This is a genomic window from Amycolatopsis orientalis DSM 40040 = KCTC 9412 (assembly GCF_000478275.1).
Classification (GTDB): domain Bacteria; phylum Actinomycetota; class Actinomycetes; order Mycobacteriales; family Pseudonocardiaceae; genus Amycolatopsis; species Amycolatopsis orientalis.
In genome coordinates, this window is the sequence record NZ_ASJB01000004.1 from 1 (window position 1) to 57,671 (window position 57,671).

Sequence of the window (57,671 nt, forward strand, 5' to 3'; positions counted from 1 at the left end):
GCACTCGGCGGCCAACCACCCACCAGCCGACTGCAACCAACCTAATGGCCAAATACACCTAGCGGCCGCCGAGCCTCGGCAGGGTCAGCGTGGTCACCGCCGTCATCACCCAGCCGACCAGGTCGCCGAGCGGGATGGTGGACAGCTTCTCGGGCCACTCCTCGGCCAGCGCCTGCAGGACGAGGTGGCCGTCGTGTGCTTCGACCGCGGTGAGCCGGATCCCCCTCGGCAGTTCCGGCAGGGGGAGCACGATCGGCTTGAGCCGCGCGGGCGGGCCGAATCGTCGTCGTCCGATGTGGACGGACATCGGCCGGAGGACGACGGAGTCACCCTCTACAGTGGACTCCAGAGCGAGATGGCCCCAGCGGGGGCGTTTCTCCCAGCGGATATGGAAGTGGCCGTCGTCGCCGGGGGTCACGATGATGCCCGGCCGGGCTTCGGCGACGCGCTCCCGCAGGACCTCCGGGGAGACCCGGATCGCCATCCGCACCTGCTCGGGGATGGCCGCCGGGGAGGGGAGGGAGCGGAGCCGGACGTTCGACGCCAGCACGGTGATGCGTTCCAGTGGGGTCTCCGGCCAGTCGACGTCCTCCACCACGATGCGGACGTCGCCGACCCGGCCGGTCGCGGCGAGGCTGAGGCTGTCGGCCTGGTAGTCGAGTTCGGTCAGGGTGAGCCCGACGTCGTGCCCGTCCACCTTGGTCGTCAGCCGTCGCCCCACCAGCTGTTCGGTCACGGTCTTCAGCACCGCGGCCGGGGTCACGGGCACGTTCGGCAGCAGCGCCCGTCCGGCGGCGGCCAGTCCGAACAGCTCGGGAAGGGGGTTCAGATCGAACCGTCTGCCTTCGCTCATCCGTCCAGTGTCGCCGAACGGGACGCCGGTCGCCGCCGCAGGGGGTCAGCGGGCCGCGAAACGGGCGATGACACCCGCCAGGATCACCCAGAACGCCGCGGCCAGACCGTAGTCGAGGATGACCGCGAGATTCGGGTCACTCACCGGGAAGAGACCCGGCCAGAACAACGCCAGCGGCCGGGCCAGTGCCTGGATGAAAATGAAGAAACCGTTGCCCGCGTTGGCACCTGCGAGCACCATGACCATGTACAGCAGTTCGATGAAAGCGAACAACGCGCCGATACCGGTGATGACCCGCACGGCCGTGTTGCTTCTGCTGGTGGTTCGCCATCTGGACATGCCTGAAAAGTTCCCGGATTCCGCGATGACAAACGTTTCAGCGGCCAGGTTGCGCCGATTGGCCGTACCCTGTCCACTCCCCGGAGGCGGCTCGTGACGGAGCGCTCGCTGTTTTGATATCGATTATCATCTTCATTATGACTGTCGACCACTGGAGTGATGGCTGGGAACGCCTCATGGCGCGGTATCAGCCGGGACGCGCGGGGGCGATCGAGCGGCTGCTCGACCTGGTCGAGACCCGATGTGCGGGTCCGGCCCCGCGGGTTCTGGACGTCGGAGGCGGGACGGGCACGCTCTGTGCCCGCCTGCTCGAACGTCTGCCCCGGGCGGAGCCCACCCTGCTCGATCTCGACCCGGTGATGCTGACGATCGCGGCGTCGGCCCTGCCGTCCTCGGTCGAGGTGGTCCGGGCGGACCTGCGTGATCCGGGCTGGCACGAGCGGCTGCCGCGAACCGGTTACGACGCCGTGCTGGCGGTCATGGCGCTGCATTACCTGCCGCCCGGCCGGCTGACCGAGCTGTACGCCGAACTCGCCGGGCTCGTCCGGCCCGGTGGTCTGCTGGCCACTGTGGACGACATGCCGGACGCCGCGGCGTCCGGAACGCGTCCCGTGGTGCTGGACGACGGTGAAGTCTCCTGGGCCGGGTGGTGGGAACAGGTCGCGGAGGATCCGACCCTCGGACCGGCCGCCGCGGAACGGGCCCGGCTGTTCGCCGGTTCGCCGTCGGCCGAATGGCATCCCCCGGCCGCCTGGCACCTGCGGGCGTTGGGTGCCGGGCCGTTCGACGACATCGGCGTGGCCTGGCGTGACGGTGACCAGGCCGCCGTGGTGGCCTTCAAATCCCGCTGACCGGCGCGGTGCTCGCGCGCGGGACGACGCGGCCGCGTATCCGGCGGCTGCTCGGCTAGTCGCCGAGCGGGGCCCCTCGCCACTGCCAGCCCGCGCGGGACGGCCGTCCGGGCAGGTCGATGCGGTCCGTCGCCCACAACAACGCGATCCAGGAATCGACGTCGGCGGTGTCCACCTCCGGGAACATCCGCGCGAGCACGCGGGAACAGACCTCGCGAGGCGGGTCGAGGGTGACGCCGAGTCCCCTGGCCATGTCCTCGCCGTGGACCAGGGCCTCGACACAGCCCATTCCGGCGAAGCCTTCGAGGTCGGCGTGGCCGCTTGGGTGGTACGCGCGGACGTCCGGGGCCGCCGTCCGCAGCACAGCGCCCAGGATGCCGCCGCCGACGGTGATGAACTCCAGCAGTTCCGAGGGCGTCGCGGCGCTGTCGGCGACGGCTTCGAAGCGGACGAACCGCGGCGTCGACGGCCGGGCGAGCACCAGTCCGGCGTAGGAGATGAGACAGTCGCCGAGGTGCTCGGCCGTCCGCCAGGCGTTCAGTTCGCCGGTGCCCGGCGCGGCAGGCCAGTCACCGTCCGACGCCCGGCGAAGTCCGTCGACCACACTCTCGATCGCCGCGTCGAGATCGTCGGGCGTGACTGTCATCAGGGCATCAGCTCAAGGGTGTCGGGAAAGCCACCGGACCGCGGCGGCCGTTCTTCCCGACCGCGCGCACACCGAAGAACACGTTGTCCTTCGACAGATCCACCCTAGCCTCCGTCCGGTCACCGACCGCGATCACGTGGGTCCATTCGGCCGCCGTCGTCTCCCGCCAGACGACCTCGTAGCCGCCGAGATCCGGGTCGGTTCCGCGCCGCCACACCAGATCCGTGTCGTTCGTCAACCGGTTCGTGCGGATCCGGACGTCCTCCGGGGCGCCGGGCGCGGTCGCCAGCGACCACAGCGTGGCGGCGTTCACCCGCGCGACCCTGGCGATGAACGGGAAGTCGCAGAACTCCGGCAGGTCACCGAACTGCTTGCCGTTCTCCACCCGGACGTCCTGGTGCTGATGCGCGTAGTCCTCGTGTGGTTCGGTGAAGCGTGCGGCGGGATATCCCTGTTCCAGGAACGGGATGTGGTCGCCGCCGCGGAGGTAGCGGTCACGCCGGTAGACCACCCGTACGGACATCCCGGTCGCGTCGTTCTCCGCGACCGACCGCACGAACCGGGCCAGCTGGCGCGACGGCGAATCGTTCTCGCCGCCGACCGCGCGCCGGATGTCGGCCTGTGCCGGGGTTTCCGACGTCGGCACGCCCTCGGCGAACAACCGGATCGTCTGCGGATCCCGCGTCCCGTCGTCCGCCCGGCTCGAACCGACGATGTCGTTGGTGAACATCGCCCGCACGTCCGTCCCCGCCGCCTTGTACTGCGTCGCCAGATGCCGCGCGCCGAACAGGCCCTGCTCCTCGCCCGCGACCGCGGCGAACACGATGGTCGCGGCCGGGCGGCGCGTGGCGAGCACGCGGGCGAGTTCCATCGCGACGGCTACCCCGGACGCGTCGTCGTCGGCCCCCGGCGCGTCCTTGGTCGCGTCGAGCGGATCCGAACACCGCGAGTCGTAGTGCCCCGAAACGACGTGAACGCGTTCGGGCGTGGTGGATCCGCGCAGGGTGGCGACGACGTTGGTGATCGTGGTGGCCACCGGGATCCGCGGCGGGGCGGGCGGCTGGAGGTACGACTGCAATTCGACCGTCATCCGGCCGTCCGACTTCGCGGCGGATTTCTCCATTTCCGCGAAGATCCAGTCGCGCGCGGCGCCGATTCCGCGGACCGGATCGGTCTGTGAGGACAACGTGTGCCGTGTCCCGAAGGCGGCGAGCCTGCGCACCGTGGCCTCGATACGGTGTTCGTCGATCTCCCGCAGGATCGCGCGCAGTTCCGGGTCGGGCCGTTGCGGCCGGACCGCTCCGCCGGGCCCGCGATCACCCGGTTCTTCGGCACCGGCCGGGACCCCGGTGAGGGCGACCGCCGACAACGCGGCGGACGTGGACAGGAACACTCGTCTGGACCTCTCCTCAGCCATCCTTTGTTCCTACGCGCCCCTCGATCGGGCGTCTACCCGCGAAAAGGATGAGCGCGGCGGGTGGCGGATGGGGGAGGATCGACGGGTGATCTTCGCGAAAAAGAAGTCAGTGGCCGAGGCGCTCCAGGAAACGATGGAGAGCCGGGGGCTCGCCATCGACGTACTCGCCGAGGCGCTCGTCCGCGTCGACAAATCCGGCGACGCCGCCGAAATCGCGGCCGCCTTCGCGCTGATCACCGAGACCCCGGCGATCGTCTCCCTGATCGACGACTACTGCCGCCCGGCGTATTGGACGTCGCGCCACTATCCGCGCGTCTTGAACGAAATCGCCGACATGCTGAAGACGGGGAAAACGGGACCGCTCGCGACGGTGATCGCCGCTTCGCACGGTGACGGCCGTGTCCGGGAGCTGGCGGTCAGAAGGCTGCTGAAGGATCCGCGTCCGGAGCAGTTGCCGTTTCTGTTGCTGCGCATGACCGACTGGGCCGCGCCGGTCCGCGACCTCGCCAGGGCGGGCGTGATCACCCTGCTGCACGAGCGGACGGCGACGTTCCTGGTGGTGGCGGCCGAAACGATGCTGCACCTCCGGCGGCGGCAGCGCGGGGAGTTCGGCGTGAAGCAGTTGTACGCGGCCGCCTACGACGCTCCGGACGACGTGCTCGGCAAACTGAGCCGCTCGGTGAGCCCCGCGGCGCAGAGGTTCCTGTTCGAGGTGCGGACCCGGCGTGGCGACTTCACACTCGACGACCTGGTCCGGCTGGCCCTGCGGAACATCGACAAGAGCATCCGTGCGCGCGCCGGCGACGCCGCGGCCCGCGACGCCGTGTGGACCGGCCGCGTCGACGTCCTGCGCAAACTGGCCGCGTGCCGTCACGACGAGGTCCGGATCAGCGCGCTGACCGGGCTCTCACGGCTCGGCCACCTCGACGAGATCGTCGCGCTGCTGGACGACCGGTCGACCCTGATCCGCGCCCTCGCCCGGGACGCCGCCCGGCGCACCGGGGTGGACGCCGCCGCCCGGTATCGGGCGATCGTCGCCGCTCCGGCGGAGAGGCCTTCGATGGGCGCGATCGCGGGGCTCGCCGAATCGGGGCGTGCCGAGGACGGGCCGCTGTTGTATCCGTTGCTGCGGCATCCGCTGGCCAAGGTGCGGGCGTACGCCGTCGGGGCGCTGCGGATCCTCGACGCGGTGCCGGTCGATTTGGTGAGGCCGATGGTCGACGATCCTTCGAGGCGGGTCGTCCGGGCGGCTTTGAAGGCTTTGCAGACGCGAGATTCCGCGACGAGGTGATGGGTGTCTCCGGCCCCGCATTTAGTCGACTAAATGCGGGGGCGCGCCATCGAGGAAGACGCAGTTGGTCTGCTGAGTGTGGAAGGTGGGGTCAGGCGTCGCCGGAGGAGAGCAGGTCCCGCAGCATGGCCAGCAGCTCCCGCCGGTCCCCGGCACCGAGCTTCCCCCGGATCCGGGCCATATGGTGCTCCACCGTCTTGCCCGAAATGAACAGCTTGCTCCCGGCCTGCTTGTACGTCAGCCCGTCGACGACCAGCCGGGCGACCTCCAGCTCACGTTCGCTCAAGGCGCTCAGGCCGGTGGTCGCGGCCGGTTCCGGGGCGCGGCCTTGGAACTGCCGCGCCGCTTCGAGCAGCTGCACCATCGCCTTCCGGTCCGAGGTCCGGATCGCCGCCTGACCGGCCAGCCGCGACGCGTCCCAGCAGAGCCCGAGTTCGTGCAGTTCCGCCGCCGACGCGGTGATCGGCTCGGGATCGAAGGTCCCGGTCAGCACCGCGAGCCAGCCCGACGCGGCAGCGGCGAGGGCCGCCGGATATCGCCCGCAGGAGGCGAAATCGTTCAGCGCGGCCAGATGGTCCTCGGCCAGGGAATGATTTTCGACGGTGATGGCGGCGTGCAGCTCGTGCCAGCGCAGTGTCGCCGTCCACAGTGGAGGGTTGCCGAGATCGTCGAGCACCGTATGTGCTCGTTCCAGCTGGCCGGCCAGTTTGTCGCTCGCGCCTGCCCGCGCGGCCGCGATCGCGAGTTCGCCCAGCGGTAGCAAGGAAAAGAGGTCCGGCTGCTGCCGCATCGAAGCCTGATACGCCCGGTCCCAGGAGCGTTGCAGACCGGGAAGGTCGCTCGCTCGTCGCGCCAAGCCCAGCTGAAGGGTGGCGGCGAAGAGTTCGTCGCGGGCTTCGAGACCTTCCGGCGGCATCAGGGATTCGGCGGCGGTCTTGAAGTCGCCCCCGGTCATCGCGACCCAGCCGAGCAGCAGCCGGTGCCGTTTCGCGAGCAGGTCGCCGCCGATCCGCCCGTTCACCGCGCGGCTCAGCACCGACTCGGCCAGCGCGAGTTCGCCGGAATGCAGGCCCACCAACGCCGCGAGGGCCGCCGGACTGTCCGGCAGCGGCGCGGGCGCGCCCGCCGACTCCAGCATCGACGCCGCGCCGAGCAGGGCCGACAGCGTTTCGGCGCCGCAGCCGGAGACCGAGTCGGTGATCGCGCGGGCCGTCCGTGAGGCGGCGCCCGCGAACAGGGTCGGGACTTCGGGGGTTTCCAGCACACCACGGGCGGCTTCGAGTTTTCCGGTGCCCGTCAAGGCGATCGCGGCGAACGCCTTCGATCCGGCCCGGCCGGACCACTGATACAGCTCCGCGCTGTGCGCGAGTTCGCCACGGTGCGCCAGGACGGTCGCCGCCACTTCGGCGCCCGCGGCCCTGGCGTCCGTATCCGAGGTGCTGCCGAGCATGCCGTCGCCGAGCCGGAGAGCGGTGTCGAGATCCCCGGCCAGTGCCGCGGCGTGCGCCCAGCCGACGGTGAGCGCCGCGCCGCGCCCACCGGCCTCGGACGCGGCTTCGTAGAACCGCGCCGCGAGTTTCGTGTCGTCGGGCATCGCCTCGCGCGCGGCCGCCTCGAAGGCCGCCGCCGCGCTCGCGCCCGAACTTCCCGTCCCCAGCAGGGAACGGGCGAGATCCAGTACCGGAAGCCCGTCGCGCAGCTGGAGTTCCACCAGCCGTTGCAGCACGGTCAGCCGCCGCCCGGGGGATCCCCACGCGCGGACGGCTTCGGCGGCGATCGGCAGCAGCGCGTCGTCCTCGCCGAGCAGTCCGGTCGCCCTGGCACCGTCGAAGACCTCGGCCAAACCGTCGCGGTCGCGGTTGAGCAGGGCCGCCAGGAGATCCAGATTCCGGCCCGCCCCGGCCTCGGCCGCGATCAGGTAGCGGTGCACGTCGTCGTCGAGTTGTTCCAGCTCACCGCGGAAGTCCGCGAGCTGTCCGGTGACCGCGCGGAGCACGAGTCTCGGCACACCACCGGTTCTGGCGTGGACGGCTTCGGCCGTGGCCGCGTCGCCGCCGGCGTGCCGGACGAGCAGCCGGACCTCGTCGACGCCGAAAGCGCCCAGCGACACCGATCTGCCGAAAGAGTCGGTGAGCGCGCGCAGCGCTTTGGTCCGCGTCGTCGCTCTACAGGTCAGGACGACGGGCGCGGTCGTTTCCTCCGCCCGCCCCCGGAGTTTCGCGATCTCGTCGTCGTCGAGCTGGTCGGCGTCGTCGACCAGCAGGGCCTCGACCCCGGCACTCGCGTAGTGACGTCCGAGCAGGCCGAGCAGATGGGTCTTCCCGTGCCCGCCGGGGGCGACGACGGTGACCCGCACCGGAAGCTCCGGGGCGGCGGTCACCTCGTCGAGCAGACGCCGGGCACCCGGATGGACGATGCCGGGCTTGTCGAGCAATGCGTTCAACAGCGACCTTCGGGGGATGTCGTGGCGGCGCCGGGGGCGGCCGGTGCGCAGGTGCTGGAGGCGGGCGGGGGTTGGTGGCCCTTGTCCGCGGTGGCTTCTCGGGTGGTCAGGGTGAGCAGCAGGGTGGTCGCGGCCAGCACCACGACCGCGGCTCCGGCGACGAGGGGCTTGCGTCGGCTGAGCAGTTTCGCCGCCCCGGTGCGTTCTGGCAAGGGGAACGGGGTGATGTCCACCGGCGGCCGTTCGGGCCGTTCGGTGAGCTCTTCCGGCGCGTCGACCCGGGGCAACAGGGTGGTTTCCACGGTCGCGACGGCGTCGGATCGCGGGCCACCGGGTTGAGGAATGTCACGTCGTGCGGCGATGTTGGCCGCGCCGGTCGCGATCGTGAGCACGGGGTCGCTCGAAGCGAAGAGGGGGCACGGCGTCCGGCCTGGCATCGGGGGAGCGTCGCCGGTGAGCACGATCCCCGCCAGCGCCTGCGGCTGGACCCCGGCGCCGTGCGCGAGTTCGAAGACCTTGCCGACCGCCTCACCGGGGTCGACGCCTTCGACCGATTTGACCGGCTGCCAGCCGCTGATCCCGGCGGCGGCGATCGTGACCACCGCGCCGTCCGGGCCGAATTCGCAGACACCGGCGGTGACGCCGCCCTGGGGGGCGAGGTACGCGTGCAGGGCGGCGATGGGCGCGGCGACCAGCGCGGCGCGAGGGAATCCGGCTTCGGCCAGTGCCCGGCGCAGCAGCTCGCGGCGGAACGAGCCCCAGCCCCCGGGATGGGTGAGCACGAGATGCCGCGGTTTCTCGCCGAACCGTTCGGCCGCCTGATCCACCGCGGCGTCCACGAGGACGGCGCTGAGGGATTCGGCCGGGAAGCGTTCGCCGCCGACGATGACCGGGACGTCGTCGCCGACCCGTTCGTGGAACCCGGTCAGCAGCCGGGCGGGCGCGGACCGGCCCGCGTCGAGGGCCGCGTCACCGGTGAGCAGGTAGCCGTCGTCGTCGAGGAACACCGCGGACGCCGCCGCCGGACCGTGCGCGCCGAGCCACAACGGCTCCGGCATGCCCCAGCCTTCGCCCTGGTCGGCGCAGGTGGCGGCGGTGGTGCGGGTCGAGGCGATATCGATGCCGAGGACGTAGGGCAACGAGCATCCTCCTTCGCTTGACCAGCCCCTAAGGACCACTTAGGGCCGTTCACCCGTACGGCTTGACCCTTATGGGTGAGAGCTGGCATTAAACCCAACAGGGTGCGTCTCGGTTAAGCCCCTAACGCCCTAACGATGTCATACCGATCCCCTATTGGCTGAGTGAGCGACGACCGGGAGTGATCCCCGATGTGCGGGGAGGCACCCCCTCACTAGCTTCGGTGACCTGCGATGAGCCGTGCCCTCCGGGCGCTGCGCTCGCTCCATCGACCTAGACCCCACAGGAGAGTCCTTTCATGGGTTCCGTCCAGACCCTGCACGACTTCACGCTGAACCTGCTGAACGACACCGCGGCCCGCGCGGCGTTCGCCAATGACCCGCAGCAGGTGCTGGCCGACGCCGGCCTCGGTGACATCAACGCCGCCGACGTGCACGAGGTCGTCCCGCTGGTCCTCGACTTCGTCCCGGTCGACGCCGCCACCGGTGTCACGGGCACCGCCGCCTCCACCGCCGACAACCTGGCGGGCTTCGGCGGCGTCGCGAACGTCGTCAACGGCACCGACGGCGAGTGCGCCGACGGTGTCCAGGGCGCGATCGACCAGCTCACCGCGCTGACCGCCGGCCTCCCGGTCGACGTCCCCGCCGTCGGCGCCCTGCCCGCCGTGCCGAGCCTCGGTGACCTGCCGGGCGAGCTGCCCGTCGACGTCCCGGGCCTGCCGGGTCTGCCGGGCGAGCTGCCCGTCGACGTTCCGGGCCTGCCGGGCCTGCCGGGCCTGCCGGGTGTCCCGGCCGTCTCCGACGTGACCGACGTGTCGAACGCCGCCGCCGGCGTGACCGCCCTCGCGCAGAACACCGTCGGCAGCTTCGGCCTGACCGACGACCTTTCGCGTGGCCTCGACTCCGCGTCGCTCGGCCAGGCCGGTGGCATCGCCAACGGCGCCGTCGACACCGCGACCGGCCTCGTCCACGACGTCCCGGCCGTGGACGCCGCGGGAGTCCCGGCCGTCGACTCGGTCCCGGCCGTCGGCGACCTGACCAGCGACCTGCCGCGCGCCGACGGTGTCGCGGGCGGTGCCCCGAACTTCCTGTCCGAGGTGGGCGACCTGACCAGCGCCATCGGTCACGTCGACGTCGCCGACGTCACCACCAAGGTGCACGACATCGCGGGCAAGGCGCACGACATCGGCAACGGCAACGGCATCGCGAACGACGTGACCGACAACGTCGCGACGGACGTGACCGACAACGTCGTGAACGACGTCGCGAACCACGCGGGCGTCAACGACGTGCACGACGTCGTTTCCGGGGTGGCCAACAACATCGGCCACGTCGGCGACATCAACATCGGTGCGGGCGACATCGCCTCGGGCAACGACATCCACATCGGCTGAGCTGAATATCCTTCATATCTCACCGGGTGAACGGCCCCGCGACCACACCAGGTCGCGGGGCCTCCGCCGCATGTTGGCCCATGCCACATTGATTCCGCGCTTGGTTAAGGGAACACTGCATCCCCGTGACAGCCCCCGCCTGGCTCGACGTGCTCAACGAGACCTTGGACGCCTGTGTCGTCCACGGTCGCGCCGACCTGGCCGAACGACTCCGGCGCAGACGTGACCAGCAGGCGCCTGGCACCCGGATCGCGGTGGTCGGTTTTCCCAAGCAGGGCAAGGGCTACCTGCTCAACGCGTTGCTGAACGCCCCGGTGTGCGCGGTCGGCGACGCGAGTACGCCCGCCGTCCCCACCGAGATCGGGTACGCCCACGATGCCGCCGCGACGCTGGTCGGGCACGCCCGTGAACGCGTGCCGGTCGGCGATCTGGCCAAGGAACTCGAGGTCCGCCCGCCCGGTTCGCTGCGCCGGGTCGAGGTCGGCCTGCCGCGCGAACTGCTCGGCACGGGTCTCGTCCTGGTGGACACCCCGGCGATCGGGGATCCCCGGTCGCCCCGGACGGCGGCCACCCTCGACGTCCTCGCCGACGCGCACGCGGTGATCCTCGTCTCCGACGCGACGCAGGAACTCCAGCCCGCCGAACTCGCGCTGGCCCGGCACATCCGGACCTGGTGCCCGGCCCTGGTGCTGGCGCTGACCAAGATCGACGTCAGCCCGGACTGGCGGGAACTCGCCGCCCGCAACCGGGCCGCGCTTTCGGAGACCGGTGTCGTCGCCGATGTCTTCCCGGTCTCCGCGACGGTGCGCCAGGCCGCCGCGAAGGCCGGTGACGTCGACCTCAATGGACGATCCGGTTTCCCGGAACTCCTGAACTGGGTGGGGGAACAGGCCGCGCGCCCAATCGAACGCACCCGGGCGCTGGCCGCCGCGGTGAGTGTCCGCGCGGCGGCGGTCGAGCTGGTCGAGACGCTCCAGACGCGGCTCAACGCCGTCTCGCAGGACAGCGGGATCGACCAGGTCACCCTGCTGCACCAGGCACAACGGCGTACCGAGGAACTGCGGCGCCAGAACGTCCGCTGGCAGAACCTGTTGTCGGACGAGATCACGGATCTGGTCTCCGACGCCGAATACGACCTGCGTGAGCGGACCCGGGTGATCGTGCGGCATATCGACCGCACCTTCGACGAGGGCGATCCGGTGCAGATCTGGCCGGATTTCCAGACCTGGCTCGAAGACAACCTCGCCGAGGCCGTCGAGACGAACTACAACTGGGTGTCCGACCGGTCGACCTGGATCGCGCACGCGGTCGCCACCATCTTCGGGCAGCGGTACGGCCAGGCGCCGGAGCTGCCGCTGACCGGTTCCGGGGTGGACTCGATCCCCGAAGTCGGCACCCCCAAGATCGAACGGTTCAAGATCGGCCAGAAACTCTTCACCGGATTGCGCGGTTCCTACGGCGGTGTCCTGATGTTCGGCCTGGTCACGAGTCTCGCCGGGCTGCCGCTCATAAACCCGGTGTCGCTCGGCGCCGGTGTCGCGTTCGCCACCAAGAGCGTGCGCGACGAAGGCGGGATGCGGTTGCAGCGGCGGCAGGCCTTGGCGAAAGCCGCCGCGCAGCGCCATGTCGACGACGTGTTCATCCGGTTCAGCAAGGAGATCAAGGACGAGATCCGGCAGGTCCAGCGGCGGCTGCGCGATCATTTCGCCGCGCTGTCGGACGAACTCGCGGAAGAGCTGACGCGCCAGCGGGAACTGATCGTCGCCGGATCCGCGGAACGGGAGCGGCGCACGCAGCGGGTCAAGAAGGAGATCGACCGGCTGGCCGCGCTGCACCGGAAGGCCGGGGCGCTCGGCAGCGGCCTGGCGCCGCGCCGGGAGCTCTCCGCGTGACGGCCCTGGATGTCCGTGAACTGCTGACCGACGCCGCGTCGCTCTACCGGGACCGTCCGCACGCGGTCGCGATGCTGCAGGAATGCCTGGAGCGACTGGAAGAACCGCTGCGGGTCGGCTTCGTCGGCACCCCGGGGACCGGGAAGTCCACTTTGGTCTCCGCGCTGGCCGAATGGCCGACCCGGGCACTGCGGGAACTCGAGCTGTTCGACACTCCGGCGCTGGCGGAACACGTCGACGCGACGGTGCGCCTGGTGCGTCACCTCGAACCCGACGAACTCGCGGGTGCCCGGCAGGCGGGCGGTTCGGCGTTCGCGCGGCAGAGCGCGGTGAACTCGGTGCTGGTGCTCGGCCGGGCCGACGAGGTCGGCGCGGGCCGGATCGACGCCCTGCTCACCGCGAAACAACTGGCGCGGCGGGCTTGGCGTGAAGACCCGCGGTGCGCGGGATTCCAGGGGGTCATCGCGGTCGCCGGGCAACTCGGGTACGCCGGGCGAGCACTCCGTGACGACGAGTTCGAGGTCCTGCGTGCTCTCGCGTCGGTCTCCCGTCAGGATCTGGAGCGCTACCTCCTGTCCGTGGATTCCTTTGTGGACGATCCGTTCCCGGTGCGGATCCCGCCGGAGTCACGGAAACACCTGGTGACACGGTTCGGCCTCTACGGCGTCCGGCTGGCGATCACGCTGATCCGCACCGGCTGCGAGAGCAGGCTGAAACTCTCGGCGGAACTCGTGCACCGCAGCGGTCTCGGCGACCTGCGGGACACGCTCGCCGGATGCTTCGTGGCCAGGGCCGAAGCGCTGAAGGCACGCACGGCGGTGCTGCGCCTGGAAAGCCTGCTGGCCGCCGAACCGCGTCCGCACGGCGACCGGCTGGCCGCCCGCGTGGAGCGGTTCGCCGCGGCCGCGCACGACTTCCGGGAACTGCGGCTCATCGCCGACATCCGGGGCGGCCGCACGGCGTTGTCCGGGGAAACCGCCGAGGAGGCGGCGCGGCTGCTCGGCGCGCAGGGACTCGCGCCCACCGAACGGCTCGGCCTCGAACCCGACGCGGACCCGGCAGAGATTCACGAGAGCGCCGAGGGCGCGCTCGTCCGCTGGCGGCAGGAGGCGGAACGGCCGGACGCCGCGCACGCCGAACGCGCCGCCGCGCGGGTGATCGTGCGTTCGGTGGAAGGGCTGCTCACCTTGTTCGTCGCCTAGAGCGGGTCAGAGCGGTTTCCCGTTCACCTTCACGTTGCTGATCACGACGTTCTTCGCGTTGCTGATCTGCGGTTTCGGGGTGTCGATGTTCGTGAAGGCCGAATCGGCGAGCCGGAACCCGGTGAGCGGGCTCTCCGGCGAACCCGCGATCTTCAGCGCGAAGGGCGAGTCGTCCAGCCGGATGTCGCGGGCGTCGATGTTCCGGATCACCGGATGCACGATGTCCCCGAACCCCGGCCCGGTCAGGCTGTAGTTCATGTCGACGAAGATCGCGCCGCGGTCGACCGGGCCGCCGCTCAGATCGCGCACGTGGATGTTCTCGATCACCCCGCCACGACGTTTGTTCGTCTTGAGGTACAGGCCGTAGAAGGCTTTGTAGGACGAACCCTGGTGGATCCGGTTGCGCTGCGCGAAAACATCGCGCACCCCGCCGGACATCTCGCTGCCGATGGTGATCGCGCCCCAGCGGCCGTGGTAGTCGTTGTCCTCGATGACGATGCGCTCGCTCGGGACCCCGACCCGGCGCCCGTCGGTGTCCCGGCCGGACTTGATCACCGTGCCGTCGTCGCCGGTGTCGAAGGAACAGTGGTGGATGTGCACGTCCGCGCAGCTCTCGGGGTCGACGCCGTCGACCATCGCGCCCCGGCTGTGGATCTTGACGTCGCGGACCGTGACGTTCTCCGACAGCACCGGATGCACCGTCCACATCGCCGGGTTCCGCAGTGACAGGCCTTCGACCAGGATGTTCCGGCAGTCGTAGAACTGGATCATGTTCGGCTTGAGGTAATGCCCGTCTCCGAACCTCCGCTTTTCCACCGGGACGCCGTCGACGGCCATCTGCTGGAGCCGGTCCCAGTCCGGCCCGCGACGGCCGTCGTAGTCGAACCACGGACCCGCCTGCGCGTTCCCGTCGATCGTGCCCGCGCCGGTCAGCGCCAGGTTCGTCTGCCCGCGGGCGTAGACGAAGGGGGAGTAGTTGACGCATTCGATGCCCTGCCACCGGGTGTACACCGCGGGAAAAGCCGAAGCGCTGGCGGAGAACTTGATCGTCGACCCGGCCGTGACATGCAGGTCCACATTGGACCGGAGGTGGATCGCGCCGGTGCGGTACGTGCCGCCGGTGACCAGCACGCGTCCGCCGCCCGCCGCGGTACAGGCCGAGATGGCGGAGGCGAACGCCTTCGTGTTGTCCTTCTTGTCGTCGCCCACGGCGCCGAACGAGCGGAGGTCGAAGGTCCGGTCCGGGAAGCGCGGCGGGACGATCCGGGCCAGGATCTCGCGGACCCGGTCCCACGGGTCCGCGAGAGGCTCCGCCGAAACGGCCGCCGGAGCCAGGGCCGCGCCGGCGGCGAGGAGCCCGCCCGTCAGTCCGGCCGTCTTCAGGAAGTCCCGCCGTGAACCAGCCATGGTCTCTCCTCCGCCGTGTCATACATCATGTACAGGATGTGATGTGACACGTCGGCGGTCAACAAATGTCCCGCTCAGCGGCTGAACGGTCCGGTCAGGCGTTGCCCAGGACGCGGGTCACGGTGATCTCGATGACCACGCGTGCCGGGTTGGGCTTGGGTTGCCGGTAGCGCGCGGCGTACCGGTTTTCGGCGTCGCGCACCGACTCCGGGTCTTCGCGCAGCACCGCGCGTCCCTCCAAAGTGGACCATCGGGGTCCGTCCAGCTGGCAGGCGGCGACCGGTACGCCCTTTTCGCCCGCTTCCTTGATCATCCGCGCCTTCTTGGACGAGCGGAAGGTGATCACGCGGGCGATCCCGGCCTCGAAGTCCACTGTGACCCCCACGGCGACCACATGCGGGGTCCCGTCGGGGCGGACGGTGGTCAGGGTGGCGAGATGTCGCTCGGTCCAGAAGTCCCGGAAGGTCTCGCCGCGCGTGCTCAGGTCGATCGTCATGGTGCTCACGCTAGGACACCGTTCACGCAAGCGACATCTGAGGTAATAGTAAGGAAACTTTCTTAACGCTCTTGTCTTTGCCCGATCCGGATGTCACGCTCGGAAAGCGCCGCCGCCACCAACGATGTTTCCGGAGGAGCAATGAGAAAGACCGTTCGGACAGTGCTGGCCGCGGCCGCGCTGACCGCCGGGCTGGTCGCCACGACCGCCCCCGCCACCGCGGCCACCACTCAGGGAACCCCTTATCTTCCCGGCGTGCTCCGCCCGTCGGTGTCCCAGGCGGCGCAGGACGCGGCCCTCGCCAAGTACTACGACTACTGGAAGAAGAACTTCCTCACCACCAAATGCGGGACCGGCACGTACGCGGTGAAGGCACCCGACGCCGACCACGCCTTCGTCGCCGAGGGCCAGGGCTACGGGATGACCATCGCGGCGATGATGGGGGACAAGGACCCGCAGGCCCGCACCGTCTTCGACGGCATCCTGAAGTTCGTGAAGGCGCATCCTTCGTCGATCGACAAGGATCTGCACGCCGCCGAACAGGACGAGAGCTGCAAGAGCGTCAACGGTACCGACTCGGCGACGGACGGCGACCTCGAAATCGCCTACGGCCTGCTCATCGCCGACAAGGTCTGGGGCAGCGGCGGCTCGGTGAACTACAAGGCCGAGGCGCTGCGGATCATCAAGGCCATCAAGCGCAGCGAAGTACACCCCACCACCAAGTTCATGCGGCTGGCCGACTGGGCGGACGAGGGCAAGTACATCAACAGCTCGCGTTCCTCCGACTGGATGCCGGGTCACCTCCGCGCGTTCGAGAAGGTCACCGGGGACTCCTTCTGGGGTCAGGTCCGGACCCGGCAGGAGCAGGCCGTCAGCCAGCTGCAGCAGCAGTACGCGCCGAAGACCGGGCTGATCCCGGACTTCGTCGTCAACACCAACTCCACGCCGAAGCCCGCCCCTTACAACTTCCTCGAGGGCAAGGACGACAAGTACAGCTACAACGCCTGTCGTGACCCGTGGCGGCTCGGCGTCGACGGCGTCACCGTGGCGGGCAGCCCGGCGCAGGGCCAGGTGCGGAAGATGAACACCTGGATCCAGCAGAACACCGGCGGCGACCCCACCAAGATCACCACCGGCTACACGCTGTCGGGTGCCAAGATCTCGGGCGAATCCGGCCAGCATCCCTGCTTCACCGCGTCGTTCGCCATCGCGGCGATGAACGACCCGGGCAGCCAGGCATGGCTCGACAAGCTGTGGACCTCGATCACGACGTGGTCGCCGAACGCCAAGGACTACTACGGCACCGGCATCACCGTGCAGGTCCTGTTGATCCTCTCGGGTAACTACATCGCCGTCTGATCGCGCGTGAAGGCCCCCTTCCCTCGGCTGAGTCGAGGGAAGGGGGCCTTCACGCGCGAAACGGACATCCAGCGGACAGGATTTCAACTGTCAGTTGACCTCTTCAACAGCCAGTTGTAGCGTCGGCCACCACCCGAGGCACCGTGGAGGTCCGTCATGCCGTCGACGCCGCACACCCTGACCCGAACCTGGCGCTTGGCCGTGCTCACCGGCCTGGCCGCGCTCGTCACCGCGGCCTGCGGAGGCGGGCCCGACGGGGCCGGCGGCCAGGAACCCGCCGCCGTCGGCGCGCCCGCCGCGATCCCCGACACCGCCGCGCTGATCGCCGGGATCCAGAAGGACGCGGGTGTCGCCGGGACACTGCCCGCCAAGTACGCGCAGGCCGGGATGGTGCACCTGGCGTCGAACCTGCAGTCCGCGCCGAACAACTTCTACGCCGCCGACGGCAAGACCCCGATCGGCTACGAGGTCGACCTCGCCAAGGCCATCGGCGCCAAGCTGGGCGTCACCGTGCACCACCAGGACATGGCGTTCGGTTCCCTGATCACCAGCCTCCAGTCCGGCCGCGTCGACCTCACGATGGCCGCGATGAACGACACGAAGACCCGCCAGGCGCAGATCGACTTCGTCGACTACTTCTCCTCCGGCATCACGATCATGGTCCGCAAGGGAAATCCCGACCGGATCGCGGGCCCGGACACGTTGTGCGGTAAGAACGTCGCCGTCGTCCAGGGCACCAGCCACCAGAAGTTCGCCGAGGAGCAGAACGGCAAATGCGCGCAGGCCGGGAAGCCCGCGCTGACCGTGACCGCGACCGACAGCGACACCCAGAACCAGAACCAGCTCCGCACCGGCCGCGTCGCCGCCATCCTCAACGACCTGCCCAGCGCGGTCTACATCTCGCGGACCGCGGGCGAGGGCAAGTTCTTCGAGGTCGTCCCGGGTGAGCCGATCAACGGCGGGCCGTACGGGATCGGCGTCAACAAGGACAACAAGCCGCTGGCCGAGTCCGTCCAGAAGGCACTGCAGTCGCTGATCGCCGACGGCACCTACGGCAAGATCCTGCAGGCCTGGGGCGTCGAGCAGGGCGCGGTCAAGGAGGCGAAGCTCAATGGCGGAAGCTGAGCCGTTGCCGATCGTCCGGCTGCGGCACTGGGGCCGGTGGGTCAGCGCCGTCGTCATCCTGGCGTTGCTGGTCCTGCTCGGGATCGCACTCGGGAACGCGCAGATCCGGTGGGATTCGGTCCCGGAGTTCCTGTGGTACCGGGTGATGGCGGTCGGTCTGCTCAACACCGTGCTGCTCGCGGTGATCGCCCAGGGTTCGGCGATCGTCCTCGGGATCGTGATCGCGCTGATGCGCCGGTCGGTGAATCCGGTGGCGCGCTGGTTCGCCGCCGGTTACATCTGGCTGTTCCGCGGTCTTCCGGTGCTGCTGCAGATCCTGATCTGGTACAACCTGGCGCTGGTCTTCGAGTTCATCTCGATCCCGCTCCCGTTCGGCGGCTACCTGCTCCACGAGCAGACCAACGTCCTGATCACGGCGTTCACCGCGGCGCTGCTCGGCCTGGCGCTCAACGAAAGCGCGTACATGGCGGAGATCGTCCGCGCCGGCCTGAACAGTGTCGACAGTGGACAGACGGAGGCGGCGAAGTCGATCGGGATGACCCCGGGCGCGACGCTGCGCCGGGTGGTGCTGCCGCAGGCGATGCGGGTGATCATCCCGCCGACCGGCAACGACTTCATCAACATGCTCAAGGGCACGTCGATGGCGTCGGTGATCGGCGTGACCGAACTGATCCACGCCGCCAACAACATCTCGTCCAACAACCTGCTGGTGATGGAGACCCTGCTGGCCGCGGCGGTCTGGTACATGGTCGTGGTGACCGTCGCCGGGGTCGGGCAGCACTATCTGGAGCGCGCCTTCGATTCGGAGGACCGGGCGAGCGGGCCGTTCTCCCGTGCCGCCAAGGCCCTGCGCACCGCGCCGCTGGTGAGGAGTGAACGTGTCTGAGCCGCTGCTCAAGGCCGTGGGGGTCCGCAAGAGCTACGGGCACACCGAAGTGCTGAGCGGGATCGACCTTCAGGTCCACAAAGGACAAGTGGTCTGCCTGCTCGGCCCATCCGGCGCCGGGAAGAGCACGTTCCTGCGCTGTATCAACCACCTGGAGACGATCGACGCCGGGCAGGTCTGGGTCGACGGCGAACCGATCGGCTTCCGGCTCCGTAACGGGAAGCTGTACGAACTGAAGGAACGCGAGGTCGCCCGGCAGCGGCGTGACATCGGTATGGTGTTCCAGCGGTTCAACCTGTTCGGCCACCGGACGGTGCTGCAGAACGTCGTCGAAGGACCGGTGCGGGTACTCGGCGTCGCCCCGGAGGAGGCGCGTACGCAGGCACTCGACCTGCTCGACCGGGTCGGTCTCGCGCACCGGGCCGACGCCTATCCGGCCCAGCTTTCGGGCGGGCAGCAGCAGCGGGTCGCGATCGCCCGCTCGCTCGCGATGAAGCCGAAGCTGATGCTGTTCGATGAGCCGACGTCGGCGCTCGACCCGGAACTGGTGGGTGAGGTGCTGGCGGTGATGGGTACGTTGGCCGCGGAGGGGATGACGATGGTCGTGGTGACGCATGAGATGGGGTTCGCGGCCGAAGCCGCGGACGAGGTGGTGTTCATGGCCGACGGGGCGGTCGTCGAAACCGGACCGCCGGGGCAGCTCCTGAGCGCTCCCCGGCACGAGCGGACGAAGCAGTTCCTGGCACGGGTCCTCGCATGACGCGGCTCTCCCCGCGGTACCTGCTGCAGTTCGACGAACCGGCCGGGTACCTCGACTTCGCCCGGTTCGGCCCGCCGTCGCACGCCGTACTCGACACGACGGCGAGCCTGCTCCACTCCTCGACCAGGGCCGGTCCGTCCACTGTGGACGACCTGATGCGGCAGGAGACGAGGGCCAAGGCGGCCGCGGCGCGTCTTTCCGGCAGCGACACCGACCACACGGTGCTCTTGCCGCACACCAGTCTCGGACTGTTCCAGGCCGCGTTCAACGCCCCGTCCGGCGAGGCGCTGGTCTCGTCGGCGGAGTTCCCGGCCAACACCTATCCGTGGGCGCGCGCCGAACAGGCGGGACGGCTGACCGTGCGGCGGCTGCCGCTGGGACACGTCACGGCGGACGCGGTCAAGGCGGCGCTGACGCCGGAGACTTCGCTGGTCAGTGTGAGCGCGGTCGACTTCCGCACCGGATACCGCGCCGATCTGGCGGCGATCCGGGAAGTGGTGGGCGACCGGCTGCTCGTCGTCGACGGGATCCAGGGCTTCGGTGTCACCGAGGCGCCGTGGGAGGTCGCCGACGTGCTCGTCGTCGGCGGTCAGAAATGGCTGCGGGCGGGCTGGGGCACCGGATTCGCCGTGCTGTCCGACCGCGCGCTGGAGCGGATGGAACCCATCCTGTCCGGCTGGACCGGCGCCCGTGACCCGGGACTGTTCGACGACGAGATCCACCCGGCCGACGACACCGCGGCCGCGTGGTCGCTCTCGAACCTGAGCCCGATCACCTCGGGCGCGTTCGCGGCCGCGCTGGAACTGGTCGAAGAGGCGGGCGTCGCGGCCATCTCCGGCCGGATCGCCGAACGCGTCGGCGAACTCGAAGAGGTGGTGAAATCCGTCGGGGGAGAGGTGGTTTCGGCCGTCGGGCGCCGCGCCGGGATCCTCGCCTTCACGTGGGAAGGGCACGCCGCCGAACAGATCGGCTCCGCGCTGGCGGACGCCGGGATCGCCGCGACCGTACGGCCCGAGCACGTCCGGCTGTCCCCGCACGCGTCGACGCCGGCGAGTGCGGCCGAACAGGTGCGGACGGCGTTGGAACGTCTGAGGAAACCGGCCACCGTGATCGCTCCGTGCGTTCCGGCGGCGGGGGTGGCGTCGAGCGATCTGCTCACGGCGCTCGTCCCGGCGGTGCACGCGCTCGCCGCGATGCTGGGGCCGGGCAACGAGGTCCTGCTGCACGACCTGAGCAGGCTGCCGGACTCGATCGTCGCCATCGCCGGGGACCTCACCGGCCGGACGGTCGGCGGCCCGATGACGGATCTGCTGCTGGGCCTGGTCCGCCGCGGTACCACGCAGGATCTGACGAACTACGAGACCCACGGCCCCGACGGCCGCGCGATCCGGTCGTCGACGTTGTTCCTGCGGGACGCCGACGGCGTCGCGATCGGCTGTCTGTGCGTGAACCGGCTGACCGACGGCGCGCCGAAGGCCGACGGGCACGAACCGGAGACGTTCCCACCGGACGTCGACAGCCTGCAGCGGTTCCTGGTCGGTCGCGCGGTGGCGAAGGCAGGGATCCCGGTGGACCTGATGAAGAAGCGGCACAAGGCGGCCGTGGTCCGCGAACTGGACGAGGCCGGGTTCTTCCTCATCAAGGATTCGGTGGACCACCTCGCCGGGGAACTCGACGTCACGCGGTACACGATCTACAACTACCTGAACGAGATCCGGGGCACCTAGCGCGTGTTGTGAACGGGACTTTCATCGTGGTTCGCGGTGCAGACCGTGGCAAGTAGTCGACTACTTGCGAGGTGAGGGGCCCTTCACGGAAACTCGACCGAACTGTCTCGAACCCGAAGACTGGGGTGTGTTCATAACGCTTTTTCATCCTTGAGTAGCTATGTGGGCGGTGGTTGATTCCCAAGCATGGACTCGATGATCGCCACAGACGATCCACAAGCACCAGCAGTCACCACAGCCGCGCCTGAGCCAGTGGGCCACGGTCGTGAGCGGTAATGATGGTTCTATTGAGAGGTAAGGCGAACATGGCTGGGTGGTGCGCTCCGGGGTCGGGTGGGGTTTTCGTGGCCTGGGGTGTCCTGAAGGCCCCCTTTCTGACGTGGAACGTCTCGAAGGTTCCCTTCAGAACGGGATCCGGGCCCGTGTTTCGGAGCCGGTGTCCCTAATGTGGCATTGGAGACCTTGAACGTCTCCAATGCCACATTGGGGACACATTTGCCCTACCCCTCAATAGAACGACACTTACCACTCACGACCGGACCTGACCTCGCAAGTAGCCGACTAGTTGCGACGGCCGTGCGCCTACTTCAGGAAGGACTCGACGGCATCGGCCGCCCGCCCGGCCCCGCCGTTCGCCCGCGTCTCGGCCTGGATCTCGGCGAGCCGCGCGGCCACCGAGGGCGATCCGGCCACCCTTTCGACCGCGGCCCGCAACGTCGAGGCGGTCACGTCCGAAGCCGCGAGTTCCTCACCGACGCCCAGTTCCGCCAGCTTCGCCGCGTTGCCGAAACCGTCGGTGGCCAGCGGGATCGCGACGGTCGGCACGCCGTACCACAGCGATTCCGTGCTGCCGCCCATCCCGGCGTGCGTGATGAACGCCGACGCGGCCTCCAACACCGCGAGCTGCGGGACGAACGGGTGTACCTCGATATGCCCTGGCAGCGGCCCGAGGGCGGCCGGATCGGTCTGGCCGATCGAGATGACCACATGCCAGTCCGCGTCACGGAACCCGTCCACGCACGCGCGGAACAGGTCGACCTGGTCGGTGAACGCGGTGCCGAGCGACATCAGCAGGACCTTCTTGCCGTTGTCCGGCGGGGTCCAGCTTCGGTCGGCGAGGCGTTCCGGGTCCAGTGCCGGGCCGACGAAGCGGACCGACGGCGGAACCCGGTCGACGTTGGGCTGCATGGCCCTCGGGAGCAGCGCCAGCACCTGCGGCGGATGGGAGATCCACTCCCAGGCGTCGGCGTCGATCCCGTTTTCCTTCAGCCACGCGGTGTAGGTGGCGTGATAGTCCATTCCGGACGGTGAGGTCCGGATCGACGTCAGCATCTCGCCCAGATCCTCTTCGTAGCCGTCCCAAGCGACGTACGTCGGCGACAACTGCACGGCCGGGACGTCGTAGCGCCTGCCCAGGATCGGGGCCGGGAGGCCGCCGATGTCGTACAGCAGCAGGTCCGGGCGGTTCTCGTCGTAGAAGCCGGTCAGCACCGGCATCGCCTGGACGCCCTCGTCGAGGAAGACCCGCATCTGCGAGGCGGGATCCTCCGGCCACGCGGACTGGTCGCCGAGCGGGAGGATCGACGGATGCGGGACGACCTCGGCGCCGGTCGGTGCGATCAGCCCGGTGAGCGGCTCGCCCACGGCGTAGCTGACCCGGTGCCCGCGAGCGACCAGCTCACGGATGACGGCCAGCGACGGGTAGATGTGACTCGGCGCGGTGCAGCCGATCATCGCGATGTGTTGCTTCTGCATGATGTCCTGTCCGGGTTCGTGAAGGGAACGTCAGACGGCGCGCAGAAAGGGGGCCACCCGGTCGCGGGCGGCCCTGCGGTCACGCCGTCTCAGGCGGTGCGCATCCGGATGTAGTAGGTCATGATCGACACCGTAGCGCCCGCCGCGTGCCCGCCCAACCGATTAACCGGTTGCCCGGTTTGCCGCGATCGGGACCCGCCGTTGGTAGGGACCTTCGCCGGAGGGGTTCCCGTCGGCACGGTCGTGGATAGGGTTTCTGGGCTTTCACCTTGGAGGGAAAGGGAGAAACCGTGAGACGTGTTCTCATCACCGCGCTGGCCGTGGCCACACTGGCTTCGGTCGCGGTGACCGCTCCGGCCGTCGCCGCGGAAGAGGCGCAGCCTGCCGAGACGATCACCTGGGCCGCGTGCACCGACCCGGCGCTCGTCACCGCCGGCGCCGAATGCGGCACCCTGTCCGTGCCGCTGGACTACTCGAGGCCCCGCGGCGAAAAGATCCAGCTCGCGCTCAGCCGCGTCAAGCACAAGACGCCGGAGGCGCAGTACCAAGGCGTCATGCTCACCAACCCGGGCGGCCCCGGCGGATCCGGGCTGCTACTGGCGACCCGCGGGACGCGGGTGCCGAACCACGCCGGTGACGCCTACGACTGGGTCGGTTTCGACCCGCGCGGCGTCGGCGCCAGCAAACCCGCGCTTTCGTGCATTCCCGACTACATGGACTACAACCGGCCGAACTACGTGCCGACGACGCCGCGGCTGGAGAAGACCTGGTTGCAGCGCTCGAAGTCCTATGCCGAAGCGTGCGCCAAGAACAACAGCCGCGCGCTGCTCGACAACATCAAGACGACCGACACGGTCAAGGACATGGAGAGCATCCGCAAGGCACTCGGCGCGGAACAGCTGAACTTCTACGGGTACTCCTACGGCACCTACCTCGGCCAGGTCTATGGAACGCTGTTCCCGCAGCACGTCCGCCGGATGATCCTCGATTCCACTGTGGACCCTCGTAATGTCTGGTACCAGGCCAACCTCAACCAGGACGTCGCCTTCGACGTCAACCTCAACATCTGGTTCGGCTGGGTCGCGCGGCACGACGACGTCTACCACCTCGGCAAGACGCAGGCCGCGGTCAAGCAGGTCTTCGACGAGCAGCTGAAGAAGGTGGCCGCCGTCCCGGCGGGCGGGGTCATCGGACCGGACGAGCTCCTCGACGTCTTCCAGCAGGCTTCCTACTACCAGCTGCGGTGGACGCTGCTCGGCAACGCCTTGGCGAAGTTCGTCAACAACGGTGACTGGCAGACGATGAAGGGGTTGTTCGAGACCTTCGGTGGTCGCGGCGACGACAACGGTTACGCGGTCTACCTCGCCGTGCAGTGCACGGACGTCAAGTGGCCGCAGAGCTGGCAGCAGTGGAAGTCCGACAACTGGCGGACCTATCAGAAGGCGCCGTACTTCACCTGGCAGAACGCCTGGTTCAACGCGCCCTGCCTGTACTGGCCGTCGAAGCCGGGCAAGCCGGTCAAGGTCGACGGCAAGAAGGTGCCGAGTGTGCTGATGATCGGCGAGACCCTCGACGCGGCGACGCCGTACGAAGGCAGCCTTGAGGTGCGCAGCCGGTTCCCCGGCGCCCGCCTGATCGGTGAGCCGGGCGGCACGAGCCACGCGATCACCCCGCGCGGCAACGCCTGCGTCGACAACCGGATCGCCGACTACCTGGCGACCGGGGCCCTGCCCGATCGCAAGCCGGGCCGCACGGCCGACGTCGAATGCGCGCCACTGCCGCTTCCGGTGCCACCTCCGGCACCCGCCGCTGCTTCGGCTTCGGCCCCTGAAGCTGCCCTCTCCCGGGTGCCCGCCTAGCAGAAGTCCGTGAAGGCCTCCTTCCCTACCTTGAGCGTAGGGAAGGAGGCCTTCACGGATTCCTGGGGTTTCCGAGGCAGGGGACTTTGTGTTACAAAGTGCGTATCGACTTTGTGGTTCAGAGTGCTCGAAGGGGGAGAGTCATGGCGGACGCGTTCAGCCTCGAAGGGCTGAGGAAGCGCTTCGGAGACGTCCTGGCCGTCGACGACGTCAGTGTGCGGGCCGCGCCGGGGGAGGTGGTGGCGTTGCTGGGGCCCAACGGCGCGGGCAAGTCGACCACGATCGACATGCTGCTGGGCCTGACCAGGCCGGATTCGGGGCAGGTGCGGGTCGCCGGGCTCCGCCCGGCCGAGGCGATGGACCGGGGTGTGGTCGGCGCGATGGCACAGAACGGGACGCTGCTCAGGGACGCCACGGTCGCCGAACTCGTCGGCCTGTTCGCCTCGCTGCACCGGAACCCGCTGCCGGTCCGCGAGGTGCTCGAGCGGGCAGGCGTCACCGAGTACGCGAACCGCCGCTGCGGGAAGCTTTCCGGCGGCGAGCAGCAGCGGGTGCGCTTCGCGCTCGCCCTGGTCGGCGATCCGGATCTGCTGGTGCTCGACGAGCCGACGGCGGCGATGGACGTCGACGGGCGGCGCCGGTTCTGGGCGTCGATGCGCGAGTACACCGGGACGGGCCGGACGGTCCTCTTCGCGACGCATTACCTCGCCGAGGCCGAGGACTACGCCGACCGCGTCGTACTCATGCGCCACGGCCGGGTCGTCGCGGACGGACCGGTGGGCGAGGTGCGGGCCGCGGTCGCCGGCCGGGTGCTGCGGGCCGTCGTCCCGGACGCCACCGAAACCGCGCTGGCCGCCTTGCCCGGGGTGTCCCGGGCGGCGCTGCGGGCCGGGCACGCGGAGCTGAGTTGCGCCGATTCCGACGCCGCCATCCGCGGTCTGCTGCGTGAGTTCCCGCTCGCCGCGAACATCGAGATCACCGCCGTCGGGCTGGAAGAGGCTTTCATCGCGCTCACCGCTGATGAGGCCGAAGGAGCGTTGAAATGAACCTGGACTACCTCGCGCTGGAGATCAAGCGCATCATCCGCAGTCCGCAGTTCGCGGTGTTCACCATCGGCATGCCACTGGCGATGTTCCTGGTGTTCGGCGGGATCTTCGGCGCCCGCGAACTCGCGCCCGGGATCTCGACCGCGACGGTGACCATGGTGAACATGGCCGCGTACGGCGCCATGACCGCCGCGTTGTTCACCGGCACCCGCGTCGCCACCGAACGCACCGACGGCTGGCAGCGCACCTTGCGGCTGACGCCGATGCGGGCGCCCGGCTATCTGCTGGTGAAGGTGTCGGCGGGACTGTTCGTCGCGCTGCCCGTGCTGCTGGTGATCTTCGCGGCGGGGATGATCCGCGGCATCCGGCTCGAAACCGGCCAGTGGCTGGCGATCTTCGGCGCGCTGTGGCTCGGCACGCTGCCGTTCGCCGTACTGGGCCTGATGATCGGCCTGTTCGGCAAGGGCGACACCGTCCAGGCGGTGGCCGGTGCGCTGATGCTGCCGCTGGGCATGTTCGGCGGGCTGTGGATCCCGCTGCAGGTCCTGCCCGGCTGGATGGACACCGCCGCGCACCTCATGCCGACGTACTGGCTTGGCGAGATCGGCCGCGCGCCGGTGCTGGGCTCCCCGGGTCTGCCGACCGCCGTACTGGTGCTCGCGGCCTGGCTGATCGTGCCCGCACTCGTGGTGATGGCGAGGTTCCGGCTTGACACGGCGAGGCTGTGAACCCGTGTTAGCTTTCCGAGGTGCCGGAGGATGAGCGGGCTGTGCCTGAGCGGGAAGACGACGCGCGGCCGATGACGCCCGAGGAGTCGCTCGCGCTCATCGCCAAGCAGACGGAAGAGACCCGGCGTGAGATCGGGCCGAATCCGGCCGTCCTGCTCGCCGTCTGGGGACTGGTGTGGCTGCTCGGTTTCGGGCTCGTCTACCTCTCGGCCCCACCGACTTCGCTGCTGCCGTTGTGGGCGGCCGCCGCGATCGCCGTCGCCGCCTTCGCCGGCGCCATCGCCTATTCGGCGATCTACGGCATCCGGACGAGCCGCGGTGTCCGCGGCCCGTCCCGGCTCGTCGGGGCGATGTACGGCTGGAGCTGGATGATCGCGTTCGGCGGGCTGACCGTGGTTAACACCGGTCTGATCCGGCTCGGCCTCGACCCCGAACTGATCCCGCTGCTGTGGTCCGGCACCTCGCTCATGCTCACCGGCCTGCTGTACCTGGCGGGCGGGATGCTGTGGCAGAGCAAACTCCAGTACGGGCTCGGCGCGTGGATCATCCTGTGCGGCGCGGCGAGCGTGCTGGCGGGCGGGCCGCACAACTTCCTCGTGCTGAGCCTGGCGGGCGGTGGTGGCTTCCTGGTGGCGTCGCTGGTCTTCCTGGTGCGGTCGCGATGAGCGAAGACGGGCTGCCCCAGCTCGATCCGGTGATCCACGCGCAGGCGCGGCTGCGGGTGACAGTGGCGCTGTCGAGCCTGGGGCCGGGCGACAGCATCACCTTCCCGCGGTTGCAGCAGTTGCTGGACATGACGCCCGGCAACCTGTCGACGCATCTGCGCAAACTCGAAGACGCCGGCTACGTCGGGATCACCAAGGCCTTCGAACATCGCACGCCGGTGACGCTGGTCGAGCTGACCACCCGCGGCCGGGCGGCGTTCGAGGAGTACACGAAGGCCCTGCATCGGCTTCTCGAGGTGCCGGGCGATGGGCGGGCATGACCGGTGGGTCATCCACCTCGACATGGACGCGTTCTACGCCTCCTGTGAACAGCTGACCCGGCCGACCCTGGCCCGCCGGCCCGTCCTGGTGGGCGGCGCGGGCCCGCGCGGTGTGGTCGCCGGGGCGAGTTACCAGGCACGCGAACACGGGATCAAATCGGCGATGCCGATGTCGCAGGCCCGGCGGCTGCTCCCGCCCAACGGGGTCATCCTGCCGCCGCGGTTCAAACTCTACGAACTGCTGAGCACGCGGGTGTTCGACCTCGTCGCCCGGTACGCGCCCGTGCTGGAACGGATCTCCCTCGACGAGGCCTTCGCGGAACCGCCTGCGCTGGCCGGGGCGTCGTCGGAGCAGGTGCGCGAGTTCGGTGCCCGGCTGCGGGAGCACATCCGGTCCGAGATCGGGCTGGTCGCCTCGATCGGGGCGGCGTCGGGCAAGCAGGTCGCCAAGGTCGCGTCGGATCTGGCGAAACCGGACGGGCTGCTCGTCGTCGACCAGGGCACCGAACGCGAATTCCTCGCGCCGCTGCCCACCAGGGTGCTGTGGGGCATCGGCCCGGTGGCGGAGGGGAAACTGCGCGCGATCGGCGTCCGGACGCTGGGGCAGCTGACCGCGTTGTCCGACGCCGACGCGGTGTCCACTTTGGGCAGTGTGGTCGGGCGGGACCTGCGGCGGCTGGCCACCGGCGTCGACGACCGGCCGGTGTCCGATCGCGCCGAACTCAAGCAGGTCAGCGCGGAGACGACCTTCGACCGCGACCTGATCGACCTGGTGAGCCTGCGGCGTGAGGTCCGCGACCTCGCCGTCCACGCGCACAAGCGGCTCGTCAACGCCGAACGGGTCGCGCGGACGGTGGTGGTGAAGCTGCGGCACACCGACTTCAGCACGGTGACGCGTTCGGAGACGATGGCTTCGCCCACCGACGAGTTCGACCAGCTCGCTTCGATGGCGGAACGGCTGCTGATCGACCCGTCGGACTTCGGCGGGGTGCGGCTGGCCGGGGTCGCGTTTTCCGGGCTTTCGGTGCCCCATCAGGATCCGCTGTTCACCCTGTCCGTCCCGGTGACCGACGCGCCCGTCGTCTCGCGGGCGCCCGCACCGGTGCCCGTGGTCTCGTCGAGCTGGCGTCCGGGGGACGACGTCGTCCACGAGGAGTACGGGAGCGGGTGGGTGCAGGGCGCCGGGCACGGGCGGGTGACCGTCCGGTTCGAAACGCGGTCCAGCGGGCCGGGGGTGGCGCGGACCTTCCTCCAGGAAGACCCCGCCCTCCGCCGGGGCGACCCCGCCGACTGCCTCGCCTGACCTCGCGTTTCGTCCTCTGGATGCGGTAGTTGCGCGCGCAACTACCGCATCCAGAGGACGAAACGCGGTGAGAGCCTGGGGCTTAAGGCAGGATGGGGAGGGATTGTCACCCGAACGAGGGAATCGATGTTCAGCACCCATGCCCGTCCGGTCCGTGCTCGCGCCGGGGCGGCCCTCCTCGGCGTCGCCCTGCTGCTCGGCGCCTGCAGCCCGGCCCCCGAGCAACCGCCCGTGGCGTCGAGCGCCCCGCCCGCCGCGTCGAGCGCCCAGGCGCCGGGGGAGTCGTTCACCGTGGTCGCGACCGGCGACGTGCTGATCCATCCCGCGCTGACAGACCAGGCGAAGCAGGACGGCAACGGCGAGATCGACTACCGGCCGCTGCTGGCCGGGGTGAAGCCGCTGATCTCCGGAGCCGACCTCGGCATCTGCCACCTCGAGACCCCGCTCGCGCCGAAGGGCGGCCCGTACAGCGGCTACCCGTCCTTCAGCGCGCCACCCGAGATCGTCGACGCCCTCAAGGACACCGGATACGACACCTGCTCGACGGCGTCCAACCACACGATCGACCAGGGCGCGGAGGGCGCCGGCCGGACGCTCGACAAACTCGACGAGGCCGGTGTCAAGCACACCGGTTCGGCGCGCTCGGCCGAAGAGGCGAAGAAGCCGCTGATCATGGACGTCAACGGGGTGAAGGTCGCCCAGATCTCCTACGCCTACGGTTTCAACGGCATCAAGGTGCCCGCGGGGAAACCCTGGCTGGTCAACCAGATCGACGCCGAAGCCGTCATCGCCGAGGCCAAGGCCGCGCGCAGGGCGGGGGCGCAGATCGTGCTCGCGAGCCTGCACTGGGGTACCGAATACCAGCACGATCCGACCGCGGAACAGCGATCGCTGGCGAAGAAACTCCTCGGTGACGACGCGATCGACCTGATCATCGGGCACCACGCGCACGTCGTGCAGCCCTTCGAGCAGATCAACGGCAAGTGGGTCGCCTACGGACTCGGCAACAGCGTCGCCCGGCATTCGGAACCGAAGGGCTCTACCGAACAGGGGGCGGCGGCACGGTTCCGGTTCGTGCGGGACGGCGACCGCTGGAAGGTCGACAAGGCCGAGTACGTCCCGACGCTGGTGCAGCTGGGCCCGCCGATCCGGTTGCTCGACCTGACCGCGGGCCAGGGCGGTGGCGACGCGCTCAAGGCCGCCGCACTCAAGGACACCGACGAGGTCGTGCTCAGCCGCGGCGCCGGTGAGCAGGGGCTGACCCGCCCCGGCCGATGAGACACGGGCGAGCCGGGCATCGCGCCCGGCCCGCCCCTGCCTTCTCCGCGCCCGGCTTCAATATCGTCGCCGCACCACCAGTTTCGCGAGGGCCGCGAGTTCGGCGCCTGGGCGGGGCGCCGGATCCGCGACGGCGAGATGATGCAGCGCGCCGGTCAGGAGCGCGTCGGCCTGCTCCTGGCTCCACGTCCGGCCGCCCGCCCGTTCCACCAGGTCCGCCACGTGGGGCAATTCCGCGGCGTCGAGGTTTTCCTTGCGGTACAAGGCATCCAGTTCTCGTCCGGCATCCGTCCCGGAGTGGAGCGCGGCCACCACCGGCAGGGATTTCTTCCGGTTGGAGAGATCCGAGTGGACCGGTTTCCCGGTCACCGCCGGATCACCCCAGATCCCGAGGAGATCGTCGATGTGCTGGAACGCCAGCCCGAGTGCCCTCCCGTACTCGGTCAGCCGGTCGACCTGGTCCTGCCTCCCTTCCCCGGCGAGCGCCCCGAGCGTGCATGCCGCCCCGAGCAACGCGCCGGTCTTCCCCTCGGCCATCCGGACGCATTCGGCGGTGTCGACGTCACCGCGTTCTTCGAACTTCAGATCCGTGCTCTGTCCTTCAAGCAGGTCGATCACGGCCGTGCTCAGCACGCGCAACGCCGTCTGCCCGAACGGCGAAAGCACCTCGAAAGCCTGGGACAGCAAGGCGTCCCCGGCGAGGATCGCGGCGCCGGTACCGAAGATCGTCCACGCGGTCGGACGATGCCGCCGGGTGGTGTCCCGGTCCATCACGTCGTCGTGCAGCAGGGAGAAGTTGTGCACCATTTCCACCGCGACCCCCACCGGGACGGCGATTTCGGCGTCGCCGCCGACCGCCTGGGCGGCCAGCAGCGCCAGCGCGGGGCGCAACGCCTTCCCCCCGTCCGAAGTGGACGGACGGCCACGCTCGTCCCACCAGCCGAAGTGGTAGCCGGCGATCAGCCGCATCGATTCGGGTAGCTCGCCGACGGTTTCGCGCAGCGCCGGTTCGATCAGGGTCCGGCTCCACGTCAGGACTTCCCCGGCGGGCCGGGCGCCGGTGCGGGTGTCGATGGTCGTCAACGGAGACTCCCTTTCAGCCTTCGCGCCCGAGTTCGGGAATAATCCGCTGAACCGCCGTTCTCGCAATTCACGGATACCCATTCGAGTGGGGTGGACGCAAAATCAAGATAGCAAGCGGTAATGCCCGCACAAACACACGATCGGGTTTCGAGCTATGTTCACCTGTTTGCCGGGGTTGGCCGCATCGTGGTCGGCCGCGACGGCCGTTCGGGCGATGAAGTCGCACGTAAAGCCGGTATACGGACACGCTGGTGACGTCTCGTGTCGGCCGATCACCCGGTCGTGAAGCCTTCTTCCCTGACCGGTGACGCCCCTTTCCTGCGTGTGTCGAAAAGCGTTTCGCGGACTGAGAAACTGGGCCGAGCCGGTGATGATCGACTTCGGCTCATGGGCCACCAGTATGAATTGATTCAATTGCCCTTTTCGTCGCGTCGAACGGTGAACTAGCTTCAGCAGTCTTCACGGGGCAGGGAGTCGAATGGGTATTTATCTGACCGGCATCGCCTGGGTGGTCGGCGCGGCGATCGCCGCGGGCTTCGTCGGCTACCTCGTCCGCAAGTTCGGCTGGGACGAGGGGCGGCGTGACAACAACGACGCCGCCGGCCAGGTGTTCACCATCGTCGGCGGGCTGCACGCGGTCCTGGTCGCGTTCATCCTGATCTCCCTCTTCGACTCCGCGAGCGCGGCGCGCGACGGCTCCTACCACGAGGCGGACAGCCTGGTCGCCGCCGTCTGGGCCGCGGATTCCCTGGGGCCCGAGGTCAAGGACGAGGTCCGGAAGCTGAGCGCGGAGTACATCACCACGGTCGAACAACGGGAATGGCCGCTGATGGCGGGCGACGAGGCCGTCCCCGACGCCGGGTGGACGCAACTCGACCGGTTGCGCAAGGCGGTCGAGAAGGCGTCCTCGGACGACGACTGGGTCCGCGAGCGCAAGGCCGAAGCGGCCACCCAGCTCTGGCAGGTCTACGAGGCCCGGCAAAATCGACTCAACGCGGTCGAGGGCGGGCGGGTCGGCGGCGTCGTCTGGTTCGCGCTGATCCTGGGCAGCCTCATCTCCGTACTGCTGCCCAACCTGTTCGGCGGCACCCGGCTGGCCGCGCATCTGGTCATCGTCTCCACCCTGGCCGGCACGATCACGCTGCTCCTGTTCGCGATCTACCAGCTGCAGAACCCGTTCGGCGGCGGGGTGCGGATCCCGCCCGACGCGTTCACCGCGGCACGGGCAAGGATCGTTTGAGCACCGTGGACGGGGTGACGCGGGCGGCGGCGACGGTGGCCGTCGCCGGGCTGGTCGGCGCCTCGGCGCTGCTGGCCCCGATGGCCGCGCGCGCCGCCGAAGCCTGCCTGGTGGTGCAGGCCGAGACCCCGTCGCACGGGGCTTCGAAGCTCCGCTGGCTCGACGTCGGTTCGGGGACCACGCTGCGGGTGACCGACGCGGGATACCGGATCAACGCGCTCGGCTACTCCGCGGCGCGGGATCTGGTCTTCGGTATCACCGACGGACAGAGCCGGGGCGCGCACGCGGTGACGATCGATCGCGACGGGGACATCCGGGATCTCGGCCCGGTCACCCGTGCCGGGAACCGGCTGCCGGTGTGGAGTCCCGTCGCGGGGGTGACCGCCGGCGCGATCGGCGGGAATTCCTGGTACCTGCTCAGGAACGGCACACTGTACACAGTGGACTTGACGCCGGGGGAGCGGTACCTGCGGGTGATCAGGACGGTGTTCCTGAGGCCGATCACCCTCGCCCACGACGTCAACGACTTCGCCTACCACAACGGGCTGCTCTACGGTGTTTCCACCACCTGGCGCGGAAAAGGCGCCGTGATCACCATCGACCCGTCCTCCGGCAAGGTCCGTGAAGCCGAGGACGCCCGGTTCCCGCCCGCCGAGGTCTACGGCTCCGTCGTCCTCGGCCGTGACGGTGGCTTGTACGCCACCGCGAACCGGATCGGTGGGCGCAGCGTGCTCTACCGTCTGGACCGCGGTGGGCAGGTGACCGAGGTGACTTCGGGTCCGCCGCTGGCGGGTTCGGACGCCGCCGGCTGTCTCAGCGCGACCGAAGTCCCCGAGCCGCCGAAACCGGAACCGCCCAAGCCGACACCCACTCCGACGCCTACTCCGACTCCTACGCCCACACCGGCGCCGACGTCCGCTCCCACGTCGGCACCGGCCCCCACATCCACACCGACACCGACGCCATCACCGAATCCCGCTCCGACTCCGACGCCGACCTCGGCTCCGAGGTCCATTCCGGCGCCCAAAGTGGACGAGCCGCCCGTCCCCGCGCCGAAGCCGACCCGTGCGGCCGCCCTCCCGGACCGTGAGGAGGCGGCGGAGACCGACTCGCGCGCCCGCACGAAGGAGAAGCGGCGCTGGGGGCTGACCGCGCTGGTCCTGATCCTCGGCGGTGGTGCGGCGGCGGGCGCCGTCCGGCGGGCCCGGTGAGTCAGTACTTGAACTGGTCCACGTTCTCGCGCGTGATCAGCAGCGGGTCACCCAGCAGCACGGTCTTCGTGGCGTCGTCGTACTTGATCGCCGGGAGTTCGAGGTTGACCTTGTTGGACGGACCGAGTGGCTTCCCCTCGGCGATCTGCTTGCCCGCCCACGCGGTGAGGTAGCCGAGCGATTCGACGTTCCACAGCACCGAAAGCGAGGCGGAACCGTCCAGCAGGTACGGCTTGATCGCCTGCGGGGTCCCGACGCCGACGGTGAAGACGCGGCCGATCTTCTGCTGCGAGCGGACCGCTTCGGCGACCCCGGGCGCGGACGTCGTGCACTCGCCGACGAGGCCGGTGAGGTCGGGGTACTTCACCATCAGGTCCTTGGCCATCGTGGTGGCGGTTTCCCGGTCTTCGCCGGCGTAGACCGTCTCCACGAGCTGCGCGTGGGGATACCGGGTAGCGGTATAGGTACGTTGGACGGCGATCCACGCGTTGAGGTTCTCCGCGGTCTTGCCGCAGGAGACGATCGCGTACTTGCCCGCGCCGCTCATCTTCTTCATCAGGGCGTCGGTGAGTGCCTCGCCGATTCCCTCCGGCGTCGCCTGGTTGACGAAGAGTTCGCGGGCGGTGCCCGGCGCGTCGGTGTCCGAGGTGATCACGTGGACCCCCTTCGCCCGCGCGTCGGAGATCACCGGTGCCATCACCTTCGGATCGTTCGGGGCGATCGCGATGACGTCGACCCGCTGGTCGACGAGGCCGCGCACGATCGAGACCTGCGCGGCGGGGTCCACTGTGGGCGGCCCGACGGAGACCCATTCGACGCCGAGCTGTTTGGCCGCGGCGTGCCCGCCGGTGTTCATCGCCTCGAAGTACGGGATGCCCGCGACCTTCGGCACGAACGCGATCCGGATCGGCTTGGCCGCCGTCCCGGCCGGTTGCTCGCCGTCGCAGCCCACCATTCCGAGCATCATGCCCATCATGAGCACAACGGCCACCACGAGCGTCTTCGTCGGCCCTCGCATCTCCACCCCATAGTCACGGAACTACCTGAAACCAGCCGATCGGTCTGCGCGCGGTGGAGACCTCCGGCGAAACTAAGGGTCTCCGGTTACCCCGGTCAACCGGATGAGCGCAAAGGGTTACGGAAGTGAGTTCATCGACCTGGCCCGATTACCGGGTCGGCCTACGGAGGTGACGGTGAGCGACCGGGGAGACGCGGGTCACTGCGCCGAATATACGGGTGGGGGGTATATTGCCCCGTATGAACGAGACACGGCATGGAGCAAGCTGGTCGATGGCGGCGTCGGCGACCCTGCACTGCCTCACCGGCTGTGCGATCGGTGAGGTCCTCGGCATGGTGATCGGCACGGCGTTCGGCCTGCACAACGCGGCGACGGTCGTCCTGTCGATCGCGCTGGCCTTCGTCTTCGGTTACGCGCTGACCATGCGCGGCGTGCTGAAGTCGGGCCTGCGGTTCGGCGCGGCGCTCAAGGTGGCGCTGGCCGCCGACACCGTCTCGATCGCGGTCATGGAGATCGTCGACAACGGGGTCATGGTGGTGGTGCCGGGTGCGATGGACGCCGGGCTCACGAGCCTGCTGTTCTGGGGCGCGCTGGCGAGCTCGCTGGCCATCGCGTTCGTGCTGACGGTGCCGGTGAACAAGTGGATGATCGGGCGCGGGCTGGGGCACGCGAAGGTCCACGCGCACCACGGCGGCCACGAAGGACACCACGCGCACTGAGCCCTCATGAGACGCTGGAGAGGTCGATCGCCTGGTCGATCTCCTTCGGCATCAGCACCCGCAGGAGACCTTCGAGCAGGTAGTAGTCGGCGTAGGGCAGTGAAACCTCGACGCCGTCCTCGACCGGACGGTGCCGCGTGGCCCTCGCCACGATCGCCTCGGCGCGGGTGGACCTCGTGGTCAGGCAGGTGTCGCACAACGCGGTGAGGATCCGGATCGCGGCCTCGCGGTACTGGGGCCGGTTCGCGACCTTCGCCAGGTCGAGCAGGCCGCACGCCATCACGGCGCCGGCGGAGGAGTCCTTGATGTCGTGCGGCGCCTGCGGGGCGAGGTAGTCCCACACCGGGACGTTGTCCGGGGTCAGCGCGCGCAGCGCGAAATCGGCCAGGCGTCGCGCGGTCCGCAGGAACAGCGGGTCGCCGGTGCGGCGGTACATCGTGGTGAAACCGTAGATCGCCCAGGCCTGGCCGCGCGACCAGCACGACGACGGGCCGTAGCCCTGCACGGAGTTCGGGCCGATCTCGGCGCCGGTGCCCGGATCGAAGTCGAACACGTGCGGGGTCGAGCCGTCCGGGCGCAGGAACACCCGCTCGGTGGTCTTCGCGTGCGCGACGGCGATGTCGAGGTACTTTCGGTCGCCGGTCTGTTCGCTCGCGAAGGCCAGCAAGTCCAGGTTCATCATCGTGTCGACGATGACCCGGCCGGCGTTGCCCGGCGTGCCGAGCGCGCCCCACGCCCGGATGAAGCGCCCCTTTTCGTTGTATCGCTGGATGAGCGACGCGGCGGCGTTGAGCGCGCCGGTGCGCCACTTCCCGTCGCCGGTGAGCCGCCAGCCGGTGACCCACGAGGGGTAGAACAGGAAACCGAGGTCGTGATGGGTCGTCTCGTACTGGCGCGGCGCGAGCTTTTCCGCGGCCGCCGTCGCCAGTTCCCGGAATCGCCGATCTCCGCTGTAGAGCGACGCGAGCCACAATGTGCCCGGCCAGAAACCGCCGATCCAGCCACCGTTGGCGGAATAGGTCCATTTCTCGAATCGGGTGATCTCCGGAAACGCCGTCACGCCGGGGGCGACGGCCCGGAGTTTGGCGACCGCGTAGTCGGCGGCGCGGCTGAAAGTCGTTGGCACGGCGGCTTCCGAGTCCGCAGCGAGGGCGACCGGGGGGATCGCCGTCGCCGCCACCGCGGCACCGGCGGCGGTGGTCAACAGGGTGCGCCGGGAAACGCTCACGAGGACCGCCATTCGTCCGTGGGGAATTGCGTCACGGGAGTTTCGCACGACGATTACGTGCTTGTGAATAACTGTGTCGTTCAGCGGGACTGATGCGAGCGGTGGTCGTGAGTGGCAAGTGTCGTTAGAACGACACTTACCACTCACGACCAGGTGGATTCCGGAAAGGGCGAAGGCCCGGCGCAATGGGGGTGCGCCGGGCCTTCGCGTTCAGGGGGTCACGCGCACTTGGGCGCGACGGGCAGGTCCGATCCGGTCTGCAGGTAGGTGTCGGAGATGTAGTGCCCCGGGCCGATCCGGTCCCAGATGTTGCTGGTGCCGAACTTGCCGGTGACGGTCTCACCCTCGACGTAGCATTCGATGGTGACCTTCGCGTAGTTCGCCGCGAGGCCCTTGACGGCCGCCGTGGTGCTCGCCGAAGCCCGCACGTTCATCGGGTCGCCCGCGGTGCTGACGACGCCGGTCGGGCCGGAGCCGGTCCACAGGTAGGAGACGTTGACCCAGCCGTTGTCGGTCATCTTCAGGCCGTCCCAGAAGGTGCCGTCCGCGAGGTCGATCCCCGCCGGGTTGGCCACCTTACGGCCGAACTCGTCCTTGCCGCCGTTGTAGCCGTCCTGGTACGCGGCCTGCGCTTCGGGCTTGCCCTGCGGCAGGTTCTTCCACATCTGGCGGGTGTCCGACGGGTTCCAGTAGTCGTCCTTGGTGTTCCACGGACCGACGTCCCACACCGGCGCGTACTCGCACCGGCTGTTGTCGGTGCGGCAGATGCGGACCGTGTAGTTGCCGGTGTTCTTGGGGGCGAGGCCGCGACCCGAGGGCAGGGCGACGAAGTGGTCGCGCGACTTGATCACATGCCCGTTGGCGGTGGTGCCCCCGGTGAGGCCTTCACGGGTGCCGTAGACCTTGTAGGTCAGCGGGGCCGCGGCCGCGCCGATCGCGTTGGCCTGCGGGCCGAGTTCGCCCTGGAGCGTGACGTCGCTGACCTTCGCGGTCACGCCGTCGGTCAGGGTGCGCAGTCCGATGCGGACCTGGACGGTGGAGACCGAAGTGGACAGCTGGGCGGCGCCACCCTCGGTGGGGGTCCACTCGGTCCAGTCGTTGCCGTTGAGCTTTCCTCGCACGTCGACCTCGACGGCGGTGCCCTTCGGCGCGTCGGCGGTCACCTGCGCGGTGACGCGGTTCACCGGCTTTCCGAGCTGCTGCTCGGCCGGCAGGAGGTAACCCTGGCTGCCGATGGAGTCGGGCTTTCTGTGCCAGGCGGCGTTTTCCAGGCTGAGCACGCCGCCGTCGCTGCGGACGTTGACGTCGTCGCCGTCCACAGTGGACAGGTCGGCGTGCCAGGTTCCCTCTGGCGCCGCGTTCGCGGGGCTGGCGGCCAGCGCGGTGACCGCCCCCATGGCCAGCACGGCCGCCATCACGCGGCGGGCCGTTACGGTCCGGACCATTCCGGTCTCCCTTCGAGCACTCTCGGTTGCTATGAAGGGAGCTTCGCTGGGCCCTGTACACGATCGATACAAACGCAAGTCGGCACCTGGTCGCGCTGCGTACTCGCGCGTCCAAGTGCCGAGTTTGTTACGTCAGGCGCTCGCGGAATCGTCGTAAGAGGCTTCAGCGGATTCCTGGAGCCGCGAAGCGAGCGCGGATTCCTGTGGCCGCGCGGAGAGTTCCCGCCACAACGCCAGCGCGCGTTCCGAGTACGTCCGCGACCGCTCCGGCTGGCTCAAGGCCTCGTGCAGTTCGCCCAGCAACTGCGAGACCTCCGCCTCGGACCGGCGGTCCCCGTTACGCCGGTGCACGCTCAGCGAATTCACCAGGAGCAGTTGCGCGTGGGCCAGATCCCCGCTGTGCAGATACAACTCGCCCAGATTCTGGTTCGCGTATCCGACGCAGTGGTCGTCGCCGAGTTCGTTGAAGATCGCGATGGCCCGGTCGACCCGCTCGCGCGCGCCCGCGAGGTTGCCCTGATGCTGCCGCAGCATCGCGAGCCGTTTGAGCGCGTGCGCCTCCCGGTGCCGGTCGCCGATCGCCGCGGACTGTTCGAGCGCTTCGGTGAACCAGCGTTCCGCGTCGGCGAACCGGCGCCGCGCCAGCCACACCGCGCCGATCGCGATCCGCGCGACGGCCTCGCCGTGCGGATCACCGGCCGCCGAGAACTGGTCGAGCGACGCGTGACAATGCTCCAGCGCGACGGTGTCCTCGCCCTTGATCCGCAGCACGGTGCCGAGCCCGGCCAGCGCGATCGCCGCGCCCCGCGCGTCACCGATCTTGTCGAACAGCAGCTGCGACTGCTCGAACGCGATCAGCGCTTCGGCGTAACTGTCCTGGTACAGCTGGATCTGCCCGAGGTTGCGCTGGATGACCGCCTCCCCGCGGATCTCGCCGGACCGGCGGGCGGCGGCCAGCGCCACGGCATGGGTCTGCAGCCAGTCGTCCTGGTGCCCTCGCTGGTCGAAGTACGGCGCGAGGGCGGCGGCGAGCCGCCACGCCAGCGCGTCGAAGCCGAGTTCCGCGGCCAGCGAGACGGCGGCGACGCAGGTGTGCCGCTCGGCGGCGAACCACGCGGCCGGATCCTCGATCAGCCGCTCCGTCCCCGGCGGGAGGGCGGGCTGGACGGCGGTGTCGTCCCGGTAGAGCCCGAAGAAATGGATCGGCAGCTGGTCCGCGGCTTCGACCGCGAGCGCGAGATAGCCCTCCAGTACCCGTTTCGTGGCGTCGCGAGCCTTCGCCGGGACGTCCTGCGCCCGCAGCTCGACGGCATAGCACCGCAGCAGGTCGTGCAGGCGATAGCGAGGTTCGCCGGTGCCGTCCGAGCCGGTGAGTTCGACCAGGTGGGCGTCCACGAGCACGTCCAGGACGTCGTCGGCGTGGGGCCTGCCGAGCAGGGCCGCGACCACCCAGGCGGGGAACTGGACCGAGCCGAGCCCGCCGAGGCCGCGGAAGGCGGCCGCGGCGGACATCGGCAGCAGGTCGTAGCTGAGCGTGACACTGGCCCGGACGGCCAGATCGCCGACGCGGAGTTCGTCGAGTCTTCGTCTCTCGTCCCGGAGCCTGTCCGCCAGGACGCGCAGCGTCCATCCGGGCCGGTGGGTCAGCTTCGCACCGGCGACCCGGATCGCCAGCGGCAGATGGCCGCACTGGCGCAGGATCGCGGTCGCGCTCTCCGGCTCGGCGGAGACCCGCTCCGTGCCCACGATGCCTTCGAGCAGTCGCGCGGCCTCGGCCTCGGGCAGGAGATCGACGTCGACCGGGGTGGCCCCGGCCAGATCCGGCAGGCGCACCCGGCTGGTGATCAGCACCGCGCAGGTGCCCGCGCCGGGCAGGAGGGGCCGGACCTGCGCCGCGCTGCCGGCGTCGTCGAGGACGACGCACATCCGCGTGCCGGCCAGACGGGAACGCAGCAGCGCCGCGCGTTCGGGAAGATCACGCGGCAGGCCCGCGTCCGGGACACCCAGCGCGCGGAGCAACTCGGCGAGCACGGTCATCGGGGGTCGCGGCGAGGACGACGTCCCGGCGAGATCGACATGCAGCTGGCCGTCCGGGAAGTCCTCCCGGACCGCGTGCGCCACCCGGATCGCGACCGAGGACTTGCCGACCCCCGGCGCCCCGGAGAGCACCACGATCGCGGGCTTGCCCTGTTCGCGACGGCGGCGGAAAAGGCCGACGACGTCGCCGACCACCACCTCGCGGCCGGTGAAGTCCGGCAGGTCCAGCGGCAGCTGGCAGACCGGCGCCGTCTGCCGGGCGGGGGAGACGGACACGGTCTCCGGGGCCACGGAGGGCGCCGAGACCAGCGACGCCCGCAGTTCCCGCAAGCGCGCTCCCGGCTCGGTGCCGAGTTCGTCGGCCAGCACCTTTTCAGCCGCTTCGTAAGCCTCGATCGCGTCCGCCGTGCGGCCGTCGGCCCGCAGTGCGACGATCAGCTGCCGCCAGAGTTCCTCGCGCAGCGGATGCTCGGTGACCAGTCCGCGCAGTTCCGCGACGGCTTCGGCGGTGCGGCCGAGTTCGATCCGCGCCCGCAGCCGCTGTTCGGAGACCACGAGCCGCGATTCCGACAGCCGGGCGACGGTCGCGCCCCAGCCGTGGTCGTGGGGCAGCCCCTCGAGAACTTCCCCGCGCCACAGCGCTTCGGCTTGATCCAGCAGGTCGAGAGCGGTTTCGGCCTCGCCCCGGCCGAGGGCGTCCTGCGCCCGCGCGGCCAGTTCGCCGAACCTGATGTGGTCGATCTCCTCAGGGGCGGCCTTGAGGATGTATCCGGACGCCCGGCTGCCGATCCGTTCCCCGAGGGCGGGATCGTGATCGGCGAGGCGTTTGCGGAGTGAATGGACGTACGTGCGGATGTTCGCCGCCGCCGAACGTGGCGCCGACGAAGGCCACAGGACCTCGATCAGCAGTTCGGTGGAGACGACGACATTGGGCTGGAGCAGGAGCGCGGCGAGGAGCAGACGTGGTTTGGGGCCGCCCAACGGCACCACCTGTCCGTCCACCGCCACTTCGAGCGGACCGAGAACGCGAAACCCGAGAATAGTCACCTAAACCGCCAATACGGCAGGAGCCCCATATCGGCTGATCGTATTGCCGTGCGGCCATGGTTGGCTAGATCCATTCGCATGCATGTGCAGACAGCGCTTCGGCGTTTGTACGGGATGTGTACGACTCCGGTCGACGCTGCGGCCATGAAGCGTTCAGTTCACCGGCGGCTCGCCGGTTTCTTCCTCGTGCTGGCGACGGCGGGTGCCTTCGGTCTCGTCGCCGCGACCCCCGCGGTGGCCGCGGCGACCGGGACCGTGAAGACGGCGGGTGATCCGCTGAACGTGCGCCGCGCGCCGAGCACCTCGGCGTCCGCGGTGCGCACGGTGGCCAACGGTGCCTCGGTGACCATCGACTGCCAGACACAAGGGACCGAGGTCACCGGTCCGCTGGGCACGACGACGTTGTGGGACTACGTTCCCGCGCTCGGAGGTTACATTTCGGACGGATATGTCTACACCGGCTCCGATCAGCGGATCGCGCCCGACTGCGGCGTCGGATCCGGCAGCGCCGAATGTTCCACCGGCGCCTGCGCGGGTGAAGGACAGTTCCGTTCCTCCGATGCGCATTTCCTCGTCTACGACAAGGACGCCGACGGCAAGTCCGCCGTGGTCGCCTACTGGCTGAAGGGCGGCGCGGGCCCGTTCTACGTCTGGGCGTCCGGCGGTAACGGCACGCACGTCGACAAGGCCGTGCCGGTCGCGAAGGGTTCGTGGGTCTATTACAAGGTCTGCGTCGCCAACGCCGCCGCTAATCCGGTTCTCGAGGCCTGTAGTGGCGGCATCACCGATTACGCCGCGTGAAATCCCTCCCCGTTCCATCCCCACTTCGAAAGGTTGAATTCTCATGGGTCAGGTGAACCGGCGGGCGGTACTCCTCGGTGGAGCCGCGGCGGTTTCGGCGGCGGCGTTATCGTCGACGCTGCCTTCGTGGGCGAAAGCGAGAACAATGGCGGCGGCACCCGCCATCCACGATCCGTTCCAGCTCGGCGTCGCCTCGGGTGACCCGTTGCCGGACAGTGTCGTGCTGTGGACGCGGCTCGCCCCCGCCCCGCTGAACCCCGACGGTTTCGGCGGGATGCCGGACGCTTCGTACACAGTGGACTGGGAGATCGCGAACGACCAGGCGTTCTCGTCGGTCGTCCAGAACGGCACCGCGACCGCCGCCCGTGCCTCGGGATACAGCGTGCACATCGAACCGGTCGGGCTCCAGCCGGGCCGCGAGTACTTCTACCGCTTCAAGACCAGCGGTCACATCTCACCGGTCGGCCGGACGCGGACGGCGCCCGCGGCCGGTGCGGCGGTCAGTCAGCTGAAGTACTGCTTCTCCTCCTGCCAGCACTGGGAGGAGGGCTGGTACCACTCGTACAAGGGAATGCTCGCCGACAACCCGGAGCTGGTGCTGTTCCTCGGCGATTACATGTACGAGCGGAAATCCGGCCGCGCCGCCGCCGAACTGAATCCGCGCCGGCTCGCCTTCACCGAGGACGTGCAGACGCTGGCGCAGTACCGCGCCCGGCACGCGCAGCACAAGACCGACGCCGATCTGCAGGCCGCGCACGCGATGGCGCCGTGGATCGTGGTCTTCGACGACCACGAGGTGATGAACAACTGGAACGGCACCACCAGCCCCGCGACGGCGGAGCGCAAGGCCGCCGGGTTCCAGGCCTTCTACGAGAACATGCCGATCCGGTCCACCGCCAAGCCCAGTGGTTCGACCATCCGGCTGTACCGGCAGTTCGGCTGGGGCAACCTCGCCCGGTTCCACATGCTCGACACCCGGCAGTACCGCAACGCGCAGGTGCCCGACCCCTCCGGTGACGCCGGACCGGCGTGCACCGACATGCGGTCGACGTCGCGCAGCATCCTGGGCACGACGCAGGAGGCATGGCTGCTGAAGGCACTGGAGACCCAGCCGGCGAAGTGGGACTTCCTGGGCCAGCAGGTCTTCTTCGCCACCCGTGACGGCGACGGCAACAAGGCGACCTGCGAGAGCCCCGACTCCTGGCAGGGTTATGAGGCTTCCCGCGACCGGATCGCGAAGGGCATCGTCGACCGCAAGGTGCCGAACCCGATCGTGCTGACCGGCGACGTCCACCGGCACTGGGCGGCCGATCTGCGCCGCGACTACTTCAACCACAGCGACCCGGTGTTCGGTTCGGAACTGGTGACGACGTCGGTGACCAGCAACAGCGACACCGCGACCGATCCGTCGTCGACGTGGCTCTCGAACAACCCGCATATCAAGTACTGCCGCGGGAAACGTGGCTACGTAAGGGTGACGGCGTCGCAGTCGCAGATGCGGGCGGACTTCATGACGGTTTCGGACACCGCCGAGTACGACTTCTCGAAGGTGACCCTGGCCGCCGACCGCAGCTACGTCGTGGAGGCCGGAAAGCCAGGTCTGCAGCGGGTTTAGGGCCTCGTGAGTGGTAATGACGGTTAGAACCCTCATTACCACTCACGAGCCCTGCATGCGGGGAAAGCGCCCTTCGGCCTTTGTCATCCCTGCGGTTCCGAGGTGGGTCGTGAGTGGTAAGTGTCGTTAGAACGACACTTACCACTCACGACCAGATCCGACCCTGCTCCCTCGCGACCTGGCGTCGGTGTGAGGGGGCTGAAGGGGCCTTTCCTCTCATCTCACGCGGCGAAGGGCGCTTTCCTCTCATCGCATGCGGGGAAAGCGCCCTTCAGCCCTAGCCAAACCCCCAGACCAAGGTCAGGCCCCTCACGACTCAGGCCAGCAGGTCCACGAGGGCGTCACCGCGGGGTGTCCGGACCACGAGGACGACCTGACCCTCGCGGTGACGCTGGATCAGACCCGCCGAGACGAGCTGCTCGCAGTGGTAGGTCGCGGTGCTCGCGGCACAGGAAAGCAGATTCGCGATCTCGCCCATCCGCGCGGGCTTTCCCAAGTGCCGCAACAGTTTCGCGCGATGGGCGCCGACGACGAGATCGAGTCCGTCGACACCGGGACGTGGTTCGGACCGGCCGTTGTCGAGCAGGCCGTCCAAGCCCGGGAGGGGATAGGCGATCCAGATGGCGTCCTCTTCGTCGAAATTGGACACCACCGACCGGCCGCCCGCGAGCATCGGGACGAGGATCAGCTTGCGGCCGCGGGTGGTGTAGCGCGCCGGTTCGGCGTCGGGCAGCAGCAGCGAACCGTTGCTGAACCGGAAATGGGGCCGCAGCAGGCCGAGGACCGCGTCGGTCCCGCCGCGGACGGAGGCGACGCCGATCCGTTCGATCTCCCGGTCGAGCAGGGGCCGGGCCTTGGTCCACAGGTTTTCGGTCGCCACCCTGGTCGCGGTGAAGGCGTCCGCGAGCGAGGCGACCCAGCGTCTTGGCTGATCGGCCGCCTGCCGCCACTGGGCGGGCAGCCGGTCGCCGAAGACCTCTTCGAGGCCTTTCAAAACATCGGCCTCCGTGAGATCGCGCAGCATTTCCGCCTGGCAGACGGCGGAAGCGTCCTCGGTGGGACTGATGGGCACGATGAAGTCCGGCTGTACGGAGGTGCCCCGGCGGGCGAGCGCGCTCGCCGCGCGGTATCCCTGCTCCGGGATCGCCGAACCCACCTGGCGGCGCCAGGGGCCGGGTAGCCCGCGGTCGTACCCGCCGACGACCTCGACGAGCATCGAAACCAGTGAGATGTGCGGTGAAACCGTCACACCGACCGGGATCGTGCTGGTGTCACCGAGTTCGAGCCGGGTAAAGGAGGCCTGGGTCGGCGTCTCGCGCATCCGGTCGTCCCTCCTGGGAGTGGGCGTCGCAGCACGCGATGTTAGCGCCTCCGGTCAATACCCGGCACCGCCCGCGAACGAACCGAAGGGCGCTTTCCCCTGGTCAAGACCCGGGAAAGCGCCCTTCGGCCGGTGCGGCGACCTCAGAAGGCGAGTTGCTCATTCATGATGAGAAACGCGCCGAGACCATGGAAATCGTTGGTGTTGCGCTTACGCGCGTAGTAATACGCGGTATCGCCGACATTCGTCCCCTCGGAAATGTTCTTGATATCGGCCAGTCCGTCGGAACCGGTGGAAACCTGCGAGAGGACCCCGGCGTAGCCCTTCGCGGCGACCGGCCCGTACTCCGTGCCGACGTATCCGCGCTCGACCGCACGGGAGAGCAGGAACGTGTACATCGCCGAGGCCGACGTCTCCAGCCAGTTGTCCTTGTCCCCGCCGCGGTCGACGACCTGGAACCAGCGGCCCGAAGCCCGGTCCTGCCACCGGGTGTAGCCGGCCGCGAGGAACTTGACGACGTCGACGAGCCGCTGACGCCGCGGATGGCCCACGGGCAGGATCTCCAGCAGGTCGATCGACGCCATCCCGAGCCAGCCGATCGCGCGGGCCCAGTGGTACTTCGAATGCCGCCCGGGGCCCGAAGCCCACGATTCCGAGCCGTCCTCGTCGTAGGCGTGGTAGAGCAGGCCCTTGGCGGGTTCCTTGAGCCGGTCGAAATAGACCGTGACGTTCTTCGCCGCCTCGTTGTAGCAGTAGCCGGTGTCGCCGAAGGTCTTGCCGTACAAGGCGAGGAACGGCTGCGCCATGTACACGCCGTCCGCCCACAACTGCCCGACCTTGCTCGTGGCGTGGAACATCCCGCCGTCGGACGTCCGTGGATAGGACGGGAACCGGCGGCGCAGCTGGTCCGCCGCGGTCCTGTACTTCGCCTGCCCGGTTTCGGTGTACAGCAAGGGGAACATCTGCCCGGAACGCATCGCGTCCAGGTTGGTGAAGCCGTTGGAGATCCCGGTTTCGGTGACGAACCGGTCGTACCAGGAGAGGATGTAGTCGAGGTAGCGCTTCTCGCCGGTGCGCCGGTACACCAGGTATTGGCCGTAGAGGTACAGGCCGCGGGTGTAGCCCCAGCCGCCGAGGGTGGCCGGGGTGTAGCGCTTCATCGTCGAGTCGACGACAGCGCGGGACCAGTCCACCGGCGCCGCGGCGGCCGTCCCGGGCAGCGCGAGCGCGCCGATAGCGCCCGCGGTTCCCGCCAGCACCGTGCGCCGCGAAAGCCGTGCCGAGCGAAGAGGATCTTGGGACATTCTTGGCCCTTCCTGCGCCGGGGACTCCCGGGGGAGTGGGTGGCCGGGATGCCGATCCGCCGTCCGTCGGCATCCCGACCAGCTCTGGGGGCGACCTGGTCGCCGGGCTGAACTTCCTTGCGGGACAACACTTACCCGTCCGTTCGACGGCGAGTCAAGAGAGATCCGATCTCTTGTGTCATATATCAGATATAGCCACTCGAATGGGCGCTCCCGGTGTCCGGGACGGTCCCGCTGGGCGGCACTTCCGGGGTGCTCTCCTACGATCGGGGGGTGAACGAGCTGACCTTCCGCGGGCGCCGCGTCGCCCGTGATCGCGCCCTGGTCATGGCGATCGTCAACCGCACGCCGGATTCCTTCTACGACAAGGGCGCGACCTTCTCCGACCCGGACGCGCTCGCCGCCGTCGCCCGGGCCGTGGAGGAGGGGGCGGACATCGTCGACATCGGCGGGGTGAAGGCCGGTCCCGGTGCGGAGGTGGACGTCGAAGAAGAGATCCGACGGGTGGTGCCGTTCGTCGAACGGATCCGGGAACTGCATCCCGACCTGGTGATCAGCGTCGACACCTGGCGCCACGAGGTGGGCAGGCGGTCGGCGGAGGCGGGCGCGGACCTGATCAACGACACCTGGGCGGGCGCCGATCCGCGGCTGGCGGAGGTCGCGGCGGAGTTCGGCACCGGTTACGTCTGCTCGCACACCGGCAACGCCGTCCCGCGCACCCGCCCGTTCCGGGTGCGGTACCCGGACATCGTCGCGGACGTCGTCGCGGAGACGACGGCGCACGCCGAGGCCGTCGTCGCGCTCGGCGTCCCGCGCGAGGGGGTGCTGATCGACCCCACCCACGACTTCGGCAAGAACACCTGGCACAGTCTCGCGTTGCTGCGGTACGCGCGGGCACTGGCGGACACCGGCTGGCCGGTGCTGATGGCACTGTCCAATAAGGACTTCGTCGGCGAGACGCTCGGCGTGGAACTCGCGGACCGTGTCGACGGGACCCTCGCCGCCACGGCCTGGGCGGTGGCCGAGGGGGCGAAGGTGTTCCGGGTGCACGAGGTGAAGCGCACCCGGCAGGTACTGGAGATGATCGCCTCGATCCAGGGGGAGCGGCCGCCCGCACGCGCGATCCGCGGGCTCGCTTAGCCGTCCAGCGGGATCACGGCCGAAACCGTGCTGCCGGAACCGGGCTCGCCCAGGACGACGAGTTCGCCGCCGAGCGCGCGGACGCGGTCGCGCAGTCCGTGCAGCCCGGAACCGCCGCCGATGTCGGCCGCGCCGGTGCCGTCGTCGTGGACCTCCACCCGCAGACCGTCCTCCTCGACGCCGATGCGCACGCGCACCTCCCCGGCCTGCGCGTGTTTCAGCGCGTTGGTCACCGCTTCGGAGACGACGAAGTACGCCGTCGCCTCGACGGCGCCGCTGAGCCGGGGCACGTCGGCGCCCGAAAGGTCCACCGCGAGCGGGATCCGGTCCAGCAGCGACCGGACGGCCGGGATCAGCCCGGCCTCGGTGAGGATCGCGGGCCGCAGCCCGCGCGCGAGTTCGCGGAGTTCGGTGACGGTGGCCTGCAGTTCGTCGATGGTGCTCCGCAGCAGGGACGCGACGGCGGGGGTCACCTCGCCGCCGAGCCGCCGTTCGGCCATTCTCAGCAGCAGGACGACACTCACCAGCCGCTGCTGCGCGCCGTCGTGCAGATCCCGTTCGACCCGCCTCCGCTCGTCGTCGGCGGCGGCCACGATACGGGCGCGGGAGGCCTGGACCTCGACGAGCCGTTCCTCCAGTTCCGCGGCGAGCCGCTGGTTGTCCAGCACCAGCCCGGCGGCGGCGTTGAGCGCGTCGATCGACCGGCTGTCCTTCCACACCTCGTCGTCCTGGACGAGCGCCGCCAGTCCGGAGCCGTCGCGTTCCAGCAGAAGCCGGATCATCTCCGCGTTGCCGACCCGCGCCCGCAGCACTCCGACCAGGAACGCCAGCGGCCACAGGCAGAACGAGATCCGGTAGACGTCCAGCAGCGGTTCGGAGACCGGATGCCCGGAGCCCAGCGCGCTGCCGACCGTGGTGCTCACCGCGCCGATCACGGCGATGGCGACGACGGGGGAGAGCAGCCGCCGCTGCGGGAGACGGCCGGCGAGCCAGCGGTAGAGCAGCACCACCACCACACCGCCGCCGATCAGCGCGCCGACCAGTTCCAGCAGCCGTTTGACCAGTTGTTCGGCCTCCGGCGAGGCCGCGACCGCGGCGAGGTTCCGCGGATCGTCGTTCACGAGCAGGCCGAGTACCGCGGAGGAGAAGACGACGGCGTACGCGGTGACGACGAGTACGCGTTCCCCTCGGGTCCGGAGGCTCCCGTGGGGGAAGACGAGGACGAGATGCGCGATCACCGGGCTGGACGCGGCGGTCAGCGCGAGGCCGACGGTATGCGCGACGGGTTCCGGGGCGAATTGCAGGTCCTCGGCGAACAACGCGAGCCCGGCCACCGCGATGAGCAGGCCGGTGGGATTCGAGGAGCGGCGCACATGCGCGACGGCGCCGGCGAGGAGGAAGAGGAACCCGGTCGTCGTCGACAGGGTGGTGTCCAGCACGGTGTGCGTGCCGTCGGCGATCTTGAGCGTCATCGCCAGCACGCCCATCCCGATACCGGCGGTCAGCACACCCGCCATCGCGACGGTCCGAGGGTGATGCACCACTAAGCGTGATTCGGCCGTTCGGCCCGGACCGTTACACCGTGAGGACGCCGGTGCCCGGCCACCGGACTGGGACGCCCGTCCTGACATGTGGAACAGCAGTTCTGGCCGGTGTCAAGTTTTCTCAGGATCTTTCCCGTCATTCGGATGGCGATGCAGGCAGGCGGGCCGACATGCGACTCTCGCGCCACCACCCGAGCAGAGTCGTACCCTCCGAAAGGCGACCCCCCGTGCGCACCCACCACAGAACCCGCCTGCTGGCCGCGGCCTTCGCCGCCCTGACCCTGGCCGGTTCGATGGCGGGGTGTTCGCGCGCGGACAGCGGCCCGAAGACGGAACAGAAGAGCCAGGGTGCCGCGGCCGAGGTGCGCCTCGGGTACTTCCCGAACGTGACGCACGCGCCCGCGCTGATCGGGGTCAAGCAGGGCTTCTTCGCCAAGGAACTGGGCTCGACGAAGCTCACCCCCCAGACGTTCAACGCCGGGCCCGAAGAGGTCAACGCGCTGCTCGGCGACTCGCTCGACATCGCCTTCATCGGCTCCGGCCCGGCGATCAACGCCTTCACCAAGTCCAAGGGCGCCATCCAGCTCGTCTCCGGCGCGGTCACCGGCGGCGCGCAGCTGGTGGTGAAACCCGAGATCGCCGCCCCCGAGCAGCTCACCGGCAAGAACATCGCCACGCCGTCGCTGGCGAACACCCAGGACGTCGCGCTCAAGAAGTTCGTCGCCGAGAAGAAGCTACCCGACGTCAAGATCACCAACCTCGACAACCCGAAGACGTTCGACGCCTTCAAGAAGGGCGAACTCGACGGCGGCTGGCTGCCGGAACCGTGGTCGTCGCGGCTGGTGCTCGACGCGGGCGCGAAGGTCTTGGTGGACGAGAAGAACCTGTGGCCGGAAGGCAAGTTCCCGACCACGGTGGTGATCGTCCGCAGCGAGTTCCTCCAGCAGCACCCGGAGACCGTCACCGCCATCCTGAAGGGTGAGCTCGCCGCCATCGAGTGGGCGAAGACCAACCCCGCCGAGGCGAAAACGGTGGTCAATGGAGAACTCAAGGCGCTCGCGGGCAGCACACTGAGTGAGGCGGTCCTCGACCGCGCGTTCTCGGGCATCGAACTCGGCATCGACCCCGTCGCGTCGACGTTCGCCCAGCTCGCGCAGGACTCGGTGACCGCGGGCGTGGTGAAGTCCGCGGTGGACCTCAAGGGGTTCGCCGATTTCGGCCCGCTCAACGCCGTGCTCTCCGAGCAGGGCAAGCCCGGCGTGAACGCGTCCGGCCTGACGAAGTGACCGGAGGGGATCAGCGATGACGACCACCTTGGAGCCCGGCCTGTCCACCGGTGTCGCCGTGCGGCTCGACGGCGTCCGGAAGGCGTTCGGGCCGACGGGCCGCGCCGTCGTGGCCCTCGACGGGATGGACCTGACCGTCGCCCCCGGCGAGTTCGTCTGCCTGCTGGGCGCGTCCGGCTGCGGCAAGAGCACGCTGCTGAACCTGGTCGCCGGCCTCGACAAGCCGACGTCGGGCTCGATCACCCTGGAGACCTCCCGGCCCGCGGTGATGTTCCAGGAGGCCGCGCTGATGCCGTGGCTGACCGCGGCCCGCAACGTGGAACTCCCGCTGCGGCTGGCCGGTTTCGGCCGGACCGAGCGCCGCGAGAAGGCGGCCGAGCTGCTGGACCTCGTCCGGCTCGGCGGCGCGGGTGACAAGCGGCCGCACGAGCTGTCCGGCGGCATGCGGCAGCGCGTCGCGCTCGCCAGGGCGCTGGCCGCGACCTTGCGGGTCGGCGGTGACCCGGAACAGTCGCTGCTGCTGATGGACGAGCCGTTCGCCGCGCTGGACGCGATCACCCGCGACGTCCTGCAGGGCGAACTGTTGCGCGTCTACCGCAGCACCGGGACCTCGGTGCTGTTCGTGACCCACGACGTCCGCGAGGCCGTCCGGCTCGGCCAGCGGGTCGTGCTGCTTTCCTCGCGCCCGGGCCGGGTCGTGCGGGAATGGCGCGACGTCCAGGCCTCCGACGCCGAAGACCTGACGCTGGAGATCACCGGTCACCTCCGGGAGGTGATCAGTACCCATGCCGCGGCTTGACCGCCCCGGCGTCGAGGCGGCCGTGGAGGCGGACGAGGCCGTCGGCGCGGGGCTCGACTCGCTCGACACCCCCGCCGGGGAACGCCGGGAAAGCCGCGGGAAGCGGTTCTTGCGCGGTTTCGTGCCGCCGGTGGTGTTCCTGGTCCTGCTGATCGCGCTGTGGCAGGCACTGTGGGCCGCCGCGTTCTGGTCGGAGTCGATGCTGCCCGCGCCGCTCGCGGTCTGGGACGAACTCGTCGGCATCACCGTCGACGGCGAGATCTTCGAGTTCGTCTGGACCTCGGTGCACCGCGCCGCGCTGGGCTTCCTGATCGGGGTGGTCATCGGGACCCCGCTGGGCCTGCTGGTGGCGAAGGTCCGGCTGGTCCGCGCGGCCGTCGGGCCGTTTCTGACCGGCTTGCAAAGCCTTCCGTCGGTGGCCTGGGTGCCCGCCGCGATCCTGTGGTTCGGGCTGAACGACGCCTCGATCTACTTCGTCGTCCTGCTGGGCTCGGTACCGTCGATCGCGAACGGCCTCGTCGCGGGCATCGACCAGATCCCGCCGATCCTGCCGCGGGTCGGCCAGGTGATGGGCGCGGGCAGGCTCTCCTCCGCCCGGCACATCCTGCTGCCCGCCGCGCTGCCCGGTTTCCTGGCCGGGCTCAAACAGGGCTGGGCGTTCTCGTGGCGTTCGCTGATGGCCGCCGAACTGATCGCGCTGTCCCCGGCGCTCGGCAAGGGGCTCGGCGCGTACCTGAACGAGGGCTCGTCGTTCAACAGCATGGAAGGCGTGATCTCGGCGATCTTCCTGATCCTGCTGGTCGGGGTCGGCATCGAGCTGATCGTCTTCCGGCCGCTGGAACGGTCGGTCCTGCGGGCACGGGGGCTGACCGCGTCGCTTTAGTTCTGTGTGTTGTGGAGAGGTGTGTGGAATAGGGACGTTGAGTGTCTCTATTTCCACACACCGGTCACGCCGGGTCACCTCTCGGCCGCGATCTGGCCAGGTGAGCTGGGGCTGTGTGGATGCTGCTTCATCCAACGCAACAAAATCCACACGGTCACGGGTCGCTGTGCTCCGGGACTCCAGGTAGGCCGCGGCCGGGACTCGAACACGCCACCTTCGACTCACCCCTCGAATCGGCCAAGCGGGCCGAGCGTTCATCTCCGGGACCTCGCCTACCTACGAGACCGTAAGTTACGGTGTCGTAGGTAGGCGTTTTCCTTATCCCGGAAGGACGAGACGCATGACGGTCCCCGAAACCACCCGGCTGATGCTCGAGCTCGAGGCGACGGTCGAGGAGAACCTCAACCGGCATCTCTCGGTCGCCAAGGAATGGATGCCGCACGAGTACGTGCCGTGGAGTGAGGGGAAGAACTTCGCCGAACTGGGCGGCGAGCCCTGGGATCCCGAGCAGTCGCGGGTGTCGCCGATCGCGCGGACCTCGCTGGAGGTCAACCTCCTCACCGAGGACAACCTCCCGAGCTACCACCGCGAGATCGAGCGGGCGTTCGGGCGTGACGGTGCTTGGGGCACCTGGGTACACCGCTGGACCGCCGAAGAAGGCCGTCACGGTATCTGTATCCGCGACTACCTGCTGGTGACGCGCGCGGTGGATCCGGTCGAGCTGGAGCGGGCGCGCATGCAGACCATGCAGGCCGGCTACGACAGCGGCGACAAGGCGTTGCTGAACGTCTTCGCGTACGTGTCGTTCCAGGAACTGGCGACGCGGATTTCGCACCGCAACACCGGCCGGTACACGCAGGACCCGTTGTGCGAGAAGCTGCTCTCCCGCGTCGCGATGGACGAGAACCTGCACATGGTCTTCTACCGGAACCTGGTGCAGGCGTCGCTGGAGCTTTCCCCCGACGCGATGATGCGCGCGATCACCGACGAGGTCGTCCAGTTCCAGATGCCGGGGGCGGTGATCCCGAGTTTCGTGCGGAAGGCCGCGCTGATCGCGAAGGCGGGTATCTACGACCTGCGGATCCACCACGACGAAGTGATCTGGCCGCTGCTGCGGCAGTGGAAGATCTTCGAGCTGGAAGGGCTCGGCGAGGTGGGGGAGAAGGCCAGGGACGAACTCGACCAATTCCTGAAGGGCCTCGACACCCAGGCGTCGCGGTTCGAAGAGCGGCGCGCGGCCGCCGAAGCCCGCTCCGCCGCCCGACGCTGATCGGGCGGCGAAGCGGAGAGAGCTAGCGGGAGCGGCGGCCGCCCGCGCGGGTTCCCGAGGAGAACGCGGCGGCACCGCCCCGGCGGGCCGGAGCCCCACCGGACTGGTTGCGCGAGGACTGGGACTTCGCGGCCCCGGAAGCCCGGCGCGGCTGCGACTCGGCCGCACCGCGGCGAGCCTGTCCGCCCTTGGGCGCGCCTTCGCGACGTCCGGTGGTCTCGGCGGCGCGACGGCCCTGACCGGCGGGAGCGCCACCACGGCGGTCACCCTCGGCCCGCGGCTGACGCGAACGGCCTTCGGAGGAGCTACCGCGACGCCCACCGGAAGCACCCCGGCCACCGGCGGACGGACCACGGCCACGGCCTGTCCGGTTACCGCGGCCGCGGCCGGCCGGACGGTCCTCTTCCTCGTCGCCCTTGCCCAGGATGGCCTGGCCACTGGCGGAGACCTTCTTCGGCCGGGTGTCCACGATCGGCCGTCGCGGCGACGCGGTGAACGAACGCTCGCCGGGAGCCAGCTCGGCCAGCAGCGGGTGGCCGGGGCCGAGCTGCGTCGTGGTCGGCTTGATACCCGCCTTGCGGGTCAGGTCGCGGACGTCGCCGACCTGCGCGTCGGTCATCAGCGTGACGACGGTGCCGGACGCCCCGGCCCGCGCGGTCCGGCCGGACCGGTGCAGGTACGCCTTGTGCTCGACCGGCGGGTCGGCGTGGATGACCAGCGTGACGTCGTCGACGTGGATACCGCGGGCGGCGATGTCGGTGGCGACCAGCGTCTTCGCCGCACCGGAGGAGAATGCCTCCAGGTTGCGCGTCCGCGCGGTCTGGCCGAGGTTGCCGTGCAGTTCGACCGCCGGCACGCCGGAGGCCATGAGCTTGCGCGTCAGCTGCTTGGCGCGGTGCTTCGTGCGGGTGAACACCAGCGTCCGGCCCGGCGCCGCGGTGAGGTCGATCAGCACCGGCAGCCGGTGGGTCTCCTCCAGGTGCAGCACGTGGTGCTTCATGGTCGAGACCGGCGACTGCGCCGAGTCGACGCTGTGCGTGACCGGGTCGTGCATGAAGCGCTTGACCAGCACGTCGACGCCCGCGTCGAGGGTCGCGGAGAAGAGCAGCCGCTGGCCGCGCTCCGGCGTCTCGGCCATGATGCGCCGGACGTCGGGCAGGAAGCCCAGGTCGGCCATGTGGTCGGCCTCGTCCAGCACGGTGATCTCGATGTTGTCGAGCTTCGCCTCACCCGAGCGCATGTGGTCGGCGAGACGGCCGGGGCAGGCGACGACGATGTCGACACCGTCCCGCAGCCGGGTGATCTGCGGGTTGGGGCTGACCCCGCCGAAGATCGTGGTGACCTTGAGGCCGAGCGGCTTGGCCAGCGGCAGGAACGACGCCTCGATCTGGGTGGCCAGCTCGCGGGTCGGCGCCAGTACCAGCGCCCGCGGGCGGCCGGGGCGGCGCCGCGTCGGCCCGGCGGCCAGCCGGGTCAGGACGGGCAGCACGAAGCCGTAGGTCTTGCCGGAGCCGGTGCGGCCGCGGCCGAGGACGTCGCGGCCCGCCAGCGAATGCGGCAGCGTGGCGGCCTGGATGGGGAACGGGCTGGTGACGCCCTGTTCGGCGAGCGCGTCCACGAGGGTCTTGGGCAGGCCGAGTTCGGTAAAAGTAGGTGTGCTCATAAGCGTATGGGCGCGAAGCGCGCCCTGGTATCTCCGTAAGGGATCGGAACGGTTGTCCTGCCCGGCGCAGACCTCGGGGGGCCGCGGCGCGTGGTCTTCGACAACGAAACGCGGCCCGAGGCAGAACTGAGCGGACCGCGTTGTCCAGTGTACCCGGTCCTGATCTCCCGGACTACGTGATATCGCCCGCATCGGCCCGGCGAGGTTCGTCTGTTCGTACGAGACGGAGGCGGCGGCGCGGTGAAACGCTGGCCTGACCGTACGAAAGGGGACACGGGTGTCGAACGTTCAGGAGCTGCGAGGCGTGCTCGACGAGGGGGCACGTGAGGCGGGCGTCCCGGGGGCCGTGGTGGGGGTGACGCACCGGGGCGAGGAGTCGGTGTTCGCCACCGGGGTGTCCAGTGTGGACACCGGGCTGCCGGTCGATCCCGGCACCCTGTTCATGATCGGGTCCACCAGCAAGACCTTCGCCGCGACAGCCGTGCTGGCCCTGGTCGAAGACGGTGCGCTGGAGCTGGACAGGCCGGTCGTCGAGTACCTTCCCGATCTCCCGCTGGCGGATCCGGTGGCGCGGAAGACGGTGACCCTGCGCCATCTGCTCACGCATTCGGCCGGGTTCCTCGGCGACGTCGACTTCACCACCGGGTGGGGCGACGACGCGCTGGCACTGGCGATCGCGAAATTCGGCGAGCTGCCGCAGACCTTCCCGCCCGGCGAGGTGTTCTCCTACTGCAACGCCGGGTTCCAGCTGGCCGGACGGGTCGTCGAGGTCGTGGCGGGTGAACCCTTCGAGGACGTGGTCCGCGCCCGGCTGCTCGAACCGCTGGGCATGACCGAGTCGTATTACCTGCCGTGGGAGGTGCTCACGCGCCGTCACGCCGTCGGGCACGTGATGCGCGATGGCGGACCGGCTGTCGAACACACGGTGGGCCTGACCCGAGCGGACAGCGCGAGCGGCGGCCTGTGGTCGACGGCGGGGGACCAGCTGAAGTGGGCCCGCTTCTTCCTGACCGGCGAGGCCGAGGGCAAGCCGCCGGTCAGCGACGCCACCCGCGACCTCCTGCGCGCGCCGCAGCGCAAGGCCGCGCTGCGGTTCGAGGAGGTCGGGCTGAGCTGGCTGCACACGAGCCACGGCGCCGCGCGGCTGGTCCGGCACGGCGGCAACGTGAGCAACCTGCAGTTGTCGGACTTCGTGACGTTGCCGGAGGAGGACTTCGCCGTCACGGTGCTGACCAACAGCGCGGGTGGGGCGGTGCTGGGCGCGAAGATCGTCGACTGGTGCCTGGAGCATCTGATCGGGTTGTCTCCGCTCACGAACTTGCCGCCGGTGCCCCAGCCGGACATCGCCGAGTACCTCGGCCGCTATCAGACCGGCGACTTGGCGTTCGTGGTGAGCGACCGTGACGGCGCGCTGCAGGCCCAGATGGTCGCCGACATCGAGGACTTCCCGTCGCCGCCGCCGTTCGAAGCCGTCTTCGTGGCGGAAGACGCGATCGCCCCGGCCGCCGACACCCGGCGCCCCACCGCCCGCTTCCTGCGGAATGAGCACGGGGAGGTGACTTCGGTCGAGTTCGGTGGCCGGACGGCGAAGCGGCGCGCTACGGTTACCGGGTAGTAACTTCGGCGACCAGGAGTGACGATGAGCGAAAAGGCGACCGCGTTGTTGCTGAACCCGGGTGGGTACGACCCACGGCAGTTCGACCCGGAGACGCGTCGCCTGCTGCGTGCCACCATCGAGTGGTTCGAACAGCGAGGCAAGCGCAAGCTCGTCGAGGACTACCACGACCGGACCTTCTACGCGGACTTCATCGAGTTCGCGGGCAAGGAAGGGCTGTTCTCGACGTTCCTCACTCCCGGCGTCAACGCCGAGGGCGATCCCGACAAGCGCTGGGACACCGCGCGCGTCGCGGCGCTGTCGGAAATCCTCGGCTTCTATGGCTTGAATTATTGGTACCCCTGGCAGGTGACCATCCTGGGCCTCGGCCCGGTGTGGCAGAGCGCGAACGAGGCCGCCCGCAAACGCGCGGCGGACTCGCTCGCGGCCGGTGGCGTCGCCGCGTTCGGACTGTCCGAAAAGGAGCATGGCGCCGACATCTACTCGTCGGACCTCGTGCTGACCCCGGACGGTGCGGGCGGTTACCGCGCGAACGGGTCGAAGTACTACATCGGCAACGGGAACTGCGCGCGGACCGTGTCGGTCTTCGGTCGCATCGACGGTGTCGAAGGCCCGGACCAGTACGTGTTCTTCTACGCGGACTCGGAGCACCCGAACTACCACGTGGTGAAGAACGTCGTGCCGTCCCAGATGTACGTCGCCGAGTTCAGGCTCGACGACTACCCGGTGTCCGAAGAGGACATTCTGCACGTCGGCGCCGAAGCGTTCTCCGCGGCGCTGAACACGGTCAACATCGGCAAGTTCAACCTGTGCTTCGGCGGCATCGGGATGTCGACGCACTCGCTGTACGAAGCGATCACGCACGCGCACAACCGGGTGCTCTACGGCAAGAAGGTCACCGAATTCCCGCACGTGCGCCGGGAATTCGTCGAGGCGTACGCGCGGCTCATCGCGATGAAGCTGTTCTCCGACCGTGCCGTGGACTACTTCCGCAGCGCGAATCCGGACGACCGCCGGTATCTGCTGTTCAACCCGATCACCAAGATGAAGGTGACCACCGAGGCGCAGAAGGTCATCGGCCTGGTCGCGGATGTGGTGGCGGCCAAGGGTTTCGAGGCCGACACCTATCTGGCGATGTCCAAGAACGACATCGACGGCCTGCCGAAGCTGGAAGGCACGGTGGCGGTGAACCTCGCGCTGATCGCGAAGTTCGTGCCCGCGTAC

Annotated in this window: 47 protein-coding genes (1 of these 47 running past the window's edge); 29 read left to right on the forward strand and 18 right to left on the reverse strand. The window is 69.4% G+C overall.

The annotated features are described in order from the left end of the window. Positions 1 to 58 precede the first annotated feature (58 nt). Positions 59 to 853: an LmeA family phospholipid-binding protein gene (locus L324_RS00535; protein WP_037303278.1), complete on the reverse strand. Its 795-nt coding sequence runs from the start codon at positions 851 to 853 to the stop codon at positions 59 to 61. Between the two features lie 45 nt (positions 854 to 898). After that, entirely contained in the window at positions 899 to 1,153 is a 255-nt protein-coding gene (locus L324_RS00540; protein WP_016331969.1) for a hypothetical protein, read from the reverse strand. Positions 1,154 to 1,329: 176 nt separating this feature from the next. Between L324_RS00540 and L324_RS00545 the strand changes: the two genes are divergently transcribed. Further along, a complete protein-coding gene (locus tag L324_RS00545) occupies positions 1,330 to 2,043 on the forward strand; it encodes a class I SAM-dependent methyltransferase (protein ID WP_037303281.1) in 714 nt (237 codons plus the stop codon). Between the two features lie 55 nt (positions 2,044 to 2,098). Here L324_RS00545 and L324_RS00550 read toward each other — a convergent pair whose 3' ends face one another. Together L324_RS00550 and L324_RS00555 are read right to left on the reverse strand one after the other, a co-directional pair. Next, positions 2,099 to 2,689 carry a maleylpyruvate isomerase mycothiol-dependent enzyme family protein gene (locus L324_RS00550; RefSeq protein ID WP_037303282.1) on the reverse strand — a complete coding sequence of 197 codons (591 nt, stop codon included), beginning with the start codon at positions 2,687 to 2,689 and terminating at the stop codon, positions 2,099 to 2,101. 7 nt (positions 2,690 to 2,696) lie between these two features. Further along, positions 2,697 to 4,106 (reverse strand): M20/M25/M40 family metallo-hydrolase, encoded by a 1,410-nt coding sequence (locus L324_RS00555; RefSeq protein ID WP_037303283.1) that lies wholly within the window; start codon positions 4,104 to 4,106, stop codon positions 2,697 to 2,699. Between the two features lie 85 nt (positions 4,107 to 4,191). On the opposite strand from L324_RS00555, the gene L324_RS00560 reads away from it, so the two are divergent. Then, positions 4,192 to 5,397 carry a hypothetical protein gene (locus tag L324_RS00560; RefSeq protein WP_051173546.1) on the forward strand — a complete coding sequence of 402 codons (1,206 nt, stop codon included), beginning with the start codon at positions 4,192 to 4,194 and terminating at the stop codon, positions 5,395 to 5,397. A gap of 91 nt (positions 5,398 to 5,488) precedes the next feature. Here L324_RS00560 and L324_RS00565 read toward each other — a convergent pair whose 3' ends face one another. Continuing rightward, positions 5,489 to 7,840: a helix-turn-helix transcriptional regulator gene (locus tag L324_RS00565; RefSeq protein WP_037303284.1), complete on the reverse strand. Its 2,352-nt coding sequence runs from the start codon at positions 7,838 to 7,840 to the stop codon at positions 5,489 to 5,491. Then, complete coding sequence (locus L324_RS00570) at positions 7,837 to 8,979, reverse strand: Hsp70 family protein (protein ID WP_037303286.1); 1,143 nt, start codon at positions 8,977 to 8,979, stop codon at positions 7,837 to 7,839. The genes L324_RS00565 and L324_RS00570 overlap by 4 nt, the downstream gene beginning before the upstream one ends. Before the next feature lie 296 nt (positions 8,980 to 9,275). On the opposite strand from L324_RS00570, the gene L324_RS00575 reads away from it, so the two are divergent. The 3 genes from L324_RS00575 to L324_RS00585 all read left to right on the forward strand — a co-directional run bounded on the left by L324_RS00575 (position 9,276) and on the right by L324_RS00585 (position 13,464). Next, entirely contained in the window at positions 9,276 to 10,370 is a 1,095-nt protein-coding gene (locus tag L324_RS00575) for an IniB N-terminal domain-containing protein (protein WP_037303288.1), read from the forward strand. A 125-nt stretch (positions 10,371 to 10,495) separates the two neighbouring features. Beyond that, the gene (locus L324_RS00580) at positions 10,496 to 12,262 is read left to right on the forward strand and encodes a dynamin family protein (RefSeq protein ID WP_037303289.1); all 1,767 of its coding nucleotides are present in this window, start codon (positions 10,496 to 10,498) and stop codon (positions 12,260 to 12,262) included. Continuing rightward, positions 12,259 to 13,464, forward strand: coding sequence for a GTPase (locus L324_RS00585; protein WP_037303290.1), 1,206 nt, complete (start codon positions 12,259 to 12,261; stop codon positions 13,462 to 13,464). The genes L324_RS00580 and L324_RS00585 overlap by 4 nt, the downstream gene beginning before the upstream one ends. Before the next feature lie 6 nt (positions 13,465 to 13,470). On the opposite strand, the gene L324_RS00590 is transcribed toward L324_RS00585, so the two are convergent. Beyond that, positions 13,471 to 14,871 (reverse strand): glycoside hydrolase family 28 protein, encoded by a 1,401-nt coding sequence (locus tag L324_RS00590; RefSeq protein WP_037303291.1) that lies wholly within the window; start codon positions 14,869 to 14,871, stop codon positions 13,471 to 13,473. Positions 14,872 to 14,965: 94 nt separating this feature from the next. Next, positions 14,966 to 15,367 carry a PPOX class F420-dependent oxidoreductase gene (locus L324_RS00595; RefSeq protein ID WP_037303292.1) on the reverse strand — a complete coding sequence of 134 codons (402 nt, stop codon included), beginning with the start codon at positions 15,365 to 15,367 and terminating at the stop codon, positions 14,966 to 14,968. Between the two features lie 141 nt (positions 15,368 to 15,508). Here L324_RS00595 and L324_RS00600 point away from each other — a divergent pair, with 141 nt between their 5' ends. The 5 genes from L324_RS00600 (at position 15,509) to L324_RS00620 (ending at position 21,224) form a co-directional block, all read left to right on the forward strand. Next, positions 15,509 to 16,726, forward strand: coding sequence for a family 8 glycosyl hydrolase (locus L324_RS00600; RefSeq protein ID WP_037303293.1), 1,218 nt, complete (start codon positions 15,509 to 15,511; stop codon positions 16,724 to 16,726). 156 nt (positions 16,727 to 16,882) lie between these two features. Beyond that, on the forward strand, positions 16,883 to 17,851 hold the full coding sequence (locus tag L324_RS00605; protein WP_037303294.1) for an ABC transporter substrate-binding protein: 969 nt from the start codon (positions 16,883 to 16,885) through the stop codon (positions 17,849 to 17,851). Beyond that, on the forward strand, positions 17,838 to 18,737 hold the full coding sequence (locus tag L324_RS00610; RefSeq protein ID WP_037303295.1) for an amino acid ABC transporter permease: 900 nt from the start codon (positions 17,838 to 17,840) through the stop codon (positions 18,735 to 18,737). Before L324_RS00605 ends, L324_RS00610 begins: the two co-directional genes overlap by 14 nt. Continuing rightward, positions 18,730 to 19,497 (forward strand): amino acid ABC transporter ATP-binding protein, encoded by a 768-nt coding sequence (locus L324_RS00615; protein WP_037303296.1) that lies wholly within the window; start codon positions 18,730 to 18,732, stop codon positions 19,495 to 19,497. The genes L324_RS00610 and L324_RS00615 overlap by 8 nt, the downstream gene beginning before the upstream one ends. After that, positions 19,494 to 21,224, forward strand: a complete 1,731-nt coding sequence (locus L324_RS00620; protein WP_037303297.1) for an aminotransferase class V-fold PLP-dependent enzyme — start codon at positions 19,494 to 19,496, stop codon at positions 21,222 to 21,224. The genes L324_RS00615 and L324_RS00620 overlap by 4 nt, the downstream gene beginning before the upstream one ends. A gap of 582 nt (positions 21,225 to 21,806) precedes the next feature. Here the strand turns inward: L324_RS00620 and L324_RS00625 are convergent. After that, positions 21,807 to 22,979: a macrolide family glycosyltransferase gene (locus L324_RS00625; protein WP_037303298.1), complete on the reverse strand. Its 1,173-nt coding sequence runs from the start codon at positions 22,977 to 22,979 to the stop codon at positions 21,807 to 21,809. A 290-nt stretch (positions 22,980 to 23,269) separates the two neighbouring features. Here L324_RS00625 and L324_RS00630 point away from each other — a divergent pair, with 290 nt between their 5' ends. The 7 genes from L324_RS00630 to L324_RS00660 all read left to right on the forward strand — a co-directional run bounded on the left by L324_RS00630 (position 23,270) and on the right by L324_RS00660 (position 30,178). Then, complete coding sequence (locus L324_RS00630) at positions 23,270 to 24,838, forward strand: alpha/beta hydrolase (protein ID WP_051173547.1); 1,569 nt, start codon at positions 23,270 to 23,272, stop codon at positions 24,836 to 24,838. A gap of 143 nt (positions 24,839 to 24,981) precedes the next feature. Continuing rightward, a complete protein-coding gene (locus L324_RS00635; RefSeq protein WP_037303299.1) occupies positions 24,982 to 25,884 on the forward strand; it encodes an ABC transporter ATP-binding protein in 903 nt (300 codons plus the stop codon). Continuing rightward, a complete protein-coding gene (locus tag L324_RS00640) occupies positions 25,881 to 26,612 on the forward strand; it encodes an ABC transporter permease (protein ID WP_037303300.1) in 732 nt (243 codons plus the stop codon). Before L324_RS00635 ends, L324_RS00640 begins: the two co-directional genes overlap by 4 nt. Positions 26,613 to 26,683: 71 nt before the next feature. Further along, a complete protein-coding gene (locus tag L324_RS00645; protein ID WP_037303402.1) occupies positions 26,684 to 27,277 on the forward strand; it encodes a hypothetical protein in 594 nt (197 codons plus the stop codon). Then, entirely contained in the window at positions 27,274 to 27,597 is a 324-nt protein-coding gene (locus tag L324_RS00650) for a transcriptional regulator (protein ID WP_016332004.1), read from the forward strand. The genes L324_RS00645 and L324_RS00650 overlap by 4 nt, the downstream gene beginning before the upstream one ends. Next, positions 27,584 to 28,900: a DNA polymerase IV gene (locus L324_RS00655; RefSeq protein WP_037303301.1), complete on the forward strand. Its 1,317-nt coding sequence runs from the start codon at positions 27,584 to 27,586 to the stop codon at positions 28,898 to 28,900. Before L324_RS00650 ends, L324_RS00655 begins: the two co-directional genes overlap by 14 nt. 126 nt (positions 28,901 to 29,026) lie before the next feature. Then, complete coding sequence (locus L324_RS00660; RefSeq protein WP_037303302.1) at positions 29,027 to 30,178, forward strand: CapA family protein; 1,152 nt, start codon at positions 29,027 to 29,029, stop codon at positions 30,176 to 30,178. 57 nt (positions 30,179 to 30,235) lie between these two features. On the opposite strand, the gene L324_RS00665 is transcribed toward L324_RS00660, so the two are convergent. Continuing rightward, the gene (locus tag L324_RS00665) at positions 30,236 to 31,261 is read right to left on the reverse strand and encodes a family 2 encapsulin nanocompartment cargo protein polyprenyl transferase (RefSeq protein ID WP_037303304.1); all 1,026 of its coding nucleotides are present in this window, start codon (positions 31,259 to 31,261) and stop codon (positions 30,236 to 30,238) included. Positions 31,262 to 31,739: 478 nt separating this feature from the next. On the opposite strand from L324_RS00665, the gene L324_RS00670 reads away from it, so the two are divergent. Both L324_RS00670 and L324_RS00675 read left to right on the forward strand, forming a co-directional pair. After that, complete coding sequence (locus L324_RS00670) at positions 31,740 to 32,501, forward strand: bestrophin-like domain (RefSeq protein ID WP_037303306.1); 762 nt, start codon at positions 31,740 to 31,742, stop codon at positions 32,499 to 32,501. A gap of 5 nt (positions 32,502 to 32,506) precedes the next feature. Next, entirely contained in the window at positions 32,507 to 33,712 is a 1,206-nt protein-coding gene (locus L324_RS00675; RefSeq protein WP_037303403.1) for a DUF6923 family protein, read from the forward strand. Position 33,713: 1 nt separating this feature from the next. Here the strand turns inward: L324_RS00675 and L324_RS00680 are convergent, their stop codons facing one another. After that, positions 33,714 to 34,736, reverse strand: a complete 1,023-nt coding sequence (locus L324_RS00680; RefSeq protein ID WP_037303307.1) for an autoinducer 2 ABC transporter substrate-binding protein — start codon at positions 34,734 to 34,736, stop codon at positions 33,714 to 33,716. 266 nt (positions 34,737 to 35,002) lie between these two features. Here L324_RS00680 and L324_RS00685 point away from each other — a divergent pair, with 266 nt between their 5' ends. Next, positions 35,003 to 35,449: a DUF4396 domain-containing protein gene (locus L324_RS00685; RefSeq protein ID WP_438938435.1), complete on the forward strand. Its 447-nt coding sequence runs from the start codon at positions 35,003 to 35,005 to the stop codon at positions 35,447 to 35,449. A gap of 4 nt (positions 35,450 to 35,453) precedes the next feature. On the opposite strand, the gene L324_RS00690 is transcribed toward L324_RS00685, so the two are convergent. From L324_RS00690 to L324_RS00700, 3 genes are all read right to left on the reverse strand, one after another. After that, the gene (locus L324_RS00690; RefSeq protein WP_037303405.1) at positions 35,454 to 36,677 is read right to left on the reverse strand and encodes a glycoside hydrolase family 88 protein; all 1,224 of its coding nucleotides are present in this window, start codon (positions 36,675 to 36,677) and stop codon (positions 35,454 to 35,456) included. Between the two features lie 218 nt (positions 36,678 to 36,895). After that, on the reverse strand, positions 36,896 to 38,122 hold the full coding sequence (locus L324_RS00695; protein WP_037303309.1) for a DUF8814 domain-containing protein: 1,227 nt from the start codon (positions 38,120 to 38,122) through the stop codon (positions 36,896 to 36,898). Positions 38,123 to 38,254: 132 nt separating this feature from the next. Then, complete coding sequence (locus L324_RS00700; protein WP_152546655.1) at positions 38,255 to 41,206, reverse strand: AfsR/SARP family transcriptional regulator; 2,952 nt, start codon at positions 41,204 to 41,206, stop codon at positions 38,255 to 38,257. Positions 41,207 to 41,350: 144 nt separating this feature from the next. On the opposite strand from L324_RS00700, the gene L324_RS00705 reads away from it, so the two are divergent. Continuing rightward, entirely contained in the window at positions 41,351 to 42,007 is a 657-nt protein-coding gene (locus L324_RS00705) for an SH3 domain-containing protein (RefSeq protein WP_037303311.1), read from the forward strand. Between the two features lie 43 nt (positions 42,008 to 42,050). After that, on the forward strand, positions 42,051 to 43,622 hold the full coding sequence (locus L324_RS00710) for an alkaline phosphatase D family protein (RefSeq protein WP_037303312.1): 1,572 nt from the start codon (positions 42,051 to 42,053) through the stop codon (positions 43,620 to 43,622). 316 nt (positions 43,623 to 43,938) lie between these two features. Here L324_RS00710 and L324_RS00715 read toward each other — a convergent pair whose 3' ends face one another. Beyond that, the gene (locus L324_RS00715) at positions 43,939 to 44,943 is read right to left on the reverse strand and encodes a winged helix-turn-helix domain-containing protein (RefSeq protein ID WP_037303313.1); all 1,005 of its coding nucleotides are present in this window, start codon (positions 44,941 to 44,943) and stop codon (positions 43,939 to 43,941) included. A 143-nt stretch (positions 44,944 to 45,086) separates the two neighbouring features. Next, positions 45,087 to 46,247: a glycoside hydrolase family 88/105 protein gene (locus L324_RS00720; RefSeq protein WP_037303314.1), complete on the reverse strand. Its 1,161-nt coding sequence runs from the start codon at positions 46,245 to 46,247 to the stop codon at positions 45,087 to 45,089. A gap of 273 nt (positions 46,248 to 46,520) precedes the next feature. Between L324_RS00720 and folP the strand changes: the two genes are divergently transcribed. Continuing rightward, positions 46,521 to 47,387: a dihydropteroate synthase gene (gene folP, locus L324_RS00725; RefSeq protein ID WP_037303406.1), complete on the forward strand. Its 867-nt coding sequence runs from the start codon at positions 46,521 to 46,523 to the stop codon at positions 47,385 to 47,387. On the opposite strand, the gene L324_RS00730 is transcribed toward folP, so the two are convergent. Beyond that, positions 47,384 to 48,904, reverse strand: coding sequence for a sensor histidine kinase (locus L324_RS00730; protein ID WP_152546659.1), 1,521 nt, complete (start codon positions 48,902 to 48,904; stop codon positions 47,384 to 47,386). The genes folP and L324_RS00730 overlap by 4 nt on opposite strands. 254 nt (positions 48,905 to 49,158) lie before the next feature. On the opposite strand from L324_RS00730, the gene L324_RS00735 reads away from it, so the two are divergent. The 4 genes from L324_RS00735 to L324_RS00750 all read left to right on the forward strand — a co-directional run bounded on the left by L324_RS00735 (position 49,159) and on the right by L324_RS00750 (position 53,169). Next, positions 49,159 to 50,217 carry an ABC transporter substrate-binding protein gene (locus tag L324_RS00735; RefSeq protein WP_037303316.1) on the forward strand — a complete coding sequence of 353 codons (1,059 nt, stop codon included), beginning with the start codon at positions 49,159 to 49,161 and terminating at the stop codon, positions 50,215 to 50,217. A 16-nt stretch (positions 50,218 to 50,233) separates the two neighbouring features. Continuing rightward, a complete protein-coding gene (locus L324_RS00740; RefSeq protein WP_037303317.1) occupies positions 50,234 to 51,016 on the forward strand; it encodes an ABC transporter ATP-binding protein in 783 nt (260 codons plus the stop codon). Continuing rightward, a complete protein-coding gene (locus tag L324_RS00745; RefSeq protein WP_037303318.1) occupies positions 51,003 to 51,899 on the forward strand; it encodes an ABC transporter permease in 897 nt (298 codons plus the stop codon). The genes L324_RS00740 and L324_RS00745 overlap by 14 nt, the downstream gene beginning before the upstream one ends. Before the next feature lie 340 nt (positions 51,900 to 52,239). Further along, positions 52,240 to 53,169 (forward strand): acyl-ACP desaturase, encoded by a 930-nt coding sequence (locus L324_RS00750; RefSeq protein ID WP_037303319.1) that lies wholly within the window; start codon positions 52,240 to 52,242, stop codon positions 53,167 to 53,169. Positions 53,170 to 53,191: 22 nt separating this feature from the next. Here the strand turns inward: L324_RS00750 and L324_RS00755 are convergent, their stop codons facing one another. Next, positions 53,192 to 54,832, reverse strand: coding sequence for a DEAD/DEAH box helicase (locus L324_RS00755; protein ID WP_037303320.1), 1,641 nt, complete (start codon positions 54,830 to 54,832; stop codon positions 53,192 to 53,194). A 277-nt stretch (positions 54,833 to 55,109) separates the two neighbouring features. Between L324_RS00755 and L324_RS00760 the strand changes: the two genes are divergently transcribed. Then, on the forward strand, positions 55,110 to 56,447 hold the full coding sequence (locus tag L324_RS00760) for a serine hydrolase domain-containing protein (RefSeq protein WP_051173550.1): 1,338 nt from the start codon (positions 55,110 to 55,112) through the stop codon (positions 56,445 to 56,447). Positions 56,448 to 56,471: 24 nt separating this feature from the next. Further along, a protein-coding gene (locus tag L324_RS00765; RefSeq protein WP_037303322.1) for an acyl-CoA dehydrogenase family protein crosses the window boundary here: on the forward strand, positions 56,472 to 57,671 show its 5' portion. It continues 531 nt past the right edge of the window; 1,200 of the gene's 1,731 nt are visible here — the first part of the coding sequence; its start codon is at positions 56,472 to 56,474; its stop codon lies beyond the right edge, outside the window.

Excerpts from the sequence above, each read along its gene's own strand:
- L324_RS00600 (WP_037303293.1), top strand. The coding sequence starts at position 15,509 with ATGAGAAAGACCGTTCGGACAGTGCTGGCCGCGGCCGCGCTGACCGCC.
- L324_RS00750 (WP_037303319.1), top strand. The coding sequence starts at position 52,240 with ATGACGGTCCCCGAAACCACCCGGCTGATGCTCGAGCTCGAGGCGACG.
- L324_RS00595 (WP_037303292.1), bottom strand. The coding sequence starts at position 15,367 with ATGACGATCGACCTGAGCACGCGCGGCGAGACCTTCCGGGACTTCTGG.
- L324_RS00685 (WP_438938435.1), top strand. The coding sequence starts at position 35,003 with ATGGCGGCGTCGGCGACCCTGCACTGCCTCACCGGCTGTGCGATCGGT.
- L324_RS00535 (WP_037303278.1), bottom strand. The coding sequence starts at position 853 with ATGAGCGAAGGCAGACGGTTCGATCTGAACCCCCTTCCCGAGCTGTTC.
- L324_RS00670 (WP_037303306.1), top strand. The coding sequence starts at position 31,740 with ATGGGTATTTATCTGACCGGCATCGCCTGGGTGGTCGGCGCGGCGATC.
- L324_RS00660 (WP_037303302.1), top strand. The coding sequence starts at position 29,027 with ATGTTCAGCACCCATGCCCGTCCGGTCCGTGCTCGCGCCGGGGCGGCC.
- L324_RS00635 (WP_037303299.1), top strand. The coding sequence starts at position 24,982 with ATGGCGGACGCGTTCAGCCTCGAAGGGCTGAGGAAGCGCTTCGGAGAC.
- L324_RS00695 (WP_037303309.1), bottom strand. The coding sequence starts at position 38,122 with ATGGTCCGGACCGTAACGGCCCGCCGCGTGATGGCGGCCGTGCTGGCC.
- L324_RS00715 (WP_037303313.1), bottom strand. The coding sequence starts at position 44,943 with ATGCGCGAGACGCCGACCCAGGCCTCCTTTACCCGGCTCGAACTCGGT.
- L324_RS00620 (WP_037303297.1), top strand. The coding sequence starts at position 19,494 with ATGACGCGGCTCTCCCCGCGGTACCTGCTGCAGTTCGACGAACCGGCC.
- L324_RS00645 (WP_037303402.1), top strand. The coding sequence starts at position 26,684 with ATGACGCCCGAGGAGTCGCTCGCGCTCATCGCCAAGCAGACGGAAGAG.
- L324_RS00550 (WP_037303282.1), bottom strand. The coding sequence starts at position 2,689 with ATGACAGTCACGCCCGACGATCTCGACGCGGCGATCGAGAGTGTGGTC.
- L324_RS00745 (WP_037303318.1), top strand. The coding sequence starts at position 51,003 with ATGCCGCGGCTTGACCGCCCCGGCGTCGAGGCGGCCGTGGAGGCGGAC.
- L324_RS00555 (WP_037303283.1), bottom strand. The coding sequence starts at position 4,106 with ATGGCTGAGGAGAGGTCCAGACGAGTGTTCCTGTCCACGTCCGCCGCG.
- L324_RS00730 (WP_152546659.1), bottom strand. The coding sequence starts at position 48,904 with ATGGCGGGTGTGCTGACCGCCGGTATCGGGATGGGCGTGCTGGCGATG.
- L324_RS00545 (WP_037303281.1), top strand. The coding sequence starts at position 1,330 with ATGACTGTCGACCACTGGAGTGATGGCTGGGAACGCCTCATGGCGCGG.
- L324_RS00710 (WP_037303312.1), top strand. The coding sequence starts at position 42,051 with ATGGGTCAGGTGAACCGGCGGGCGGTACTCCTCGGTGGAGCCGCGGCG.
- L324_RS00640 (WP_037303300.1), top strand. The coding sequence starts at position 25,881 with ATGAACCTGGACTACCTCGCGCTGGAGATCAAGCGCATCATCCGCAGT.
- L324_RS00720 (WP_037303314.1), bottom strand. The coding sequence starts at position 46,247 with ATGTCCCAAGATCCTCTTCGCTCGGCACGGCTTTCGCGGCGCACGGTG.
- L324_RS00755 (WP_037303320.1), bottom strand. The coding sequence starts at position 54,832 with ATGAGCACACCTACTTTTACCGAACTCGGCCTGCCCAAGACCCTCGTG.
- L324_RS00575 (WP_037303288.1), top strand. The coding sequence starts at position 9,276 with ATGGGTTCCGTCCAGACCCTGCACGACTTCACGCTGAACCTGCTGAAC.
- L324_RS00625 (WP_037303298.1), bottom strand. The coding sequence starts at position 22,979 with ATGCAGAAGCAACACATCGCGATGATCGGCTGCACCGCGCCGAGTCAC.
- L324_RS00605 (WP_037303294.1), top strand. The coding sequence starts at position 16,883 with ATGCCGTCGACGCCGCACACCCTGACCCGAACCTGGCGCTTGGCCGTG.
- L324_RS00590 (WP_037303291.1), bottom strand. The coding sequence starts at position 14,871 with ATGGCTGGTTCACGGCGGGACTTCCTGAAGACGGCCGGACTGACGGGC.
- L324_RS00740 (WP_037303317.1), top strand. The coding sequence starts at position 50,234 with ATGACGACCACCTTGGAGCCCGGCCTGTCCACCGGTGTCGCCGTGCGG.
- L324_RS00705 (WP_037303311.1), top strand. The coding sequence starts at position 41,351 with ATGAAGCGTTCAGTTCACCGGCGGCTCGCCGGTTTCTTCCTCGTGCTG.
- L324_RS00655 (WP_037303301.1), top strand. The coding sequence starts at position 27,584 with ATGGGCGGGCATGACCGGTGGGTCATCCACCTCGACATGGACGCGTTC.
- L324_RS00650 (WP_016332004.1), top strand. The coding sequence starts at position 27,274 with ATGAGCGAAGACGGGCTGCCCCAGCTCGATCCGGTGATCCACGCGCAG.
- L324_RS00610 (WP_037303295.1), top strand. The coding sequence starts at position 17,838 with ATGGCGGAAGCTGAGCCGTTGCCGATCGTCCGGCTGCGGCACTGGGGC.